Source organism: Pseudomonas sp. HMSC057H01 (assembly GCF_001836405.1).
Classification (GTDB): Bacteria; Pseudomonadota; Gammaproteobacteria; order Pseudomonadales; family Pseudomonadaceae; genus Pseudomonas; species Pseudomonas aeruginosa.
In genome coordinates this window covers 57105-110461 of the sequence record NZ_KV828411.1, presented here as the reverse complement: position 1 = coordinate 110461, position 53357 = coordinate 57105, and the positions used below count along the sequence as shown (strand labels likewise).

The window sequence follows — 53357 nt, the reverse complement described above, 5'->3', positions numbered from 1 at the left end:
GACGAACTGGATGAAGAAGGAGATGAAGAACAGGATCGCCTTGGGATTCGACAGGCTGAGCAGCAGCGCCTTGCGGAACGGCTGGTGGACATCCACCTGTTCGGCCTGCGCCGCCGTCGCCTCGGGATTGCGCAGCTTGCGCCAGGCGCCCCGCAGCATGCCGACGCCGAGATAGAACAGGTAGGCCGCACCGAGGTACTTCAGGCCGATGAACAGCATCGGCTCGGCCTTCAGCAGGGAGGCCACACCGAGGGCCGACAGCAGCATCAGCACCGCGTCTCCGAGGAACACGCCGCAGGCGGCCCGGTAGCCGGTCGCCACGCCACGCTGGGCCGAAGTCGCGAGGACGAACAACGAGTTCGGTCCGGGCAACAGGATCACGAAAACCACACCCAGCACGTAGGTCCAGAAATCGGTTATCCCCAGGGTCGGCATGGCTCTGCTCCTCAGCGACGCTCGGCCATCGCCGAGATGAAGCGGTCGAACAGCGGGGCGACGTCATGCGGACCGGGGCTCGCCTCGGGGTGGCCCTGGAAGCTGAAAGCGACCTTGTCGGTGCGCTCGATACCCTGCAGGGTACCGTCGAACAGCGACTTGTGAGTGGCTCGCAGGTTGTCCGGCAGGGTGCTCTCGTCGACCGCGAAACCGTGGTTCTGGCTGGTGATCATCACCACGCCGCTGTCCAGGTCCTGCACCGGGTGGTTGGCGCCGTGGTGCCCGTGGCCCATCTTCAGGGTCTTGGCGCCAGAGGCCAGGGCCAGCAACTGATGGCCGAGGCAGATGCCGAACACCGGGATCTCGGTATCGAGGAATTCGCGGATCGCCTGGATCGCGTAGTCGCACGGTTCGGGGTCGCCGGGGCCGTTGGAAAGGAAGATGCCGTCAGGGTTCAGCGCCAGCACTTCGCTGGCCGGTGTCTGCGCCGGCACCACGGTCAGGCGGCAGCCGCGCGCCACCAGCATGCGTAGGATGTTCAGCTTCACGCCGTAGTCGTAGGCCACCACGTGATACGGCAGTTCACCGGCCGGGATCTCCGGATGACTGTCGCTTTCCAGGCTCCAGACGCTGGAGCGCCACTCGTAGCGCTCGGCGGTGGTGACCTCCTTGGCCAGGTCCATGCCCTTCAGGCCGGGGAAGGCGCGAGCCAGCTCCAGCGCGCGTTCCTCGGTAGCGTCGGCACCAGCCAGGATGCAGCCGTTCTGCGAACCCTTCTCGCGGAGGATGCGGGTCAGGCGACGGGTATCGATGCCGGCGATGGCGACGGTGCCGTTGGCTTTCAGGTAGTCAGGCAGCGACTGCTTGCTGCGCCAGTTGCTGGCGATCAGCGGCAGGTCGCGGATGATCAGGCCGGCGGCCCAGACGCGGTTGGCCTCGGCGTCTTCCGGGGTGGTACCGGTATTGCCGATGTGCGGGTAGGTCAGGGTGACGATCTGCTGGGCGTAGGAAGGATCGGTAAGGATTTCCTGGTAGCCGGTCATGGCGGTGTTGAACACCACCTCGCCAACGGTCTGGCCGTCGGCACCGATGGCTTCACCGCGAAAAATGCTGCCGTCGGCAAGTGCAAGTATGGCTGGCTTAGTCAAGAAGACCTCCCGTAAATCAAGCCTGACTGGTCGCGCAGGTGTAAAAAAGCGGGATGACACCGTGAAGAGTCATCCCGCTTTTTTTCGATTCATGCTGCGCTGCTTTTAGTGGACACACTAAAGCTGTAGTTTACAGAATCGCGACATTCCGGTCCACCAATAAGACGACGTGCGGCAGCGTCTCAGCGTAGGCCGAGCACATCCTGCATGTCGTACAGGCCGTTCTCCTTACCCTCCAGCCACAGCGCCGCACGCACCGCGCCACGGGCAAAGGTCATGCGGCTGGAAGCCTTGTGGGTGATCTCCACGCGCTCGCCCTCGGCGGCGAACAGCACGGTGTGGTCGCCCACCACGTCGCCGGCGCGCACGGTGGCGAAGCCGATGGTTTCCCGCGCCCGCGCGCCGGTCTGCCCCTCACGTCCGTAGACCGCCACTTCCTGGAGGTCCCGGCCGAGCGCCTGGGCTACCACCTCGCCCATGCGCAAGGCGGTGCCGGACGGTGCATCGACCTTGTGCCGGTGATGGGCCTCGATGATCTCGATATCCACTTCGTCGCCCAGCACCCGTGCCGCGGTATCCAGAAGCTTCAGGCAAAGGTTCACGCCGACGCTGAAGTTGGCAGCGAAGACGATCGGGATATCCTTCGCCGCTTCGGCCAGCAGCAGCTTCTCGTCGGCGCTGAAGCCGGTGGTGCCGATGACCATCGCGCGGCGCGCCTTGCGGCACTGCTCGATGTTCTTCAGGGTTACGGAGGGATGGGTGAAGTCGATCAGGACGTCGAACTCCTCGCAGACCTTGCCCAGGTCCCCGGACAGCGGCACGCCGATCCGGCCGAGACCGGCCAGCTCGCCGGCGTCCGCCCCCACCAGGGTGCTATCCGGACGATCCACCGCCGCCGTCAGCCCGGCGGCACCGCCGGTCTGCTGAACGGCCTCGATCAGGTTCTTGCCCATGCGCCCGGCGGCGCCCACTACGGCTATACGTCGCATAAAACCACTCCACGCGGAACCCGGACGCGGCTGTCAGGCCGCGCCCATGGCTTTGTTTATAGGTCGTCGAAGAAACGCTTCATGCCCTCGAACCAGCCACTGGCCTTGGGCGAATGCGAGGTGTCGCTCTGCAACGACTTGCGGAACTCCTCGAGCAGCTCGCGCTGGCGCTTGTCCAGGTTCACCGGGGTTTCCACCACCACCTTGCACATCAGGTCGCCGGCGCCGCCGCCGCGCACCGGGGCCACGCCCTTGCCGCGCAGGCGGAACAGCTTGCCGGTCTGGGTGCTTTCCGGAATCTTCAGCTTGACCCGGCCATCCAGGGTCGGCACTTCCAGCTCGCCGCCCAGCGCAGCGTCGGCGAAACTGATCGGCACTTCGCAGTACAGATGCTTGCCGTCACGCTGGAAGATCGGGTGCTCGCGCACATTGACCACCACGTACAGGTCGCCCGCCGGACCACCCATGCTGCCGGCCTCGCCTTCGCCGGTGAGGCGGATGCGGTCGCCGGTGTCGACGCCGGCCGGCACCTTCACCGACAGGGTCTTCTGCTCTTCCACGCGCCCCTGGCCATGGCAGGAGCCACAGGGATCGGAAATCATCTTGCCGGTGCCGTGGCAGCGCGGGCAGGTCTGCTGGACCGAGAAGAAGCCCTGCTGCATGCGCACCTGGCCGATACCGCCGCAAGTGGTGCAGGTGACAGGTGTGGTGCCGGGCTTGGCGCCGCTGCCGTTGCAAGTCTTGCAACCGACCAGGGTCGGCACGCGGATGGTGACGGTGGTGCCGCGTACCGCCTCTTCCAGGTCGAGATCCAGGGTGTAGCGCAGGTCCGCGCCGCGCTGCGCGCCGCCGCGCGAGCCACCGCGGGCGCCGCCGCCACCGAAGAAATCGCTGAACACATCGCCGAAGATGTCGGAGAAGCTCGCCCCGCCGAAACCGGCGCCAGCGCCCCCACCCATGTTCGGATCGACGCCGGCATGGCCGTACTGGTCGTAGGCCGCCCGCTTGCTGGCATCGGAGAGGACCTCGTAGGCCTCGTTGGCCTCCTTGAACTTGTCCTCGGCTTCCTTGTCGCCAGGATTGCGGTCCGGGTGGTATTTCATCGCCAGGCGACGGTAGGCCTTCTTCAGGTCCGCCTCGCTGGCGCCACGCTCAACCCCCAGAACCTCGTAAAAGTCTCGTTTCGCCATAACCTTTCCGTCTCAATTAAGGACCCTCCAGACACGCCAACGCGGGAGCAGGCTCCCGCGTGGCGGATCATGCGTACCGGCCTGGCCGGCACGCGGGGCAGAAGCAAGCCGGGGCTTACTTGTTGTCCTTGACCTCTTCGAACTCGGCGTCCACCACGTCGTCAGCGGCTTTCGCCTGCTCGCCCTGGGGAGCGTCTTCGCCCTGCTGGGCCTGTTCGGCGTACATCTTCTGCGCCAGCGGGGTGGAAGCCTGGGACAGAGCGTTCATCTTGGCCTCGATCTCGGCCTTGTCGTCGCCCTTCACCGCCGCTTCCAGCTCGCCCAGCGCCTTCTCGATGGTCGCCTTGTCCTCGGCGGTGGCCTTGTCGCCCGCCTCGGTGATCATCTTGCGGGTCGCGTGGACCAGCGCGTCGCCCTGGTTGCGAGCGGCAGCCAGTTCCTCGAACTTGCGGTCCTCCTCGGCGTTCGCCTCGGCATCGCGGACCATCTGCTGGATCTCATCCTCGGACAGGCCGGAGGATGCCTTGATCACGATGGACTGCTGCTTGCCAGTGGCCTTGTCCTTCGCCGAGACGTGCAGGATGCCGTTGGCATCGATATCGAAGGTCACCTCGATCTGCGGCACGCCGCGCGGAGCCGGCGGAATGTCGGCCAGGTCGAACTTGCCCAGCGACTTGTTCTGCGCGGCCTGCTTGCGCTCGCCCTGCAGCACGTGGATGGTCACCGCGCCCTGGTTGTCGTCGGCGGTGGAGAACACCTGCGACTTCTTGGTCGGGATGGTGGTGTTCTTCTCGATCAGACCGGTCATCACGCCGCCCAAGGTCTCGATGCCGAGGGTCAGCGGGGTCACGTCGAGCAGCAGCACGTCCTTCACGTCGCCGGCCAGGACCGCGCCCTGGATGGCGGCACCGACAGCCACGGCTTCGTCCGGGTTGACGTCCTTGCGCGCTTCCTTGCCGAAGAACTCGGCAACGGTCTTCTGTACCAGCGGCATGCGGGTCTGGCCGCCGACCAGGATCACTTCATGGATATCGGAAACATCCAGGCCGGCATCCTTCAGCGCGGTGCGGCACGGCTCGATGGTGCGCTGCACCAGGTCTTCGACCAGGGACTCCAGCTTGGCGCGGGAAACCTTGACGTTCAGGTGCTTCGGACCGCTCGCGTCGGCAGTCACGTACGGCAGGTTGACGTCGGTCTGCTGGGTCGAGGACAGCTCGATCTTGGCTTTCTCGGCCGCTTCCTTCAGACGCTGCATGGCCAGCGGGTCGCCCTTCAGGTTGATGCCGCTTTCCTTCTTGAACTCGTCGACGAGGTAGTCGATCAGGCGGATGTCGAAGTCTTCGCCGCCGAGGAAGGTGTCGCCGTTGGTGGCCAGCACTTCGAACTGGTGCTCACCGTCGACTTCGGCGATCTCGATCACCGACACGTCGAAGGTACCGCCGCCCAGGTCATAGACGATCACGGTGTGGTCGCCCTTGGCCTTGTCCAGGCCGTAGGCCAGCGCCGCCGCGGTCGGCTCGTTGATGATCCGCTTGACGTCGAGGCCGGCGATGCGGCCGGCGTCCTTGGTGGCCTGGCGCTGGCTGTCGTTGAAGTAGGCCGGAACGGTGATCACCGCTTCGGTGACCGGCTCGCCGAGGTAGTCTTCGGCGGTCTTCTTCATTTTCTTCAGCACTTCGGCGGAAATCTGCGGAGGCGCCATCTTCTGGCCCTTCACTTCCACCCAGGCGTCGCCGTTGTCGGCCTTGACGATGCTGTACGGCACCATCTGGATGTCTTTCTGTACCACGTTCTCTTCGAAGCGACGGCCGATCAGGCGCTTCACCGCATACAGGGTGTTCTGCGGGTTGGTGACCGCCTGGCGCTTGGCCGGCTGGCCCACCAGGGTTTCGCCATCGTTGGTGTAGGCGATGATCGAGGGGGTGGTACGCGCGCCCTCGGCGTTCTCGATGACCTTGACGTTACCGTTCTCCAGGATAGCCACGCAGGAGTTGGTGGTACCCAGGTCGATGCCAATGATTTTGCCCATATTCACTCTCCAGAAACTTTGATTCCGTGCGACCCGCCCGTGGGTCTCGTGCTCGGTTGACTACCCAGATGGGGTCGTCGCGTCGAATTTCAAGCCTGCTCGTCGATGGAAGGCGGGGTTTCCGCCGGCGCCTTGCTGACCACCACCATCGCCGGACGCAGCAGGCGGCCGTTGAGCAGGTAGCCTTTCTGGAACACCTTGAGGACACTGCCCGGCTCGGCCGAAGCGCTTTCCTGCATGGCCATCGCCTGGTGCTGCTCGGGATTGAAAGGCTCGCCTTCCGGGTTCAGCGCCTCCACCTGGTAGCGGCGCAGGGTGTCGTCGAACATCTTCAGGGTCAGTTCCATCCCTTCGCGCATCGGCTTGATCGCCTCGTCATTGGGATCGGACATCTCCAGGCCGCGCTCGAGGGTGTCGACCACCGCCAGCAGGTCGCCGGCGAATTTCTCCAGCGCGAACTTGTGCGCCTTCTCGACATCCTGCTCCGCACGCCGGCGTACGTTCTGCAGATCCGCGACCATGCGCAGCGCCTGGTCCTGGGCGGCAGCCAGCTGCTCCTCCAGTTCCTGCACGCGGGCGGTCAGGTCCTCGGCGGCGCCGGTGGGCTGCTCGGGGGTCTGTTGATCCAGGGTCTGCTGTTCGTCAGCCATGCCACTCTCCTTCAAAAATAAGCTGGCAAATACAAGGCGAACGCATAAGTTCGCAACGTTGCCGGCTATATGGGGACGGCTTTCCACGGTTCAAGGGGCGAGCGGCAATTGCCAGCCGGAAAAAATACTGTATAAATAACCAGACAAAACCCACGGAGCCGCCCGCCATGCTGGTTCACCTGTCCGTTCACAACTACGCCATCGTCGAGCACTTGGATCTCGAACTCGCTACCGGCATGAGCGTGATCACCGGCGAAACCGGCGCGGGCAAGTCGATCATGCTCGACGCCCTCGGCCTTACCCTCGGCGACCGCGCCGACAGCGGCGCGGTACGTCCCGGAGCGGACAAGGCCGACATTCTCGCCAGCTTCGACGTCAGCGCCATCGCCGAGGCCCGCGACTGGCTCGCCGAGCGCGACCTGGAACAGGACGGTCCGTGCATCCTGCGCCGGGTGATCACTGCCGAAGGTCGCTCGCGTGCCTACATCAACGGCACGCCCTGCCCTCTGGGCGACCTGAAGAGCCTGGGCGAACTGCTGATCGACATCCATAGCCAGCACGAGCACCAGTCGCTGCTGAAGAGCGAGACCCACCGTCGCCTGCTCGACGAGTACGCCGGCTGCCAGGAGCTGGCGCGCCAGGTGCAGCTCGCCGCGCAACGCTGGAAGCAGACCAGCCAGGAACTCGAACGCCTGTCGCGTAGCGGCGACGAACAACGCGCCCGCCACCAGTTGCTCAGCTACCAGCTGGAAGAACTGGAAAACCTGTCCCTCGGCGAAAACGAACTGGAAAGCCTGGAGCAGGAGCAGAAGACCCTGAGCAACGCCGAAAGCCTGCTCGCCGCCTGCCGCCAAGTCGTGGAAATGTGCAGCGAGAGCGATGCCGGCAACGTCCTTTCCGCGCTCAATGCCAGCCTCAGCCGCCTGACCTCGTTCAGCGGCCAGCCCGCCGCCCTCGGCGAAGCGGTCAACCTGTTGTCCAGCGCGCAGATCCAGGTCGAGGAGGCGATCGGCGAACTGAACCGCTTCGTCGACCACTTCGATGCCGATCCCAATCGCCAGCAGCAGGTCGAGGAGCGCCTGGACGTCATTTATTCCCTGGCGCGCAAGCACCGGGTCCAGCCCGCCGAACTGGCCGACCTGCAGCAGCGCCTGTTCGACGAACTGGAGGCGCTGAACGCCGACGACGAAGCGGTCGGACGCCTGGGCGACGAGCTGGCCGCCTACGCCCGGCATTACCAGGAAAAAGCCGACGAACTGAGCCGCCTGCGCCAGGCCGCGGCCGCACCTCTTGCCGCCAGCGTGGAACAGGAGATGCAGCGCCTGGGCATGCCCGGAGGGCGCTTCGCCATCGTCCTGCATCCCGGCGACAGCGCCGAGCCGCAGGCCAACGGACTGGAAAGCGTGGAGTTCCTGGTCAGCGCCAACCCCGGGCAGCCGTTGAAAGGGCTGGCCAAGGTCGCCTCGGGCGGCGAACTGTCGCGGATCAGCCTGGCGATCCAGGTGATCACGGCACAGACCTCGCGCATCCCCACCCTGGTCTTCGACGAAGTCGACGTCGGCATCGGAGGCCCCACCGCCGAAGTGGTCGGACAGTTGCTGCGTCGCCTCGGCGAACGCGGCCAGGTCCTCACCGTGACCCACTTGCCGCAGGTCGCCGCCCAGGGCCACCAGCACCTGTTCGTGCACAAGGAACGCGGCAGCAGCGAAACCCGCACGGCGGTCGCCACCCTGAACAAGGCCCAGCGGATCGAGGAGATCGCCCGCATGCTCGGCGGCGTCGACCTGACCAAGGAATCCCTGGCCCACGCGAAGAAACTGGTCAACCTGGCCGCCCAGAACTGAACGTTCCTTCAATGGAAAATGAAAACGGCGACCCCAGGGTCGCCGTTTTCGCATGGAACCGTTGCGCGACTACTTCTTCTTGCGCACGTAGAGCACCAGATTGTGATCGACCAGCTCGAAGCCGCGCTCGCGGACGATTTCCTTCTGGCGCTTCTCGATTTCCGCATCCATGAACTCGATCACCTCGCCGGTATCGACGCAGACCATGTGGTCGTGGTGGCCGCTATCGGCGAGCTCGAACACGGCATGGCCGCCATCGAAGTTGTGACGCACCACCAGGCCGGCGGCCTCGAACTGGGTCAGCACCCGATAGACGGTTGCCAGGCCCACGTCCTCGCCTGCTTCCATCAGCGCCTTGTACACGTCTTCGGCGCTCATGTGGCGTTGCTCGGCCGAGTCGAGCATCTGCAGGATCTTGACCCGCGGCAGGGTCACTTTAAGGCCGGCTTTTCGAAGTTCGCTATTTTCAACCATGTCTGCTTTCTCAGCGCGGGATGTTTCGCAGTATCCCGGAATACGGGTATGATCGGGCTTTTATTTGCCCAGCCAAGATAGTGGAAGTCGCTCACCGATGCAAAACGCCAAGCTCATGCTGACCTGTCTCGCTTTCGCGGGGCTTGCCGCACTCGCCGGTTGCTCGTTTCCTGGCGTCTATAAAATCGACATCCAGCAAGGCAACGTCGTAACGCAGGACATGATAGACCAGTTGCGCCCCGGAATGACCCGACGCCAAGTGCGGTTTATCATGGGCAACCCGCTGATCGTCGATACCTTCCACGCCAATCGTTGGGACTACCTCTACAGCATCCAGCCGGGCGGCGGTCGTCGCCAGCAGGAGCGCGTCAGCCTGTTCTTCAACGACAGCGACCAACTGGCCGGCCTGAACGGCGACTTCATGCCCGGCGTCAGCCGCGACGAAGCGATCCTCGGCAAGGAAGGCAGCACCACCGTCACCCAGCCGGCCGACCAGCAGAAACCGGAAGAGCAGAAGGAAGAGCCGCCGAAACCGGGCTCCACCCTGGAACAGCTCCAGCGCGAAGTGGACGAGGCCCAGCCGGTACCGGTTCCGACCCCCGAACCTTTGGACCCCAGCCCGCAATGACGGCTGGCGTTCCACGAAAAAGCCCGGCATTCGCCGGGCTTTTTCATTTCCGCAGGAACCCCCACGGCTAACCGCCTTCGCGCTCGCTCCGGGCCCGTGCGGCACGCTGCTTGCGTACCTCCTTGGGATCGGCGATCAACGGGCGGTAGATCTCCACCCGTTCGCCGGTCTCCAGCACCCGCTCCTCCGGGCGAGCCAGGAGCTTGCCGAAGATACCCAGCGGACAACCTTGCACATCCAGCCCTGGAAACGCCTCGGCGATGCCGGAGAGCAGCACGGCCTCGCGTGCGCTGGTACCTGCCGGCACGCTCAGGCGCAGTAACGCCTGTCGCTCCGGCAGCGCGTAGACCACCTCGACGGCGATCTCAGCCATAGAGTTGCTTGGCGCGCTGGCAGAACGCGTCGACCATGGTGTTGGCGGCCTGGGTGAACAGCGGCCCGAGGGTCGCCTTGACCAGCGGCCCGGCGTAATCGAAGGTCAGGTCGAGAGTGATCTTGCAGGCCTTCTCGCCCAGCGCCTTGAACTGCCAGACGCCATGCAGCTCGGTGAACGGTCCGTTTTCCAGGTTCATCTCGATGGAAGTTCCCGGCACCAGCACGTTGCGGGTGGTGAAGCGCTGGCTGAGGCTACCCTTGGCCACGGTCAGCTCGGCGCGCATCAGGCTTTCGCTCTCCTCCAGGACCTGGCTGGCCGAACACCAGGGCAGGAACTCCGGATAGCGCTTCACGTCGTTCACCAGATCGAACAGCGCACGGGCGGGATAAGGCAACAGCGCCGAACGCTGGATATGGGTGCTCATAGAACTCTCACTTCTGCTGTCGAGCGGGCGACTCCCCAAGCATAGCCGGCGGGACGGCGGCATCCGCCACGGCGGCGCGCTGCGCCCGCCGACCGGGGCCAGGGTTCGGCAGAAAAACGCTCAGCGCAGCCTGACGCCACTTGAAGACTTTTCTTACAAAACCTTGGCCAGCGGCCAGGAAAAGAGTGGGCATTGTCCGAAATTCACCTCTATCCCTCAAGCGCGACGCCGCCCCATAGCGGTGAAGCCGGCGACTCCCTATAATGCGCCGCCTATGGCTAAGCAGAAGAAACACCCTTCGGGGACCATCGCGCAGAACAAGAAGGCTCTGCACGACTATTTCATCGAACAACGCTTCGAGGCGGGCGTCGCCCTGGCGGGCTGGGAAGTGAAAAGCCTGCGCGCCGGCAAGGCCCAACTGGTCGACAGCTACGTGCTGCTCAAGGATGGCGAGGCCTGGCTGCTCGGCAGCCACATCACGCCCCTGACCACCGCCAGCACGCACGTGATCGCCGACCCGGTGCGCACGCGCAAGCTGCTGCTGCACAAGCGCGAACTGGGCAAGCTGTTCGGCGCCGTGCAACAGAAGGGCTACGCCTGCGTCGCCCTGTCGATGTACTGGAAGAAGCACCTGGTCAAGTGCGAGATCGCCCTGGCCAAGGGCAAGAAGGACTTCGACAAGCGCCACACCGAGAAGGAGCGCGACTCCGATCGGGAGATCCAGCGCGCCATGCGCCACGGCAAGGACGACTGAGCGCGTCCCTGCCCGCGCCTCGCTAGTCCTCCTGCACGCTGCGCCGGCGCTGCGAGCGCTTCATCCTGCGCGCCTCTTCCTGGACCTCCGCCAGGACCTCCTGCACATAGTGGATGTGCTGGTTGGACACCTCCCGGGCCAGCTCCGCCTGACCGCTGATGATCGCGTCGTATAGGCGCTGGTGCTGCTCCATCAGTTGCGCGCGGGTTTCCGTGCGCTGCGCGTACATCCCGCCGATATTGGTCACCACGTTGCGCCGCAGCAAGTCGAACAGGCCCTTGATGGTGTGCAGCAGCACGGTGTTGTGGCTGGCCTCGGCGATCGCCAGGTGGAAGCGCGCGTCGGCGGCGCCCTCTTCCGCGCTGACCTGGTCGTTGCGCGCATAGCAGGCCTGGAGCGCCTCGAAGGCCTCGGTCAGGCGCTGGTGATCGAGGGAGGTCGCACGCAGCGCCGCGTAGTAGGCACAGGACCCTTCCAGCGTGTGGCGAAACTCCAGCAGGTCGCGCTGGGCCTCCGGGTTACCCTCCAGCAGGTGCAGCAGCGGATCGCTGAAAGTCGCGCCCAGCGATTCGGTCACATAGTTGCCGCCACCCTGGCGGCTGACCAGCAGCCCCTTCGCCACCAGTTTCTGGATCGCCTCGCGCAGCGACGGCCGGGAAACCCCGAACTGCTCGGCAAGCACGCGCTCGGCGGGCAGCCGCTCGCCGGACTTCAGCGTGCCCTCCAGGATCATCGCCTCCAGTTGCGCAACGATGTCATCCGACAGACGGCGCTGCCTGACCTGACCAAATTCCATATCCCGACACCCTTACCCGAAGTTTCGTCGCAAAGCCTCTGCCATGCGCCCAGCGCGAAAAAGAGAGGAAGCGTACCGAGCCGCTCCCCGCACCACAAGCGAGGCGCCACGAGCCCCGCACGAGCATCCTTAGACAAAAGTCGTAGACGGGCAAATTGACACGCCGAACGCTCGACTCTTAACCTGAGCGCTCGCTTTTGTAAATTGGTCTTACCAATTATGCGAGCTTTGCCAGGTTCGGCTGCCCAGCGCCCTTGCACACACAGGTCTTGGCGCGTGTCCGATCTGGTCACAGGCAAACCCAACAACAATTAGGGAGCCAACCCCCATGCAAGCCTGGCAACAACTCTATACCCCCCTAGGCAGTCTCGGCCTGTCGGCCGCCGCGGCCGTCATCCCGATCGTGTTCTTCTTCCTCGCCCTGGCGGTATTCCGCCTCAAGGGCCACATCGCCGGCAGCATCACCCTGGCGCTGGCCATCGCGGTGGCCATCTTCGCCTTCCACATGCCCGCCGACATGGCCTTCGCCGCCGCCGGCTACGGCTTCCTCTACGGTCTCTGGCCGATCGCCTGGATCATCGTCGCGGCGGTCTTCCTCTACAAACTGACGGTGAAGAGCGGCCAGTTCGAGGTGATCCGCAGCTCGGTGCTGTCGATTACCGGCGACCAGCGCCTGCAGGTACTGCTGATCGGCTTCTCCTTCGGGGCCTTCCTCGAAGGCGCCGCCGGTTTCGGCGCGCCGGTGGCGATCACCGCCGCCCTGCTCGTCGGCCTCGGCTTCAATCCGCTCTACGCCGCCGGCCTGTGCCTGATCGCCAACACTGCGCCGGTGGCCTTCGGCGCACTGGGCATCCCGATCATCGTCGCCGGCCAGGTGACCGGCATCGACGCCTTCAAGATCGGCGCCATGACCGGCCGCCAACTGCCGTTCCTGTCGATCCTGGTACCGTTCTGGCTGGTGTTCATGATGGACGGCTGGCGCGGCATCCGCGAAACCTGGCCGGCCGCCATCGTCGCCGGCGGCAGCTTCGCCATCACTCAGTACCTGACGTCCAACTTCATCGGCCCGGAGTTGCCGGACATCACCTCGGCGCTGGTCAGCCTGGTCTCCCTGACCCTGTTCCTCAAGGTCTGGCAGCCGCAGGGCGCCAGCGAAGCGCTCGCCGCCAGCGGCGGCGCGGCCGTGGCCGGTGGCGGCTACGGCGGGCAACGCAGCGTCGAACCGTCCGCCTACAGCTTCGGCGAGATCCTCAAGGCCTGGTCGCCGTTCCTGGTGCTCACCGTACTGGTGACCATCTGGACCCTGAAACCTTTCAAGGCCCTGTTCGCCCCGGGCGGCGAGCTCTACTGGCTGGTGTTCAACTTCGCCATCCCGCACCTCGACCAACTGGTGGTCAAGGGCGCGCCGATCGCCACCAGCGCCACGCCGATCGCCGCGGTATTCAAGTTCGACCCGATCTCCGCCACCGGCACGGCGATCTTCCTCTCGGCGCTGGTATCGATGTTCATCCTGCGCATCGGAGCGAAAATTGGTATTACCACTTTCAAGGAAGTCCTGGTGGAGCTGAAGTGGCCGATCCTGTCCATCGGCATGGTCCTGGCCTTCGCCTTCGTCACCAACTACTCGGGCATGTCCACCACCCTGGCCCTGGTCCTGGCCGGTACCGGCGCGGCGTTCCCGTTCTTCTCGCCGTTCCTCGGCTGGCTGGGGGTATTCCTGACCGGTTCGGATACGTCCTCCAACGCCCTGTTCAGCTCCCTGCAGTCGACCACCGCGCACCAGATCGGAGTCAGCGACACCCTGCTGGTGGCCGCCAATACCAGCGGCGGCGTGACCGGCAAGATGATCTCCCCGCAATCCATCGCCGTGGCCTGTGCCGCGACCGGGATGGTCGGCAAGGAATCCGACCTGTTCCGCTTCACCCTGAAGCACAGCCTGATCTTCGCCGCGCTGGTCGGACTGATCACCCTGGCCCAGGCATACCTATTCACCGGCATGCTGGTGCACTGACCGCGCCCTGATCGGCCGCGCGTCGGCGATACTGCGCAGGAAATGGCCCGGGGGAGACTCGCCTACGATCGTAGGCCCGGCTCCCTTGGCCATTTCCGCCGTGTCCCGCTCCACTGCGCTCGATGCAAAACCTTTCGACACAACGGAAGAGCCCAATGATCATTTCCGCTTCCACCGACTACCGCGCCGCCGCCCAACGCAAGCTGCCGCCGTTCCTCTTCCACTACATCGACGGCGGCGCCTACGCCGAGTACACCCTGCGCCGCAACGTCGAGGACCTGTCGGCCATCGCCCTGCGTCAGCGGGTGCTGAAGAACATGTCCGAGCTGAGCCTGGAAACCCGCCTGTTCGACGAGACCCTGGCGATGCCGGTGGCGCTCGCCCCGGTCGGTCTCACCGGCATGTACGCCCGCCGCGGTGAAGTCCAGGCGGCGCGCGCGGCGGCGGCGAAGGGCGTGCCCTTCACCCTGTCGACGGTATCGGTGTGCCCGATCGAGGAGGTCGCCCCGGCCATCGACCGGCCGATGTGGTTCCAGCTCTACGTGCTGAAGGACCGCGGCTTCATGCGCAACGCCCTGGAGCGGGCCAAGGCCGCCGGCGTCACCACCCTGGTGTTCACCGTCGACATGCCGGTCCCCGGCGCCCGCTACCGCGACGCCCATTCCGGCATGAGCGGCCCCTACGCCGCGCCGCGCCGCATCCTGCAAGCCATGACCCACCCGGCCTGGGCCTGGGACGTCGGCCTGCTGGGCAAGCCCCACGATCTCGGCAACATCTCCGCCTACCGCGGCAACCCGACCGGACTGGAGGACTACATCGGCTGGCTGGGCGCCAACTTCGACCCGTCGATTGCCTGGAAGGACCTGGAGTGGATCCGCGAGTTCTGGGACGGCCCGATGGTGATCAAGGGCATCCTCGACCCCGAGGATGCCAGGGATGCGGTGAAGTTCGGCGCCGACGGCATCGTCGTCTCCAACCACGGCGGCCGCCAGCTCGATGGCGTGCTGTCCAGCGCCCGCGCGCTGCCGGCGATCGCCGACGCGGTGAAGGGCGAACTGGCGATCCTTGCCGACTCCGGCATCCGCACCGGTCTCGACGTGGTGCGGATGATCGCCCTCGGCGCCGACAGCGTGCTGCTCGGCCGCGCCTTCGTCTACGCCCTGGCCGCCGCCGGCGAGGCCGGGGTGCGCAACCTGCTCGAACTGATCGAAAAGGAAATGCGCGTGGCCATGGTCCTCACCGGGGCCAAGTCGATCGGCGAGATCAGCGCCGACTCGCTGGTCCGCGAACTGGGCGCCTGAGACGCCCGCCAGAAAAGCCTGAAAACGCCCGGGGCGTGACCGTCGTCCCAGGGCCGAGGAAAGCCGATGAGCCTGCCGATTCCCTTTCTCGAGACCGTCGAGCGGCTGATACCGCGCGAACGCCGCTTCGACGACCCGCTGTCGACCCTGGCCTTCGGCACCGACGCCAGTTTCTACCGGTTGATTCCCAAGCTGGTGCTGCGCGTCGAAAGCGAGGACGAGGTCGCCGCGATCCTATCCGTCGCCTACCGCGAGCAGGTCCCGGTGACCTTCCGCGCCGCCGGCACCAGCCTCTCCGGCCAGGCCATCAGCGACTCGGTGCTGCTCGTCCTCGGCGACAACTGGAACGGCCGGGAAATCCGCGCCGACGGCGCGCAGATCCGCCTGCAGCCGGGTGTCATCGGCGCCCAGGCGAACGCCTGGCTGGCGCCGTTCGGCCGCAAGATCGGTCCCGACCCGGCCTCGATCAACGCCTGCAAGATCGGCGGCATCGTCGCCAACAACGCCAGCGGCATGTGCTGCGGCACCGCGCAGAACAGCTACCACACCCTTGCCGGCCTGCGCCTGCTGCTGGCCGACGGCACCCGCCTGGACAGCGAGGACCCGGCCAGCGTCGCGGCCTTCCGCGCCAGCCACGGCGAGCTGCTGGAACGGCTCGCCGAACTCGGCCGCGAGACCCGCGCCAACGCCGAACTGGCCGCGAAGATCCGCCACAAGTACCGGCTGAAGAACACCACCGGCCTGTCGCTGAACGCGCTGGTCGACTACGACGAGCCGCTGGACATCCTCACCCACCTGATGGTCGGCTCCGAGGGCACCCTCGGCTTCATCAGCGCGGTGACCTACGACACCGTCCCGGAACACCCGCACAAGGCCTCGGCGCTGCTGGTTTTCCCCACGGTGGAAACCTGCTGCACGGCGGTCGCGGTGCTCAAGCGCCAGCCGGTCTCGGCGGTGGAACTGCTCGATCGGCGCAGCCTGCGCTCGGTGGAGAACATGCAGGGCATGCCGGAATGGGTGAAGAGCCTTTCCGCCGGTGCCTGCGCCCTGCTCATCGAGTCCCGCGCGGCGAGCCGCACGCTGCTGCACGAACAGCTCGGGCGGATCATGGCCTCCATCGCCGAATATCCGCTGGAGAAGCAGGTCGACTTCAGCGAAGACCCGGCGGTCTACAACCAGCTCTGGCGCATCCGCAAGGACACCTTCCCGGCTGTCGGCGCGGTGCGCGAGACCGGCACCACGGTGATCATCGAGGACGTCACCTTCCCCGTCGAACGACTGGCCGAGGGAGTCAACCGCCTGATCGAGCTGTTCGACAAGCACCGCTACGATGAGGCGATCCTCTTCGGCCACGCGCTGGAAGGCAACCTGCACTTCGTCTTCACCCAGGGCTTCGACTCGCCCGAGCAGATCGCCCGCTACTCGGCGTTCATGGACGACGTGGCGCACCTGGTGGCGGTGGAGTACGGCGGCTCGCTGAAGGCCGAGCATGGCACCGGGCGCAACATGGCGCCGTTCGTCGAACTGGAGTGGGGCGAGGACGCCTATCGCTTGATGTGGCAGCTCAAGCGCCTGCTCGACCCGCGCGGCATCCTCAACCCGGGTGTGGTCCTCAGCGACGACCCGCAGAGCCACCTGAAGAACCTCAAGCCGCTGCCGGCCGCCGACGAGATCGTCGACAAGTGCATCGAGTGCGGTTTCTGCGAACCGGTCTGCCCGTCGCGCGGACTGACCCTCACGCCACGCCAGCGCATCGTCCTGTGGCGCGACATCCAGGCGAAGAAGCGCGCCGGCGTCGACACCACGGCGCTGGAGCGCGACTACCGCTACCAGGGCATCGACACCTGCGCCGCCACCGGCCTATGCGCCCAGCGCTGTCCTGTGAACATCAACACCGGCGAGCTGATCCGCAAGCTGCGCGGCGCCGACGTCCGGCACGCCGGTGGCGCCACCTGGCTGGCGCGCAACTTTGCCGGCGCCATGCGTGCTGCGCGCTTCGCCCTGCTCGCTGCCGACGGCGCCCGGCGTCTGCTTGGCGCGCCCCTGCTGGCCAGGGCCAGCCGCGGCCTCAGCCAGGCCAGCGGCGGCCGCGTGCCGCAATGGACGCCGGCGCTGCCGCAGCCGGTACGCCTGGCGCCGCCGCCCGCCCCGCTCGACGACGAGCGGCCACGGGTGGTCTATCTCGCCGCCTGCGTCTCGCGCGCCATGGGCCCGGCCTTCGGCGACGAAGAGCGCGAGCCGCTGCTGGACAAGACCCGCCGTCTGCTGGAAAAGGCCGGCTACCAGGTGGTGTTCCCGGATAACCTGGACAACCTCTGCTGCGGCCAGCCGTTCGCGTCCAAGGGGTATGCGAAGCAGGCCGACGACAAGCGCGACGAGCTGCTCGCCGCCCTGCTCCAGGCCAGCCGCGGCGGCCTCGACCCGATCTACTGCGACACCAGCCCCTGCACCCTGCGCCTGGTCCAGGGTCTGGACGATCCGCGGCTGCAGATCCACGACCCGGTGAAATTCATCCGCAGTCACCTGCTCGATCGCCTGGAGTTCATCCCGCAGGACAAACCGGTAGCGGTGCACGTCACCTGCAGCACCCAGCACCTCGGCGAGAGCCAGGCGCTGATCGACCTGGTCGGCCGCTGCACCCGCGAGGTGGTGATCCCGGAAGGCATCCACTGCTGCGGCTTCGCCGGCGACAAGGGCTTCACCACGCCGGAACTGAACGCTCACTCCCTGCGCAGCCTGAAGGATGCCGTGCAGTTCTGCGAGGAAGGCGTGTCCACCAGCCGTACCTGCGAGATCGGCCTCAGCGAGCACGGCGGGATCGACTACCGCGGGGTGGTCTACCTGGTGGACCGGGTGACGCAGGCGAAGGGCACGCCTCGGTAGGGCGAATAACCGCCTCGCGGTTATCCGCCGGGCCATGCTCCGCAGAAACGGCGGATAGCGCCGCTGGCGCTATTCGCCCTACGTCACGACTCCCACCGGTAGAGCGAATAACCGCTCGCGGTTATCCGCCGGGCCATACTCCGCAGAAGCGGCGGATAGCGCCGCTGGCGCTATCCACCCTACGTCAGGCGAAATGGGTGCTCCGGCGTCGTCGGCCCGCGCCGGGGCGGGTAAAAAATCCGTCGTTAAGCACCTCTTAAGTCAGCCGCGCCTATCGTGCCTTCCACCGCGAGGACATCCCTCGCCGAAACGGAAGCAGGAGGCCTTCATGGCAATTCAACCGTTGCGACTCGATCCGATCACCGTGCTCGGCAAGCAACTGGTCATCGAGCTGTTCGACTGCGTCGACCAGCGCTTCGACGATATCCAGTGGATCGAGGAAAGCATGCTCGAGGCCGCCCGCCAGGCCAACGCCACCATCATCACCTCGGCGTTCCACAAGTTCAGCCCGATCGGCATCTCCGGCGTGGTGGTGATCGCCGAATCGCACCTGGCGATCCATACCTGGCCGGAGTACGGCTATGCCGCGGTCGACGTGTTCACCTGCGGCGACGTGCTCGATGGCGCCCAGGCCGTGCGCGTGCTCAGCGAACGCCTGGGCAGCCGTCGGCACCTGATCTCGAGCATGGACCGCGGCCTCGGCGGCCATCGCCTGGGGCTGCTCAGCCGCAGCCTGGCCGGCAATGGCCCGGTCGACGAAGACAGCCCGACCCTGCGCTGGGCGCTGGGCCAGGGCACGGGGGTGGCCTGATGGATACGCCGATCGAACGCGCCCCGCTGGCTCCCGACCTGAGCCAGGCCCGTTACGCCGTCGACCTCACCGGCCTGGTGCCGGCGGAGGTCGCCGCCGGGTTGCCGCCGCTGCCGCCGAACCACTTCTATTTCTATCCGCCGGACCCGCTGCTGGAAGGCGACGGCGCGATCACCGCGATCGAGGACAGCGACCCCTTCGACCAGTACGTCTACCGCCTGCGCCGGGTGCTCTACCAGGGCCGCACGCGCTGGCAGAACGTGCTGATCGCCGACACCTACAACTACGACCGCGTGCTGATGCTCGACGGCGCGATCCAGAGCGCCGAGAGCGATGAGTCGCTGTACCACGAGCTGCTGGTGCAGCCGGCCATGCTCGCCCACGACGAGCCGCGCGACGTACTGATCATCGGCGGCGGCGAAGGCGCCACCCTGCGCGAGGTGCTCTCCCATGCCAGCGTGCGGCGGGCGGTGATGGTCGATCTCGACCGGGAGCTGGTGGAACTGTGTCGCGAACACCTGTTCCAGTGGCACCAGGGCGCCTTCGACGACCCACGCTGCGAACTGCTCGCCGAGGACGGCCGGGCCTATCTCGAGCGCGACCCGTCGCTCTATGACGTGGTCATCATCGACGTCGTCGACATGCTCGACAACGGCCCGGCCCAGGCTCTCTATACCCGCCAGTTCTACGAGCTGCTGCATTCGCGCCTGCGACCGGGCGGGGTGGTCGCGGTGCAGGGGCTGGAGTTCTCCCACAGCGACGACAAGCCCCACGCGGCCCTCGCCCGTACCCTGCGCAGTGTCTTCTCCCAGGTCCACAGCTACCGCGCCACGGTGCCCTCGTTCCTCTCCTCCTGGGGCTTCCTGCTGGCTTCCGACTGGCTCGACGCGAACCACTGGCAGGCCGAGGACATCGACCGACGCATCGAACGCAAGCTCGGCCCGCTGTGGCTCGACCACCTCGACGGCGACTACCTCAAGGCCTGCTTCGTGATGGACCGGGAAACCCGCTTCCTGCTCGCCCAGCCGGGACCGGTACTGGAAGACGGCGTACCCTTCGTCGCACCGCCGGATATCGAGGAGATCGAGTTCGGCCCGGCACAATTGCCGGCCCTGGCGAGGACCTGAAGATGTCCGCCGCTCCCCTGGCCAGCGTACCGCTGGCCGTCAACGGCGCGCCCTGCCTGCTGCACCGGGTACGCTTCCGCTCCGCCGCGGACAGCGGCGGCCTGCCGCTGCTGGCCACCCTGCGCGATCCGCAGCCGGCGCTGGCGCTTCTGGCGCAGCGCAGCGAGCTGGGCGAAGACGCGAAACTGCCGGACACCGCCGGCGACAACGAACTGCTGGTGATCTTCGCCAGCGCCGGCCTGCAGACCGGACACGCCTGGCGTCAGCGCCTGGAAGCCTGGATGGCCGCCGGCGAGGACGAGCGCCAGCCACCCCTGGAAGCGCCCTCGTTCGGCGAGCGGGTGCTGTGGCGCCCCGGCCGCGCGCTGATCATCGGCAACCCCGAACGCTGCCAGGAACTGCTCGAGGGCCTGGCCGTCTTCGCCTGGCACGAAGGTCACCTGCGGCGCCTGGAAGACGACACCGCGGCGGCCTGGGAGCCGGCCCAGGCCGATGTCGAACTGACCCAGCTACCGCGCCGTGCCGCCCTGCGGCGCCAGGAACATGTGAACCGGCAGGTACGACGCACTACACTCTGGCGCATGGCCTACGCCCGCCTGGAGTCGCACCTGGAGAAGCCGCCGCTGCAACTGAACAGCGCTGTGCGCCGGCTCTACAACGAACTGGCCATGCAGGCCGAAGTGCACGATCGCCTGGCGACCCTGGACGACCGCATCGAAGTGCTGCAGGACCTCTACGAATTGGCCGCCGACCGCCTCGGTGAATACCGTTACTTCCGGGGCGAACTGCGGGTCGAATGGCTGATCGTCGCCATCCTCCTGCTGGAGGCCGGCCTGAGCCTGTGGGAATTGTGGAATCACTGAAACGAGGCTGCCATGAGAATACTGCTGGCCGAGGACGACCTGCTGCTCGGCGACGGCATCCGCGCCGGGCTGCGCCTGGAAGGCGATACCGTGGAATGGGTGACCGACGGCGTGGCCGCGGAGAACGCGCTGGTCACCGACGAGTTCGACCTGCTGGTGCTCGACATCGGCCTGCCGCGCCGCAGCGGCCTGGACATCCTGCGCAACCTGCGTCACCAGGGCCTGCTCACCCCGGTGCTGCTGCTCACCGCGCGGGACAAGGTGGCCGACCGGGTCGCCGGGCTCGACAGCGGTGCCGACGACTACCTGACCAAGCCCTTCGATCTCGACGAACTGCAGGCACGGGTGCGCGCCCTGACCCGCCGCACCACCGGTCGCGCCCTGCCGCAACTGGTGCACGGCGAGCTGCGCCTGGACCCGGCGACCCACCAGGTGACCCTGTCCGGCCAGGCGGTGGAACTGGCGCCGCGCGAATACGCGCTGCTGCGCCTGCTGCTGGAGAACAGCGGCAAGGTGCTCTCGCGCAACCAACTGGAGCAGAGCCTCTACGGCTGGAGCGGCGACGTCGAGAGCAACGCCATCGAGGTCCATGTCCATCACCTGCGGCGCAAGCTCGGCAACCAGTTGATCCGCACCGTCCGCGGCATCGGCTACGGCATCGACCAGCCGGCGCCCTGAAAACCGCCTACCGGAGTCCTCCGATGCCGCGTACCGCCGTCCCCTCCGTCCGCCGGCGCCTGCTGATCAACCTGCTGGTCGGCTTCGTGCTGTGCTGGCTGAGCGTGGCGGCGCTGACCTACCACCTCTCGCTGAAGCAGGTGAACCGCCTGTTCGACGACGACATGGTGGACTTCGGCGAAGCCGCCCTGCGCCTGCTCGACCTTGCCACCGAAGACCAGGCCAGCGAGGACGGCTCGATCACCGAGATCATCGAACGCAGCCGCGAGGCGATCCAGGGCCTGCCCCTGCTGCGCCGCGAAAGCGCCCTCGGCTACGCCCTGTGGCGCGACGGCCAGCCGCTGCTGTCGAGCCTCAACCTGCCGCCGGAGATCACGGCCCAGGGCCCCGGCTTCAGCACCGTGGAAGCCCAGGGCACCCACTGGCGGGTGCTCCAGCTGAACATCGACGGCTTCCAGATCTGGATCAGCGAAAACCTGATCTACCGCCAGCACACCATGAACCTGCTGCTGTTCTATTCGCTGTTCCCGCTGCTGCTGGCGCTGCCGTTGCTCGGCGGCCTGGTCTGGTTCGGCGTTGCCCGCGGCCTGGCGCCGCTACGCGAAGTGCAGGCCGAGGTCCAGCAGCGCTCCGCGCGACACCTGCAGCCGATCGCGGTGGAGGCGGTGCCGCTGGAGATCCGCGGCCTCATCGACGAACTCAACCTCCTGCTGGAGCGCCTGCGCACCGCCCTCGAGGCCGAACGCCGACTGACCAGCGACGCCGCCCATGAGATCCGCACGCCGCTGGCCAGCCTGCGCACCCATGCCCAGGTCGCGCTGCGTTCGGAAGACCCCAAGGCCCACGCCCGCGGCCTGCTGCAAGTCAGTCGCAGCGTCGAGCGGATCAGCACCTTGATGGAGCAGATCCTGCTTCTCGCCCGCCTCGACGGCGACGCCCTGCTGGAGCAATTCCACCCGGTCAACCTCGCCACCCTGGCCGAAGACGTACTCTCCGAACTGGCGCGCCAGGCCATCGACAAGGACATCGAGCTGTCGTTGCACCAGGAGACCGTGCACGTGATGGGCATCGACCTGTGGCTGAAGGCGATGGTCGGCAACCTGGTGGGCAACGCCCTGCGCTACACACCGGCCGGGGGCCAGGTCGAGATCCGCGTCGAGAATCGCGCCCAGCACGCCGTGCTGCGGGTGCGCGACAACGGCCCCGGGGTCGCCCTGGAAGAGCAGCAGGCGATCTTCACCCGCTTCTACCGCAGCCCCGCCACCAGCAGCGGCGAGGGCAGCGGCCTGGGCCTGCCGATCGTCAAGCGCATCGTCGAACTGCACTTCGGCAGTATCGGCCTGGGCAAGGGACTGGAGGGCAAAGGGCTGGAAGTACAGGTGTTCCTGCCGAAGACCCAGCCGGACGCGACGCGGCCGCCGGCCAGAGGTCCGGACAGCGGGCGGTCACATATCTGATAGCCTGCGCATTGGCCGGGAAAGGGATAGGCTAGCGGCTTCGCAACCTCCCAGGAGACCCGGATGAACATCGGTGAAGCGGCGAAGAAAAGCGGACTGACGCCGAAGATGATCCGTTACTACGAGTCCATCGAGCTGCTCCGCCCAGCCGGACGCAGCGCCAGCGGCTACCGCCACTACAACGAGAACGACCTGCATACCCTGGCGTTCATCCGCCGTTCGCGGGACCTCGGTTTCTCCCTCGACGAAGTCGGCAAGCTGCTCACCCTCTGGCAGGATCGCCAGCGTGCCAGTGCCGACGTCAAGGCCCTGGCGGCGCAGCACGTGCGCGAGCTGAATCGCAAGATCGAGGAGCTCAGCACCCTGCGCGACACCCTGCAGGACCTGGTCGAGCACTGCCAGGGCGACCACCGCCCCGACTGCCCGATCCTCAAGGACCTGGCGTCTGGCTGCTGCCACTGATATCCAGCAGTGGCCAGCGCGCCGTCCAGTTCTTCTCCCGCAGGCGCCGCCGGTAGACCTCCGGCTTGCCGGCGAAATGCGCGGTGGGCCGCACCTTCAGCGCCAGCAGGTCGTCGACGCCCAGCGGTGCCAGTAGCTCCAGGCGTTCGCCGACGAGCCGCAGCGCCACCGCCGTGCACGTTTCCGCCCAGTGGCACAGCGCATCGGCGCAATCCCGGTAGGGCCGGTCGCCGTTGCGCAGGTGCATGCGCGCCTGGTTCTTCACCGACCAGGGCGCCTCGCAGCGACGGCGCAACGCGGCCTCGAAGTCGGCGTCGGCCTGCGGGTCGAGGGCCCGCGGGGCGAAATGAAGTACGTCGATGTCCGCCAGCGGCGTGGCTTCGCCGTAGCCATGCAGATGGTCCCATACCGCGTTGCGCACGAAGCCGGCGCCGATCCAGGCGCCCTCCGGGCCGACCTCGCGCAGCACGCGGAGCAGATGCAGGCGCGAGGAATCGGCGGCGATCAGCGCGAGGATGTCTTCCGCCGTTTTCATCCCACCCGCCGCACCGGCCAGGCGAAGCGTCGCAGCAGGCTGGCCGGCAACAGGGTGATGGCCAGCCCGACGAACACCAGCGCGCAGGCCAGCAGGCTGTCCAGGTCGAGGCGTTCGCCGAGCAGCAGCCAGCCGGCGAGCATGCCCGACACCGGCACCGCCAGGGCGAACGGCGTCACCAGGCTGGCCGGGTAGTGGCGCAGGAGGAAACTCCAGATGGCGAAGCCCACCGTGGTCGCGCCGAAGGCGATGTAGAGCAGCGCGCCGAAGCCGCCCCAGCTCATGTTCAGCACTGCGCGCTCGATGGCGTGCGGACCTTCGAATAGATAGGAAAGCGCCAGCAGCGGCAAAGGCGGGACCAGGCTGACCCAGCAGATCAGGCGCAGCATGTCGGTGGCCCCGGAACGCTTGGTGGCGATGTTGGCGAAGGACCAGGCCAGCGCCGCGGCGACCACCAGCAGGAATGCCAGCAGGCTGTCTCCCAGCGGCCGCTCCAGGCCGATCAGGACCAGCCCCGCCGCCGCCAGCAGGAGGCCGAACAACCCGCGCGGCGACGGCCGCTCGCCCAGCCACAGGGCGGCGATGAGGATGGTGAAGAATACCTGGCTCTGCAGCACCAGCGACGACAGCCCGGCCGGCATGCCCTGGGCCATGCCGACGAACAGCAGGCCGAACTTGACCACTCCGAGGAGCACGCCGATCAGCAGGATGCGTCCGAACGGCGCCGGCATCGGCCCGCGCAGGACCAGCAGCGGCAGCGCCGCCAGGGCGAAGCGCAGGGCGCAGAACAGTAGCGGCGGGAAGTCGCCGAGGCCGACCTTGATAACGACGAAGTTCAGACCCCAGATCAGGGTCACCAGCAGGGCGAGCAGGATATGTGCAACAGGCATGGCGGCCTCCGGAAAACTTCAGGCCACGCTAGCAGTTGCGTGCGCAAGGGTCGCGATACAGTTGGCGGGAAAAAACATCCGCCAGCCGCTCACTGCAACCAGGGCGGCGGCGGTTCCTCGCGCTCGCCACGCGGCGCGTCGTCGGCCTGGCGCAGCGCCTGGCGACGCGCCTCCTCGCGCTGCGCGGCCTCGATCTCGCGGAGCACCGCGCGCACGTCGGCGGCCTCTTCGGCTTCGACGAAGGTGCCGCTGAGCGGGGTTTCCGCTGTCAGCTCGCCGGCTTCGTAGAGCGCCCACATTTCCTTGGCATAGCGGGTCTGCCTGAGTTCCGGGGCGAAGCGGCCGAAGTAGGCGGCCATGTTGCCGACGTCGCGTTCGAGCATGCTGAACGCATGGTTGTTGCCGGCCGCGTCGACCGCCTGCGGCAAGTCGATGATCACCGGGCCATCCGGACCGAGCAGGACGTTGAACTCGGAGAGGTCGCCGTGCACCAGGCCGGCGCAGAGCATGGCAACGATCTGGCGGATCAGGAAAGCGTGGTGGCGCCGTGCCTCGTCGGGCTCCAGCGTCACGTCGTTGAGACGCGGCGCAGCATCGCCGTCGGCGTCCGCCACCAGTTCCATCAGCAACACGCCATCGAGGAAATCATAGGGCTTCGGCACCCGCACACCGGCCCCGGCGAGACGGAACAGGGCCGCCACTTCGGCATTCTGCCAGGCTTCCTCCTGTTCGCGGCGGCCATACTTCGAGCCCTTGGCCATGGCCCGCGCCTGGCGGCTGTTGCGGACCTTGCGGCCCTCCTGGTACTCGGCGGCCTGGCGGAAGCTGCGCTTGTTGGCCTCCTTGTAGACCTTGGCGCAACGCAGGCTGTCGCCGCAACGCACCACATAGACCGAGGCTTCCTTGCCGCTCATCAGCGGGCGCACGACCTCGTCGATCAGACCGTCTTCGATCAACGGTTCCAGGCGTCTGGGTGTCTTCATCGGTGCTACGCGGTTCCTCGGGGCCAATGTGGAAGGCAAAGGGTCTGACGTTATACGGCAAACGCCGTGCCGAGCACAGCCGGACGCGCCGGCTTTCCGCCGGACTGCGCACCGATCGGCGTACTAGGCTGGTGGCGCGGTGAGTTCGATGCTTTCCGCCACCGCCTGTTCCAGCCGCTGCATCTCCACGTCCAGCGCCTCGGCGCTGTCGGCGTAGCGCTGGGCAACCTCGGCGAAAGCGTCGGCCACGGCGACGAAGGCCTCCACCAGCCGTGGGTCGAATTCACTGTCGGCGCCGGCCTGGATCAACAGCACCGCCTCGGCGTGTGCCAGCGGCGGCCGGTAGGCGTGCCGGCTGGTCAGTTCATCGTAGCGGTCGGCCAGGGCGACGATCCGCGCCGCCAGGGGAATCCGCTCGCCCGCCAGGCCCTCCGGAAAGCCCCGGCCATCCCAGCGTTCGTGATGGCTGTAGGCGATCTGCCGGGCGAAGCGGAGGAACCCGGAAGGCTGGCCGAGCCGCCGCTCGGCGCTGGCCAGGGCGTCGCGTCCGGCGCGGGTATGGCCCTGTAGCAGGGCGGTGTCGGCGGCGTCCAGTTGCCCGGGGTTGAGCAGGACCCGGTCGGGCACCGCGACCTTGCCGATGTCATGCAACAGCGCCGACTTGCTCAGCAGGTCGACAGCCTCCGGAGTCAGCTCGTCGGCGAACGCCCGCTGCGCCGCCAGGTGCTCGGCGAGCAGCCTGACATAGCGCTCGATACGCGGAAGATGGCGGCTGCGCGGGTTGTCGCGAAGATCGCCAAGGGTTGCCAGGGCTTCGATGACGGCGTCCTGCAACTGTTGCAGCTGGCGCGTGCGACGGCGCACTTCGAGTTCCAGGTATTCGCTCTTGTCGCGCAGGAAATCGGCATTGGCCTTCAGTTGCAGGTGGGTGCGCACCCGCGCCAGGACGATCGGCGGGCTCACCGGCTTGCCCAGGTAATCCACCGCGCCCAGGGCCAGGCCCTGTTGCTCGTCGTCGCGATCGGCGCGGGCAGTGAGAAACATCAACGGGATGTCGCGGGTCAGCGGATCGGCCTTGAGCCGTCGGCAGACCTCGTAGCCGTCCATGCCCGGCATGTTCACGTCGAGCAGGATCAGGTCCGGGCGCGGCTCTTCGACGGCCGCCCGCAGCCCGGCCGGGCCGCTGCCGGCGGTGCGCACGCGGTACTGCTCCTCGAGCAGCTCGCGCATCAGCAGCAGGTTGTCCGGGGTGTCGTCCACCACCAGCACGAGTTCCTGCTCGGGCCTGTCCAGCATGCTCTCCATCGCCCCTCCGGCCTTCGCTACGGGGCCGCCTGGCGGCGACCGTCACTCCGTATTGAAGACGCTGGAGACGACTTCTGCACGCCCGGTCAGGCGCCCGGGGCGACCGTTCAGGGCGTCAGGCGGAAACGCAGTGGCGAATCCTCGGCCTCGGCGCCGTTCTCGCTCTCGCCGAAGGCCCGGCGCTCGATGGGGTCCTGGCCGAAATACTCCTTGATCGGCGACTCGATGGCCTTGCCGCCGGGGCTCACGTGACTGGCGCAACCGCCAAGGAACACCAGGACCACACCGATGACCAGCGCTTTCATCTTCGTACCCCCGTCAGCCCGGCCCATCCGGGCGCTGCGCCGCAGCATGGCGCAGCCCTCCTTAGGGATCGCTTAAGGCATTCAGGCGGCGGCGCGGCTGGCGCGCCACTGGGGCAGGCCGATGAGCACCACGGCGCTGATGATCACCAGCATCGCCAGCCCCTCGATACCGCCGATCCGCTCGCCGGCGAACAGGGTGCCGAGCAACACCGCCACCGCCGGATTGACGTAGGCATAGCTGGTGGCCGCCGCCGGCCGTACGTTGCGCAGCAGGTACTGGTAGGCGCTGAAGGCGATGATCGAGCCGAACAGGATCAGGTACACCAGCGCCAGCCAGCCGCTGGTGCTCGGCCAATGCTCCAGGCGCTCACCGCTGGCCAGACTGCCGACCAGCAGCACCGCGCCGCCGACCAGCATTTCCGCGGCGCTGGCCATCGGTCCGGCCGGCAGCGACAGGCGCCGGCTCCACACCGAGCCGAAGGCCCAGGACGCGGCGGCGAACAGGATCAGGCCGGCGCCGGCAGGGCTGGCCTGGAGGTTCGAACCGAGGTTGAGCAGGACGATGCCGAACAGCCCGAGCACGATGCCGCCCCATTCCAGGGTGGTGTTGCGCTGGCCGAACAACTGGCTGAACAGCAGAGTGAACAGCGGCACCGTAGCCACCGCGAGGGCCGCCACCCCGGAAGACACGCCCCAGTGCTCGGCCACCGTCACCCCGCCGTTGCCGCAACTGAGCAGGAGGATTCCGACGATCCCCGCGCCGCGCCACTCGCGCCAGGTCGGCAGCGGCGCGCCGCGCCAGCGCAACCAGGCGAACATCAGGCCGCCGGCGATGACGAAGCGCACCCCGGCCATCAGCATCGGTGGCCAGGACTCGACGCCGAAGCGGATCGCCAGGTAAGTGGAGCCCCAGATGAAGTACAGGGCGAAGAACGCACCGAAAAGCAACAGCGGAATGCGACGGGCAGGCATGGAAAGCACTCGACAGGGCAGGCGGGAGAAAGACTTCATTTTATGAGGTCGCTACCCGCCGGTTAAGACACAGCCGCTGGTTATCGGGACGTAACACTTTTCTTTCCATGGAAATCGGCCATGCTTTCCGTCGATTCGACAACCGGGACCCATCATGGACAAATACGACCGTGCGCTCCTCGCCGCCCTGATCGACAACGGCCGCCTGACCTTCGCCGAACTGGCCCGGCGCATCAACCTGTCGCCCCCGGCGGTGGCCGACCGGGTGGCCAAGCTGGAGGCCGAAGGGGTGATTACCGGCTACCACGCCTCGGTGAACCTGGCCAAGCTCGGCCTGCCCATCGAGTGCGTGATCGAACTGCGGATCACCGAGAAGGATTGCCAGTCGGTGCTCGACGAACTGGCCCGGATCCCCCAACTGACCCTCTGCCACCGGATCACCGGCGACGCCTGCGTGCTGATGAAGGCCGCCGTGGCTTCGATGCCGGAGCTGCAGGACCTGATCGACCGGCTGATGAAGTTCGGCATCAGCAAGACCTCGATGATCCTCTCCACCCCCTTCGCCGACCGCCAGCCGGCAAGCCTGCGGGGGCAGGACGGCAATGGCGGATGTGCGGCGTGAGCCCTTCGCCGGGGTTATCCGGCAGGCGTCGGGATCCGTACCTTCATCGCCGCCACGAACCCGAACCGTAGGGCACCGGCAAAAAAAAGGCGGTCCCGTTCGCACGGCACCGCCCAAGTCACGGAGTTGCTTACATCGTCGAGCGACAAGGCCGCTCGCCCTATTGGATTACCGCTCGATGATCGCGGTCACACCCTGCCCACCGGCGGCGCAGATGGAAATCAGCCCGCGTCCCTGCTCCGCCACCGAGAGCAGCTTGGCCAGGTTGGCGACGATCCGTCCTCCCGTGGCGGCGAACGGGTGGCCGGCGGCCAGCGAGCTGCCCTTGACGTTGAGCTTGCTGCGGTCGATGGAGCCCAGCGGCTGGTCGAGGCCGAGACGGGTCTTGCAGTACTCGGGGTCTTCCCAGGCCTTCAGGGTGCAGAGCACCTGGGCGGCGAAGGCCTCGTGGATCTCGTAGTAGTCGAAGTCCTGCAGGCTCAGGCCGTTGCGTGCCAGCAGCCGCGGCACCGCGTAGACCGGCGCCATCAGCAGGCCCTCCTGGCGATCGACGAAGTTCACCGCCGCCGCCTCGCCGTCCTTGAAGTAGGCCAGGATCGGCAGGCCGCGCGCCTTCGCCCACTCCTCGCTGGCCAGCAGTACCACCGAGGCGCCGTCGGTCAGCGGCGTCGAGTTGGCCGCCGTGAGGGTGCCGCGCGAGCCGCGCTCGAACACCGGCTTGAGGGTGCCGATCTTCTCCAGGTCGATATCCGGGCGCAGGTTCTGGTCGCGGGTCAGGCCGCGGAACGGCGTCATCAGGTCGTTCTGCCAGCCTTCCTCATAGGCCGCGGCCAGCTTGTGGTGGCTCTCGAAGGCCAGCCTGTCCTGCTCGTCGCGGGGAATCTGCCAGGTCTGCGCCATCAGTTCGCAGGACTCCCCCATCGACAGCCCGGTGCGCGGCTCGCCGTTGCGCGGGATGGCCGGGACCACGTGGCGCGGGCGGATCTTCAATAGGCTCCTGAGCTTGTCCAGGTTGCTCTTGCCACGGTTGGCCTCGAGGAGAATCTTGCGCAGACCCTCGTTGACCCCGATCGGCGCGTCGGAAGTGGTGTCGACGCCGCCGGCGATGCCGCTGTCGATCTGCCCGAGGGCGATCTTGTTGGCCACCAGGATCGCCGCCTCCAGGCCGGTACCGCAGGCCTGCTGGATATCGTAGGCCGGGGTTTCCGGGGCCAGGCGCGAACCGAGCACGCATTCGCGGGTCAGGTTGAAGTCGCGCGAATGCTTCAGCACGGCGCCGGCCACCACCTCGCCAAGACGCTCGCCATGCAGGTTGTAGCGCTCCACCAGGCCTTCCAGGGCGGAAGTGAGCATCTCCTGGTTGCTCGCCGTGGCGTACACGGTGTTCGAGCGGGCGAAGGGAATACGGTTGCCGCCGACAATGGCGACCCGGCGCAGCTGGGTCATGGAAGAACTCCTTGCTGGAATCGTTTACGCCGAGCCGAGGCTCGACCCGTTAACTGAGCGGTCAGTGGCGCACAGGCTAACCTTAGCCGGTCGCGTCGCATTGGCCGCCCTGCCGTTATCCCGGTCAGCGCGGTCAATTGCGGCGAACAGGTGGCTGCGTAGAGTTGTCCACACTGTTACCCGCGTTCCCTCGGCATCGTTGGCCGGCGGAATCCACCTTCAGCCTTGGAGCCTTTCCACCGGGAGCCCGTTCCATGACCGATCGTTACATCGCCTTCGCCAACTCCCCCGTCGGCCGCCGCCTGGTTGGCGCCGTCGGCCTTCCCTCCCCGCTGCGCCTGGAGCGCTGGCAGGCCGGCCGGGTGCGGCCGGTGGACGGCCCGCTGGTGATCGGCGGGAGCGGCGCGCTGGCCGAGGCCATGCTGCCCTTCGCCGGCAAGCTGACCGACGCAGTGTTCGCCGCCGTCGAGGGACAGTTCGAGCTGCCGCGCTGGACCGCCGAGCACAGCCCACGGGCCAAGGCGGTGCTGTTCGACGCCAGCGGCCTGACCCGCTTCGAGCAGTTGGTGGCGCTGCGCGACTTCTTCCAGCCGGTGCTCAAGGGCCTCGACAAGTGCCCGAAGGTGGTGGTCCTCGGACGCGCCCCCGAGTCTCTCAAGGACCCGGTCGCCGCCAGCGTGCAACGCAGCCTGGAAGGTTTCACCCGCTCCCTGGGCAAGGAAATCCGTCGCGGCGGCAACGTGCAGTTGCTGTACGTCGGCAAGGGCGCCGAGGACCAACTGGAAGGCGCACTGCGCTTCTTCCTCTCGCCGAAGAGCGCCTACGTCTCCGGCCAGGTGATCCGTCTTGCCGCCAACAGCGCCCAGGTCCACGACTGGAGCAAGCCGCTGGCCGGCCAGCGCGCGCTGGTCACCGGCGCCGCCCGCGGCATTGGCGCGGCCATCGCGGAAACCCTGGCGCGCGACGGCGCGGAAGTGGTGCTGCTCGACGTGCCGCCGGCCAGGGAGGCCCTCGAAGGCCTCGCCGCGCGCCTCGGCGGCCGTGCCGTGGCTCTCGACATCTGCGCCGCGGACGCCGGGCAGCAACTGGTGGACGCGCTGCCTGAGGGCGTCGATATCGTCGTGCACAACGCCGGGATCACTCGCGACAAGACCCTGGCGAAGATGAGCAGCGACTTCTGGAACTCGGTGATCAACGTCAACCTCAATGCCCCGCAGGTGCTGACCCAGGCCCTGCTCGACGGCGGCAAGCTGCATGACAACGGCCGGGTGGTGTTGCTGGCGTCGATCAGCGGCATCGCCGGCAACCTCGGGCAGAGCAACTACGCGGTGAGCAAGGCCGGCCTGATCGGCCTGGCCCAGGCCTGGGCGCCGGCGCTGGGCAAGCGCGGCATCACCATCAACGCGGTGGCGCCGGGGTTCATCGAGACGCAGATGACCGCCGCCATTCCGCTGACCATCCGCGAGGCCGGCCGGCGGATGAACTCCATGAGCCAGGGCGGCCTGCCGCAGGACGTCGCCGAAACGGTGGCCTGGTTCGCCCAGCCGTCGTCCGGCGCGGTCAGCGGCCAGGTGCTGAGGGTGTGCGGGCAGAGCCTGCTGGGGGCCTGAGGCGGCCCCTGACTCCCCTGCGACGGGCAGGCGCCCTGCACCAGGAAAACACCGGTAGCCCCCTTTCGGACAGGCCCTACCCGCGCCCCTGCTGCCCGCGCCGGCGGAACTCCACCGGCGTCTCACCGACCCAGCGCTTGAACGCGCGATAGAAGGTGCTCGGCTCGGAAAACCCGGTGCGTTCGACGATCACTTCGATGCGCTCGTCGGTCTTCAGCAGCAGTTCCTTGGCCAGTCGGCAGCGGTAGTCGGTGACCAGGTCGTTGAAGCGCACCCCGGCCATCGCCAGGCGTTCGCGCAGACGTCGGGCCGGCATGCCGAGGCGCGCGGCGACCTGCTCCAGGGTGGCGCCTCCGTCCACCAGCAACTCGCCGATCAGTTCGCGGACCTGGCGCACCAGGTCCAGGCGCTCCACTTCGGCCAGTTGCCGGCGCGCCAGCGACTCATGCATGCGCAGCAGTTCCGGGGCGGCGTGGCGCGAGGGTTTGTCCAGCACCGCGGCATCGAATACCAGCGCGTAGCGCGGCATGCCGAGGATCGTCGGGCAGCCGTAGACCGCACGGTAGCGCTCCATCGGCGCGCCGGTTTCGTTCATCAGTTGCACTTCCAGCGGCTTGAACTCGCCCTCGGTGAGCGCGCCGAACAGGCGGATCACCGCGCCGGCGAGCATTTCCGGGAAGTGACGGTTGATCGCCGGCGATTCGCCCAGCGACAGCACCGCGCGCTCGCCCTCCACCTCCAGTTGCGCCTGCAGGGTGTCGGACAGCAGGCGTACGTAGCGCAGGGAATGGCGCAGGCCGGCGCCGAAGGTATCGCTGGAAAGGAACAGGTATTCCAGGAGCAGGCCGTGGAACGCCGGCAGGTGCTCGGCCAGGTGCAGGCCGACATGCTCTTCGCCGCACTCGTCGGCGGCGGCCTTCCAGAACAGGTTCTGTGCGGAATGGGGGAAACGGCCGGCCGGCAGGCCACCCGGCGGCAGCCCGACACGGACCAGGACCCGGTCCGGATCGCAGCCGCTGGCGCGCAGGGCGTCGATCACCGGGCGCATCAGCGCTACATCGTCGGTCAGATCACGCATGGTGTTTTTTCTAGTTATCCATGGGGCGGGCCCATCTTAGGCAGCTTTGCCATCCCCTCTCAAGGAGAGGCCATAGAAATAACCCATCCCGCATGACGGAAAAACCCTCAGATCGACTAGCCGCCGGCGTGGTCGAAAATCTCGATGCAGACGCATTCCGGAGCCGATTGACCGCCCTGCCAGCGGCGTCGGCCAGGCGGCCAATGCCTGCTGCGGGTGCTCGACTAAGCTGACAGCCACCTATTTCGAGGAGATGTCCAATGCCCACCGCCTGGCTCGACCTGCCCGCCCCACCCGCCCTGCCCGGCCTGTTCCTGCGCGCCGCACTGCGCCGCGGCATCCGCGGCAAGGCCCTGCCCGAGCGCGGCCTGCGCAGCCAGGTCACGGTGGACCCGAAGCACCTCGAGCGCTACCGCCAGGTCTGCGGCTTCCGCGACGACGGCCTGCTGCCGCCGACCTACCCGCACATCCTCGCCTTCCCGCTGCAGATGGCGCTGCTCACCGACAAGCGCTTCCCCTTCCCGCTGCTCGGTCTGGTCCACCTGGAGAACCGCATCGACGTGCTGCGCGCGCTCGGCGGCCTCGGCCCGTTCACCGTGAGCGTCGCGGTGGAAAACCTGCAACCGCACGACAAGGGCGCCACCTTCAGCATCGTCACCCGCCTGGAAGACCAGCTTGGCCTGCTCTGGGTCGGCGACAGCAAGGTGCTCTGCCGCGGCGTCAAGCTGCCCGGCGAGATTCCGCCGAAAGCCGAGCAGGAGCCGCTGCCGCTGGAGCCGGCCGACAACTGGAAGGCGCCCGCCGACATCGGCCGGCGCTATGCCCGTGCCGCCGGCGACTACAACCCGATCCACCTGTCGGCGCCCAGCGCCAAGCTGTTCGGCTTTCCCCGCGCCATCGCCCACGGCCTGTGGAACAAGGCTCGCAGCCTGGCCGCCCTCGGCGAGCGGCTGCCGGCCTCGGGCTATCGGGTCGAGGTGCGCTTCCAGAAGCCGGTGCTGCTGCCGGCCAGCCTCACCCTCCTGGCCAGCGCGGCGGCGGCGGACGGCCAGTTCAGCCTGCGCGGCAAGGACGACCTGCCGCACATGGCCGGGCATTGGAGCCGGCTACAGGGCTGACGCCGGTCCGCCATGCCTTGAAGCTTCGGGCGCAAAGCCCGAAGCTATGCGGCTGCTTACCGCCACCGCGAAGAATCCCCCATGGACCTGCACGAACTCACCGCGCGCCTGCACGCCATCCGCGACCGCAACGACTGGCGCCAATTCCACAGCCCGAAGAACCTGGCCATGGCCGCCAGCGTCGAGATGGCCGAACTGGTGGAGATCTTCCAGTGGCTGACGGAAGACCAGTCGCGCACGCTGTCGGCCGAGCAGCTCGAACACGCTGGCCAGGAAGTTGGCGACATCGTCCTTTATCTGCTGCTGTTCTGCGGGGAAACCGGCCTCGACCTGGAACAGGTAGTGCGCGCCAAGCTGGCCGACTGCGAACGGCGCTTCCTGCCATGAGCGACCGCCACTTCGACGAACTGGCGACGCGCTTCGCCGAAAAGATCTACGGCGGCGCCAAGGGTGCGATCCGCCTCGCGGTACTCCAGGCCGACCTCGCCGAGGCCCTCCCGGAGCGACCTCTGCGGGTCCTCGACATCGGCGCCGGGCTCGGCCACATGTCGCTCTGGCTGGCCGCTCGCGGCCACCGCGTAACCCTCGCCGAGCCAGCGCAACCCATGCTCGACGGCGCCCGCCAGCGCTTCGCCGAAGCCGGGCAGGCCGCCGAATTCATCCAGGCGCCCTGGCAGGAACTGCTCGGCCAGCTCACCGAGCCCTACGACCTGGTGCTCTGCCACGCCGTGCTCGAGTGGCTGGCCGAACCCCATGCGATCCTGCCGGTGCTGCACCAACTCTGCGCACCCGGCGGCTGGCTGTCGCTGGCCTTCTACAACCGCGACGCGCTGATCTACCGCAACCTGCTCAAGGGCCACTTCCGCAAGCTGCGCAAGGAGCGCTTCGCCGGCGAGGGGCAGAGCCTGACCCCGCAGCGCCCGCTCGACCCGCGCGAGCTGGAACAGGCGCTGGCAGCGCGTTGGCGCATCGAGGCGCGCAGCGGCGTGCGCGTGTTCCACGACTACATGCCGAGCGAGTTCCAGGCCAAGGCCGAACGGCTCGACCTGGTGGAAATGGAACTGGCCTACCGCCGCCACCCGGCCTTTGCCGGGCTTGGCCGCTACCTGCACTGGCTGTGCCGCCCGCAATGAAAGGCGCAGAATGCAGTCTGAGCCTGCAAGGGCCGCCGACGTAGCGCGGCCACGGAGCGTCGAGCATGCAATCGCGACTGTTGATCCTGCCGTTACTCGCCAGCCTGGCCGCCCTCGGCGCCTGCCAGGGCGACAATCCCTACCGCGCCAGCTCCCTGCCCTACCCGCCGCAGCCGGCCGCCGCGGCCAATCCCGGCCTCGATCCCGGCACCTACCCGGCGGCGCCGCGCGACTACGCCCGCTACCGTAGCTGGAGCTGGGCCGCCGCCGGGGTCAGCGGCTTTCCCCAGGGCCTGGACGACAACCAGTTGCGCGACGCCGTCAGCCAGCAGCTCGACCAGCGCGGCCTGCGCCCGGCGCGGCCGGGCAGCGCGGCCGACCTGCAGGTCAGCGCGTTCCTGCGCAACGAACTGCGCACCCGCCAGGTCACCGACTACTACGGCGGCTACTACGGCAACTACGGCGGCTGGCGCGATCCCTGGTACGGCTATGGCGCCAGCTACCCGGTGACCCGCAGCTACACCGTGCAGGTCACCGTGGTCCGCGTCGAGCTGAACGACGCCCGCAGCGGCCAGCCGGTGTGGGGCAACAGCGCCGAGTTCGACTCCGGCGACTCCGTCAGCGAACAGGCCAAGGCCCTGCGCGAAGCGGTGAAACGGGCGCTGTCGAGCTACCCGCCGGGCTGATCGGCGAGCACCCGGCGGCGGATCGCCTCCATCTTCCTGGGCGAGTTGCTCATCACCGCGTCGGCGCCCAGGGCGCGCGCGGTGCGGTAGTCCTCGGCGGTCTCGATGCCGAACATCACCACCTTCACCGGCTCGCGGCGCACGCAGTCCATCGCTTTGCGCGTCCACAACTGCGCCGCCGGCACCTTGTAGGAGGACTCACCAAGGGTGAAGCGCTCGGTCACCGTCAGTTCGCGGCGCAGCTCGATGCCCATCCAGGTGCCGCCGGCCGGCGGTGCCTCGCAGCGCTCGCCGAAGGCCAGGCCGACCAGGCGGTTGCGCGTCGCATCGCGGCTTTCGAACTGTCGCGCGCGGTCCGCGTAGCGCTGCGTCAGGTAGTCGTTGGCGGCCTTCTCGGTGGAATAGAAACGCACCCGCGACCAGGCCTTCTGCCGTTCCAGCTCGCCGGCCACGGCATCGACCAGCGGCTCCACCGGCAGCGACTTCATGTCGAGGAACACCGGCACCTGCGGCGGGATCGCCCGTAGCGCCTGGCGCAGCGTAGGAATCCGCAGCGGCTTCTGGCGGTAGGGATAGCTGCCGTCCTCGGCCTTGAACATATAGCCGGCGTTCAAGCGCGCCAGCTCGGCCAGACTCGACTGGCCGACCGCGCCGGCGCCCTGGGTCAGGACCGCCAGGTCAGCGGGGCGATAGAGCACCGGATGGCCATCGGCGCTCAACTGCACCGACAGCCATAGCGCGTCGGCGCCGTTGTCCAGCGCCTTGCGGATCGCCAGCAGGGTATTCTCCGGGTAGTCCGCGGTGCCGGCGCGATGGGCCACCAGCAGCGGGCCCGGGCCATCCGCCGGTACCACCGAGCGTGCCTCGACGCAGCCGGTCAGCGACAGGCCCAGCAGCAGGATCGCAATACTTCGATTCATTTCATTCTCCCGTCGCGCCCTATAGGGCGGGTGCTCGCCAACGTTACTTGTGGAGACGCTTCAAACCCGCGTTTCCTCTTGCCTTTCATCCGGCGCTGAGCTTGGATGTGAACTCTGACTGGAGAAAAACCATGATCCGCCGAATCCTGCTGCTCGGCCTGCTCCTCAGCCTCGCAGCCTGCGAAACCACCCAGCTCGACCGCGACTTCGACAGCTCCCGCGACTTCGCCGCCTACCGTAGCTGGAGCTGGTCGCAACCCGCCTTCGAATACCGCCCCGACGACCCACGCATCAAGAGCGACCTCACCGAGCAACGCATCCGCGAAGCCGTCGCCCAGCAGCTCGACCAGCGCGGCCTGCGTCCGGCCCAGGGCAACGCCAGGGGCGACGTCACGGTGCGCGCCTACCTGATCGTCGACGATCGCCAGGACCAGATCACCACCAACTACGGCGGCGGTTACTGGGGCGGCTACTGGGGAGGGTACTGGGGCGGCCCGGCGATGGCCGAGACGCGCACCGTGAATTACAAGGTTGCCACCCTCCAGGTCGACCTGTTCGACGGCAAGGACGGCAAGCTGGTCTGGCGCGGCAGCGGCGAGCAGATCATGCGCACCAGCCCGCCGAGCCCGGCCGAGCGCGAGCAGGCGATCCGCGAGACGGTGCAGAAAGTCATGTCGCAATACCCGCCGCGCTGACATGCAGCTCAGCCACCGCCCGGCGGAGACCGGCGACCTGGAGACGGTCGCCGGCTTCCCCCAGGACCGCGACGAACTCTTCTATTGCTACCCCAAGGCGATCTGGCCGTTCAGCGTCGCCCAACTGGCCGCCGCCATCGCCGAACGTCGCGGCAGCACCGTGGCCGTGCACGACGGACAGGTGGTCGGCTTCGCCAACTTCTACCAGTGGCAGCACGGCGACTTCTGCGCCCTCGGCAACATGATGGTGGCGCCCGCCGCGCGCGGCCTGGGCGTGGCCCGCTACCTGATCGGGGTCATGGAAAACCTCGCCCGCGAACAGTACAAAGCGCGCCTGATGAAAATTTCCTGCTTCAACGCCAACGCCGCCGGACTGCTGCTCTATACCCAGCTCGGCTACCAGCCGCGCGCCATCGCCGAACGCCACGATCCGGACGGCCGGCGCGTGGCGCTGATCCAGATGGACAAGCCCCTTGAACCCTGACACCCACGCCCAGCGCGTCCTCATCATCGTCTCCAGCGGCCCGAGCACCCCGGCCCGCTGCGCCGCGCCCTTCCACACCGCCACCCTGCTGGCCTGCATGGACGCCGAGGTGACCCTGTTCCTCAGCGGCGAAGGCGTGCAGTTGGCCCGCCGCGCCGTCGCCGACCAGTTGCGCGCGCTGGACGGCGGCGAGCCGCTGCGCCACTTCATCCGCCAGGCCCGCGAGGCCGGCGCGCGCCTGCTGATGTGCCGCCAACCCGGGGTGAACATCGACGAAAGCGAACTGATCGAGGAACTCGACGAAATCTCCAGCGGCGGCGAACTGGCACGGCTGATCCTCGAATCCGAGCGGGTGCTGACCCTATGAGCGCGAACCTGCACGGCCTGGAATTCCCCGACGGGCTGTTCTACGCCCCGGACTACAACCTGTGGCTGCGCGAGGAAGTCGACGGCAGCCTGACCCTGGGCCTGAGCGCCTACGGCTGCGCGTTGTATGGCGAAATCTTCGCCTTCACCCCCAAGCGCGACGGCTGGCACATCGAACGCGACCGCAGCTTCGGCGTGGTCGAGTTCGCCAAGGCTGCCTCCTCGGCCCGCAGCCCGTTGGCCGGGACCCTGCTGGCGAGCAACCCGGCGGTGGTCAAGCGCCCGGCGCTGATCAACCGGGATTGCTACGGCGAGGGCTGGATGGTGCGGCTGCAACCGGACGACTGGGCCTCGGCGCGGGGAGCGTTTCTCCAGGGAGACGCGGCGCGGGAGGCATTCGCCGAGCGCATGCGCCTGGATGGGTTCGATCCGCAGCATCCAGGGGTGCAGGCGCTGGACTTCTGAGACTCCCGGGTTTTACCCGCACCCCGCTCGCGGAAGGCGGATAACGCCGCTGGCGTTATTCGCCCTACCCCAGCTCCCCATCGCCGCCAATCTCCCGCATATCCCCGGAGTCCGCCATGTCCTCACCCCAACCGCCCCGCTTCGACGGCCAACGCTGGAGCAACGCCGACGACGACCGCATCGAGGTGCTGCCCGCCGACCCCGCCTGGCCACAACGCTTCGCCGCCGAAGCCGAGGCCATCCGCACGGCACTGGCGCTGCCCGGGCTGGGCATCGAGCATGTCGGCAGCACCGCGGTGCCCGGGCTCGACGCCAAGCCGATCATCGACATCCTCCTGCTGCCGCCGCCCGGCCACGATCCGCAGCGGCTGGTAGCCCCGCTGGAGGGCCTCGGCTACCAGTTCTGGCGCGAGAACCCGAACACCCAGCGGATGTTCTTCGTCAAAGGCATGCCGCCCTTCGGCCATGGCCGCACCCACCATGTCCATGTCATGCCCCTGGCCCAGGCCGACCGCTACCTGCTGTTCCGCGACTGGCTGCGCAACCACCCCGACGACGCCCACCTCTACGCCGAAACCAAGCACGCCCTGGCCCGCCGCTACCCCACCGACCGCGAGGCCTATACCCGTGGCAAGGACGAGGTCGTCGCAAGGATTCTCGGCCGGGCGCTGGCGGCGACGCGGCACCCAATGATACAGAGTGGCCTGGTAAGGGGAGAACGCGAAATGCACGCCAGGGAACTGCGTGAAACGCTGGTCGCCGGCGCGGAATCGACGCCAGGCGGCCCCGCCGATACAGCCTATTTCGAGTTGCTGCGCAGCCGGGTAAGCAAGCCCCAGGACTGAGGCGGATAGCGTGCTTCGCTCACTACTGCGACTGTGCGAGCACGGCTTCCACCAACCTCTCGATCACCTCCCCCACCCTCCCCGGCTCGCCAACCTCCACCCAGCGCAAATGCGCGAACCGCGGATCCTCGCGCAGGCCGGTGTATTTGCGGCGGTTGCCTGCGAAGGTGGTCCATGACCAGAGCAGGATCGAATCCCTGGAGCAGAACGCCATCCGCAGCGATTCACGGTTGCCGTGGGACAGGCGGGTGCGCAGCAGGCCCCGGGCCAGGGTGCGGCGAAGGACCCGGGAGAACACCGTCCAGCGCCCGAAATTCAGCCATACCACATGGGTGGCGCGGCCCCAGAGCAACTCGCGGACGGCGCTGTAGTTGCCGTCGGCGACCCAGCGCGGCGCCGTCGTCGCCCGCTCCACTGCGTGCTCGAAGCGTTCGTGGGGCACGGCTTGCCAGCCGGGGCCCCAGTAGAGTCGGTCGAGTTCGACATGCGTACAACCCAGCCTGGCGGCCAGCGCGGCGGAGAAGGTCGACTTCCCGGCCCCGCTGGTGCCGACCACCACCACACGCAGCGGCGCGCCTCGCCCGGCCTCGACGCAGGTCATGCCTTGACCGCGACCAGCGTGTAGCACATCGGGATCGCCAGCGGTCCGTCCTCGTAGAGGTCGTAGAGTTCCTCGCGGTTCGAGTGCGGGTACTCCTTGAAGTGACTCAGGCGCAGGCCGGCGCCGAGCAGCCCGCCGAGGATGTCGCCGAGCGGGTGGACGTACCAGTAGCTGGCGATGCCGGTATCGCTGCCGCTGCCTTCGTAGACGATGGCCTCCCGGGATACGTGGGGCGTGTCGGTGAAGTAGTCGTTGCGCAGTTCGAACGGTCGCTCCGACTCGGGTTCGAGCATCTCCAGGAACGGGTGGGTCTCATAGATCGCCAATTGCCCGCCCGGCTTCAGCAGGCCGCTCACCGAGGCGAAGAAGCGCGCGATGTCGGGCATCCAGTTGAGCACACCGATGGTGATCAGCAGCAGGTCGAACTGACCGTTCAGCTCGGCCGGCAGCTCGTAGGCATTGGCTTCGACGAAACGCGGCTGATGCGGCGAGCGCTCGGCCAGTTGCCGCGCCTGGGCGAGGAAGGCGGCGGACTGGTCGATCCCCACCGCCCGCGCGACGCCGAAGGCGTACAGCGAAAGCACTTCCCGGCCGTTGTTGCAGCCGACCTGGACCGCCGCCTTGCCGGCCAGGTCCAGATTGCGCAGCACGCCAGCCAGGGTCTCGTCCAGGCAACTGAAGCCGGTTTCCTGTACCGCCAGCGACAATTCCTGCCAGCCGCTGCCACGCAGGTGACTGTCGGCGGACGCGTCCCAGGCGCGTCGGTTGCTTTCCACCGCGTGTTCAAGATCCGTCATGCGAAAACCTCAGAAGTGTTCCCAGGAAGGCCAGCCGAGTCGCGAACCCGCAGCCCACTCAATCGCGGAATTGCAGCCCGATATGGGCTCGGCAGTCGCGTCGTTCCAGGCTGCCTTCCTGGAAAGCGCCGCAGGCGCGGTTTCTCAGAGGCAGCGTCTGTTCCACCACGGTCACCCGCACCTCGTTCGCCGGTTGGCGCTGCTCGGCGGGTCGCGGCGCCTGACGCCGGCCGTTCAGGTTGTCGGCCCCGCCTGGCGGGATGCGCCGGCGCGTCGCGGCGATCCGCCTGCATGCTCAATAGAGACCGGTGGCGCTGCCTCGCTCGAACAGCGGCACCTGGTTGGCCAGGATCATGTTGTAGCTGAGCATGAACGGCACCCCGCCGCCGCTTTCGGCGATCTGGCTTACCCAGCCGATGGGGTTGTTGAACAGCGATTCGTCGGGGCTGAGCACGCCGACGGCGGCGCTGTCCGGGTCGCCGTCCCAGATCACGTCGCCCCAGTGCCAGCCGAGGCCACGCACGTACTGCGCGCCGATCAGCGCGCCGAGGGCGAAGACCGCCTCGTCGTCGAGGCTGCGCCCCTGCTCCCTCGCATCGCGCACGTAGTCGGTGATGGCGGCGACGATCTGCGCCGGCGTCTCGTCCGCGGCGACGCCAAGCAAGGCGAGCCCCTGTGCCTGCAAGTCCGCCAGTTGCTGTTGCAGGTCCGTTGAAAGCGGATTGATCTCGGCCATCCCTGTTCTCCCGAGGCAAGGGTGCGCACCCGTTCGTCGGGCGCGCCATGAAGCGCGTTATCTTACGGCTTCGCGGCGATGAAAGCGCCCCCCAGCCAAACGTAGCGAGGCGCAAGGGCTGACCCTGGATCGGGTCCGGGATGGTGCAGTGCAATTCGTCAACACGAAGTCAAAGCATCGTCGCTCGGTCCCGATACCTCCAGAACTGGAACAACGCCTGCACTCGCACCTGCGCCGCTACGGCAAGTTCTCCAACTGCCGCGACAGCTTCGACTTCGCCGTGAAAATGTCCGGTGTCGCCCTCCCTCGTGGGCAGAAATCGCATGTGCTCCGCCACACGTTCGCCTCGCACTTCATGATGAACGGCGGCAACATCCTGACCCGGCAAAAGATTCTCGGGCACTCGTCGCTGACCTTGACCATGCGGTATGCGCACCTCGCCCCGGACTTCCTGCAAGAGGTGATCAGACTCGGCCCGCTGAAAGACTTTCGTCACCTGCTCGATACCGGGAAGGATCACGAGTGCTAGTATGCTTTGGCAAATTTTGCCATTCCAGAGAGACTGGTCCCATGAGCACGATGAACATTTCCCTGCCGGATACGCTCAAGAACTTCGTCGATGAGCAGGTCAGCCAGCGTGGTTACGGCACCAGCAGCGAGTACGTGCGCGAGCTGATTCGCAAGGATCAGGACCGTCAGCGTCTGCGGGGCCTGCTGATCGCCGGCGCGGAGTCGGTGCCTGCGGGACCTGCCGACGGTGACTACTTCGAATCGCTTCGCACACGGGTCCGTAAGGCTCGGGGATGAAGGCGAAGCCCGTCATACCACGCGTACTCGCCAATCAGGACGTTGAAGCGGCTGTCGATTACTACCTCAGCGAAGATGCCGAACAGGCTGCTCTGGGGTTCATCGATGCCCTGGAAAAGGCATACGCCCATATTGCCCGTCACCCTGCCAGCGGCTCATCCCGCTACGCCCATGAGCTGGATTTGCCGGGGCTGCATTGCTGGCCACTCAAGCGCTATCCCTACCTGGTTTTCTACGTCGAGCGCGACGACCACATCGATGTGTGGCGCGTACTCCACGGCATGAACGATATCCCGTCCTGGATGCAGGCTGGCGAGAGCGCACCGCACTGAAAGTCCTTCGACACTTTTTCGACACTGAGTGTTTTGAGAGACTGGGGGATTTTCTGGAAGCCTAGAGCCGCAAGGGCTACAGGCTGGAGAATTGGCGGAAGGCAGTGGGAGTCGAACCCACCCAGGAACGGCTGCCGTCCCCCACCGGATTTGAAGTCCGGCCACGCCACCGGGCGTGATTGCCTTCCTCTTTGATTTGCAAGAGGTTTTCCTCGAGACGGGAGCTTATCAGGCCGGGGTCCGAAGAAGAAATGCCGGATGTCATGGAAAGTCGTTCGCATGGCCGGGCGAGCAGAGCGTAGCCCAGCCTCGGAGCACTTCACAGGCGTTTCAGGCAATGGCAGTAGACGAAGTGCTGGACCCGGCCGGCGGGAGTGACGTGGTGTTCGTCGCGGTGCTCGGTGAGCTGGAAGGCGGAGCCGAACTCGGCGTGCAGTTCGTCGGCGTCGTAGCGCATGACCGGCAGGCCGCTGCATTCGGTCGGACCGTCGGCGGCGAAGGTGGCGACGATCACGTGGCCGCCGTGGCGGACCGCCTTCATCACCTGGCGCACATAGGCGCGGCGGGCTTCGGCAGTGGTAAGGAAGTGGAACACGGCGCGGTCGTGCCAGACATCGTAGGTGGCTTCCGGCAGGTCGACGCCGGTGATGTCGCCGGCGATCCAGCGCACCTCTTCGCCGCGCGCGCCGAGGCGGTTGCGGGCGACGCGCAGGGCGGCGTCGGAAAGGTCGAGCACCGTCAGGTCGCCGAAGCCTTCGGCGAGCAGGCCGTCGACCAGGGTCGAGGCGCCGCCGCCGACGTCGATGATCGCCGCCTCGCGGGGCGCGCCGATGCGTCGGATCAGGTCGAGGGACAGCGTGGCCTCGGCCTGGAACCAGCTCACCGCGTCGGACGGCTTGCTCTCGTATACCCGTTGCCAGTGCTCTCGTTCGGACATGACGACCTTCTCCGTGTTGCGCTGCGACCCATTACCCACCAAGGGCGTTAACGGCACATTAACGCCATAGGCGCTGTTGCGACAGGGCCGCTCCTCAACCGTAGGCACCGCGCAGCGACATCACGCCGCGCCTTCGCGCCGCCTGGCGGATCAGCAGTTCGCCCACGGCCAGGGCCAGCGCCACGCCGCCGACGATCTTGCCGGCGTAGGCCCAGTCCATCGGCGCGCCTGGGGTGACGACGAACAGGCCGATGCCGGCCAGCACATGCAGCGCGACGAACAGCGCCCAGAGACTGGCCAGGCGGTCGCCCAGCGGCATCCGGTAGGGCCGTGGACGCGGGTCAGCGCGGCGCAGGCGGACGAAGGCCAGGCACATCAGCACGTAGGGCATCATGAAAACCATGGCGAAGATCGACAGCAGGGTCCAGAACAGTTCCTCGGCAGTGTGCGCCACCAGGCCGTAGAGCAGCAGCAGGACGATGCTCACCGCCGAGGCCAACACCGCCGAGCCGATCGGCGTGCCGTGGCGCGAATGGACCACGCCGAACAGCGCCGGCAGCTCGCCGGCCTTGGCCGCTTCCACCGCGGCACGGTTGGTGCCCATGCTCCAGGTGACCATGTTGGTGAAGAGGGTGAACAGGACGAAGGCGCCGACCAGGTCGGCGAGCATCCCGCCGGCGCCGTCGTGGCCGTAGATGTTGTAGAGGGTGTGGGCGAAGATCCGGGTGACGTCGGTATCCTCGGCCGGTACCGCGGCCAGCACGCCGAGGGTGCCGAAGATGTTGAAGGCGCCGACGATCAGCCCGGAGATCAGCACCGCGCGCGGGATATCGCGGCGCGCGTTGCGCATCTCCGCGGCGCTGCAACAGGCCAGCTCGGTCCCCATGATGCCGTAGACCATCACTCCCAGCGCGGCCATCTGGCCCGGCGAGGACGGGACGATGGAGTCCAGGCTGAAGTCGTTGGCGAAGCCATGGTTCCAGCCGTAGTGCAGGCCGCCGACGCCCAGGGCGAGCACCGCGAGCAGCTTGAGCAGCGCGCCGAGGTTCGGCAGCCACTTGCCCAGGCGCAGCGCGACCACGTTGAACGCCGCGGTGAGCAGCGCCAGGGCGATGCCGATGGCGATCTTGCCCCAGAGGCTCAGCTCGGGGAAATAGAAGGCGCCGAGCATGCTGCCGAACAAGGTGTAGACCGAAGGCATCCACAGTGCGTTGTTGACCCAGTACATCCATGACACCCGGGCCCCCCAGCGGAAGCCGAAGGCGCTACGCACCCAGTGGTAGACGCCGCCGTTGGCGGGGAAGGCGGTGCCCAGCTCGGAGGTCATCATGGCCATCGGCAGGAACAGCAGGAGCAGAACGTAGAGCCACCAGAACAGGCTCGACGGACCGAGGGAGGAAGCCAGGGCGATCTGGTCCATGAAGAGCATCGCCGAGACCGTGTAGAGCACCACATCGCGCAACCGCAGGACCTTGTTCTTGTTGTCGTCCATTGGGGTTCTCCTGAATGTTCGGGTGGGGCGCCGGCGGCGCCCCGGCGCTTACCGGTGACCGGCGCGGACAAGGTCCTCCACGGTTTCCTCGATGCTCTCGCGCAGCACCCGGACCACGGTATCGACCTGTTCGCGGGTGAGGATCAGCGGCGGCGACATCACGTTCAGGTGGACGATCGGACGAACCAGCAGGCCGCGCTTCTGCGCCCGCAGGTGGACCCACTCGCCGATGTTCAGGCTTTCCGGGAACAGCGCCTTGCTCGCCTTGTCGGCGACGAACTCGACACAGGCCATGAAGCGCATCCCGCGCACGTCGCCGACGATGGGCAGGTCGCGGAGGCTTTGCAGGCGCTCCTCGAAGTAGCGGCCGACCTCGTCGGCGTGGGCGAGCAGGCCCTCGCGCTCGATGATCTCGATGTTCTTCAGCGCCGCCGCGCAGGCCACCGGGTGGCCGGAGTAGGTGAAACCATGGCTGAAGCAGCGTCCCTTGTCCGGCTCGGCGATCACCTCCCAGATGCGCCGGGAGAAGATGCACGCGCCCAGCGGCTGGTAGCCGGAGGTGAGGCCCTTGGCGGTGAGGATGATGTCCGGCTGTACGCCGAACACCGCCTGGCTGGCGAAGAAGTGGCCGAGGCGGCCGAAGGAGGTCACCACTTCGTCGGAGATGTACAGCACGTCGTAGCGCTGGCACAGCTTCCACATCCGCCGGTGGTAGCCCGCGGGCGGGACGATCACGCCGCCGGAGCCGAACACCGGTTCGGAGATGAACGCCCCCACCCGGTCGGCGCCCAGTTCGAGGATCTTGCGTTCGAACTCCTCCACCAGGCCATCGAGGAACTCGGCCTCGCCCACTCCTTCCGGAGCGCGGTAGTAGTAGGGACAGGCGAGGTGGTGGATGCGCTCGTCGAGGAAGTCGAACTCGGCCGGCCGGTCGGCGCTCTTGCCGCCCAGCGACATGCCGAGGAAGGTCGAGCCGTGGTAGGCGTTGATCCGCGTGATGACGTGCTTCTTGGCGCGCTTGCCGCGGCAGTTCTGGTAGTAGTGCATGAGGCGGATCGCGGTGTCCACGGCGGTGGAACCGCCGGTGGTGAGGAACACGTGGTCGAGGTCGCCGGGGGCCAGCTCGGCGAGCTTGCGGCAGAGTTCGATGGCGCGCGGGTTGGCCATGTCGCAGAAGGGATTGGAATAGGCCAGCAGGCGGGTCTGCTCGGCCACGGTGCGAGCCATTTCCTCGCGCCCCAGGCCGATGTTGGTGCACCACATGCCGCCCACCGCGTCGAGGTAGCGGTTGCCGGCGGTGTCGTAGATATAGGCGCCGTCGCCGGCGGCGATGTTCAGCGAGCCGTTGACGCGGTGGTCGTCGAACACGTGGTAGCCGTGCATGTAGTGGGCCTGGTCGGCACGGACCAGGTCGGCGTCGCCGAGGGGGGACGTGGCGTGCAGTCTTGCGTTCATCGGGCTGTCGCTCTTCTCGGATGGATGCTCCGAGGGTGCAAGAGCACCGCGCGGCGGGCCATACCCCATTTTGGGGTAAGCGCTGGGTGCGGCCGACGCGGCTTGCTATCCTGCGGCGATAACGACAAGAACGAGCCGTACCGTCCATGCAGGCCATCGCCCCGAACGCCCTCGACCGCTGGCACGAACACCTGGCGCTGGCGATCCGGCGCCTGCGCCAACCCGACTTCCTCGCCGCGCTGGTCGACGCCATCCACCAACTGGTGCCGATCGAGTCGAGCATGATCAGCCTGGAACGCAAGGGCCACGCGCCCACCCTGCTCTACGAGCGCGGCATCGCCGAGCGCTTCCGCGAGGCGATCATCCGCCGCTACTTCTCCCGCGGCTACCTGCTCGACCCTTTCTGCCTGGCGGTGGAGGAAGGCCTTCCGGAAGGCTTCTACACCCTCGGCGAGATCGCCCCCGACGACTTCTTCCAGAGCGCCTACTACCAGACCTACTACCTCGGCGCCGGAGCGGTGGAGGACGTCTACTACATCCTCGACCTCGGCCCCACCGAGAAGCTCTCGATCTGTCTCTACAACGGCCTTTCGGCGAGCCGCTACAGCGACGCCCAGGTCGCCGCCCTCGCCGGCCTGGCGCCGCCGGTGCTGGAGCTGGCCCGGCAGTTCTGCGCCGGCCGCGCCAACCTCTCGCCGAACCCGCAGGCCGACCTCGCCCCGCGCCTTCAGGAAGTGCTGCGCGGCTTCGGTCGCGGCGTGCTCACCGACCGCGAACGCGAGGCCTGCCACCTGCTGCTCAGCGGCCACTCGGCGAAATCCAGCGCGCGGCTGATGGACATCTCCCCGGAGACCGTGCGCATGCACCGGAAGAATCTCTACACCAAGCTGGAAGTCGGCTCGCAGTCGGAACTGTTCGCGCTGTTCATCGAGTGCCTGAGCCAGGGGCAGCGCGTCGCCCCCTGAGACTCAGGGCGAGACGCCGCCGAGCAACTGTTCGGCCAGCGCCGAGCCCTCGCGCAGGCGACGGTCGTTGCCGATGCGGCGGGTCAGGCCGATGCGGTCGAAGTGCTCGAGGATCTGGATGCTGCGCTTGCGGCCGATGCCCAGGCGGTCGCGGAATTCCGCCGGGCGGATCAGCCCGGCGGGGTCGCGGACCTGCACGGCGATCTCGGCCAATTGACGCAGGGTGGCTTCCGGGTAGAACAGGTCGCGCACCACCTGCTGCAACTGGCCCAGGCGCGCCAGCTTGCGCAGCAGGTTGCGCATGGCGGCTTCGTCCTGGCGCAGCTCGCGGGCCAGGTCGCGAACCCAGGGCGGGTCGTAGCGGCCGGCTTCGAGCAGCGGCCAGAGGCGCGCGCGCAGTTGCTCCTCGCTATCGCTCAGGCGCACTTCATGGCCGGGCAGGTGCAGCCAGGGCCCGCTGCTGTGCACGTCGCCGCCGGCCAGGGCGGCCTCGAGCAAGGCGATGAACACCGGCCGCTCCAGCTGCGGCAGGGCGTAGCGACGCAGGCGGTCGCGGTCGGGACCGAGTTCGTCCGGTAGCTCTTCGTGGAAGCGCCGCAGGCCGGCGAGCAGTTGCTCGACCAGGGCGAACCAGCGCTCCCCGGCGAACAACCGGGGGCCGAGGCGGGTCTGCACCTCGACCACCTCTTCCGGCAGCCGCCAGTGCTCGCGCGGGCGGTTGAAGGATTGCACCAGGCGTTGCGGGTCGAGGCCGTTCTCGGCCGCGCCGAGCAAGGTCGGCAGCGCCTCCTCCAGGCTTTCCTGGCGCAGCGCCTGGAGCTGTGCCAGACGTGCCGGCGTTCGTCGGTTGCGCGCCGGCGCGGCGCCGTCGAGCACCCGCCCGCCGCCAAGGGTGCGCTGCGCCGACTGGTCGCGCAGCACCAGGCGGTCGCCGTGCAGGGCCTGGATCGGCGCGTTCAGCACCAGTTGGGCGAAGGCGCGGTGGCCAGGCTCCAGTTGTTCGCCTTCGAGCAGGGCCAGGCGCCCGGTGACGTCCTGGGTGCCCAGGTGCAGGTGCACCGGGGTCCAGTGGGTGAAGTCGCGAAGTTCGTCGGGCAACAGGCGGAAGTCGATGTCGACCCGCGTGGTCGGCGCGTGCAGCGCTGCCTGCAGCAGCCAGTCGCCGCGCTGGATCTGTTCCAGCGCGAGGCGCTCGCCGGCGATGTTCAGGGCCACGCGCTGGCCGGCCCAGGCCTGTTGCGCGGGCCGGTTCTGCGCGTGCAGGCCGCGCACCCGCACCGGCCGTCCGGCGTTGCCGAGGAGCAGTTCGTCGCCCACCGCGACCTGTCCGGAGAAGGCCGTGCCGGTGACCACGATGCCGCTGCCGGCGACGCTGAAGGCCCGGTCCACCGCCAGGCGGAAGTATCCCTCGCGGCTACGCTCGCGGACTTCGCCGGCGAGCCCGCCGAGTGCTTCGCGCAACGCCGCGACGCCCTCCCCGGTGCTGCTGGAGAGCGGGAAGATCGGCGAGCGCGCCAGCGGGCCGGAGGCCAGCAGGTGTTCGACCTGGGTCCGCACCTGCTGCACCCGCTGCGGCTCGACCCGGTCGATCTTGGTCAGCGCCACCAGCGCCCGGCGGATACCGAGCAGTTCGACGATCGCCAGGTGCTCGCGGGTCTGCGGCATCAGGCCGTCGTCGGCGGCCACCACCAGCAGCACGCAATCGATGCCGCTGGCGCCGGCCAGCATGTTGTGGACGAAGCGCTCGTGACCGGGCACGTCGATGAAGCCGGTGGGGCTGCCGTCGCCAAGGTCGGCGTAGAGATAGCCCAGGTCGATGGTGATCCCGCGTTGGCGCTCGGCCGGGCGGCGGTCGCCCTCGATGCCGGTGAGGGCGCGCAGCAGCGAGGTCTTGCCGTGGTCGATGTGCCCGGCGGTGCCGACGATCACGACAGCTCGCTCCGCAGTCGCGGCAACTGGGCGAGGAACGCCGGCTCGTCGTCGAGCTGGCGCAGGTCGAGCCAGAGGGCGTCGTCGTCGAGCCGACCGATCACCGGCAGCGGCAGCCCGCGCAGGGCTTCCTCGAGGTTGCGCAGGGCGCGTCCGCGCAGGCGCCTGGGCTGCCGCGGACGCAGGCACAGCGCGGCGCTGGCCAGCCGCGCCACCGGCTGCGCGCCGCTGCCGATCATGCCCAGGGCGTCGACCACGGCGACCTCCCAGCCCTCGCCGAGCGCCTCGCCCAGCGCCGGCGCCAGACGCTCGGCCTGGGCGCGGATCTCCGCCGCCGGGCGGCTGAGCAGGCGCAGGGTGGTCAGGCGTTCGGCGAGGCGGTCCGGATCGCGGTACAGGCCGAGCACCGCCTCGAGAGCGGCGAGGGTCAGCTTGTCGACGCGCAGGGCGCGCTTGAGCGGGTTCTTCTTGATCCGCCCGATCAGTTCGCGGTTGCCGAGGATCAGCCCGGCCTGGGGCCCGCCGAGCAATTTGTCGCCGCTGAAGGTAACGATGTCGGCGCCGTCGGCCAGGGCTTCCTGCACCGTCGGTTCCTTGGGCAAGCCCCAGCGGGTCAGGTCCACCAGGGTGCCGCTGCCGAGGTCTTCCAGCAGCGGCAGGCCGTGGCCATGGGCGATGGCCGCCAGTTGCGCGGTGGGCACGCTGGCGGTGAAGCCCTGGACGCTGTAGTTGCTGGTGTGCACGCGCATCAGCAGGCCGCTGCGCGGGCCGATGGCGGCTTCGTAGTCCCTGGCGTGGGTGCGGTTGGTGGTGCCCACCTCATGCAAGCGCACGCCGGCGCGGGCCATGATGTCGGGAATGCGGAAGGCGCCGCCGATCTCGATCAGCTCGCCGCGCGAGATGATCCCTTCCTTGCGCGCCCCCAGGCTGTTCAGCGCCAGCAGCACCGCCGCCGCGTTGTTGTTGACCACGGTGACCGCCTCGGCGCCGGTGAGTTCGCGGATCAGCCCGGCGATCAGGTCGTCGCGGTCGCCGCGCTTGCCGCTGGCCAGGTCGAACTCCAGGTTCAGCGGGTAGCGCGCGGCCAGGGTGATCGCCTCGATGGCTTCGTCCGGCAGCAGGGCGCGGCCGAGGTTGGTATGCAACACCGTGCCGGTCAGGTTGAACACCCGCCGCACGCGGCTGGCATGCTGCGCGGCGAGGCGTTCGCCGGCGCGCCCGGCGAGCACCGCCTCGCTCAGTTCGATCTCGGCGAGGGCACCGTGTCGGGCCGGCTCGCGCAGTTCGTCGAGCAGGTCGCGGAGGGTCGCCAGCAACGCCTCGCGGCCATAGCGCTGGTGCAGGGGAGCGGCCGCCGCGCTGCGCAGCAGGCGGTCGACCGAAGGCAAGCGAACGGAACTCATGGAGAAACCTTATCCACAGGGTAGGGTCACCGACACGCCCATCATAGACGCGTCGGCGCATGCCCGCAGCGTCTTCGGCTATTCGCCGCCGGGGGCCAGCAACAGGTTCGGCGAACGCCGCAGGTAGCCGTCCTCGGCCAGGCGCATGTCCAGCGCCAGGCTGGCCAGGTCGTCGGCAAGGGCATCGGCGTGGCGGTCGAACTCCAGGTAGAACTGCTTCAGGTAGCCCTGGCAACTGGGGCAGGTCTCGGCGCGCAGCACGGCTTTTTCCGCCGGCTGCCCGTCATGCTCCAGGGACAGGTAGGCCAGGTGCTTGCTTTCCTCGCAGTGGCTGCACTTGATTCGCACGTAGTGCCATTCGCAGGCGCACAGCGAGCAGCTCAGGTAGCGCAGGCCGGTTTCCTTGCCGCCCTGGCGGATCATCCCGGCCATCGGCGGCGAGCCGCAGGCGGGGCACAGGGTCCGGCTCTCGGTCTCGACCACCGCGCCCTCCTCCAGTCCCAGCAGCCAATGGCTCCAGGCTACCTGCAGGGCGGCGCCGAGGAACGGCACCAGGGCCGCCGGCAGGAGGTCGAACTGACCGCTGAGCAAGGCGATGGCCCAGGCCTTGCGCTGGCCTTCGTCGGCTTCGCGCAATTGTTCGAGTGCCGCGCCGACGGCGGCGTTGGCCGGTGCCGGGTAGCCCGCGAGCAGGGCATCCAGCCAGGGCAGCCAGGCGCCTTCGCGCACCAGCAGGTCGTAGGCCAGCGGCGGCATGCCGTGCTCGCGGCTCTTGCGCAGGCGCTCGGGGTCGAGCGGGGCCAGGGCCGGCGGGTTGTCCAGCAGCGCCTGCTGGAGCCGGCAGAGACCGGCGACCAGCCGCAGGTAGTCGCCCATCGGGTGCCCCTCGGCCAGTTGCAGCAGACGCTCGCCGCGGCGGGCGAACAGGTCGCGCGACGGCTGGTGCAGGTGCGGGGGAATGTTGGCGGCGGCTTCGATCTGCCCCGGCTGAAGAATGGTGCGTGACACGGGAACTCCTCGGGTCTGCGCCGGCGGGCCGGTGGGCCGCGCCGCAACGATCGGGCGCCCGGAGGGGCGCGGAATGAATGCAAAGGCCCCATCGCTGGGGCCTCCGGTCGGGCGATGGCGACACTATACGCGTCAGTGCTCCTCGCCCTTGCCGACTTCCTTCAGCCAGCCGTTATGGTGCTTGCGCGCCCAGGCGCGGCTGACCTTGCCGTAGAGCATCGCGCCCATCGAGCCCTTGACCCAGATGCCGGCGTAGATATGCACGATGATGCTGGCGATCAGGACGAAGGCGGCGAAGGCGTGCAGGAGCGCCGACAGGCGGATCGCCTCGATGCCGAACCAGGCGCTGAAGTACTGGCGCCAGATCACGATGCCGGTGACCAGCAGGGTCAGCATGCTCAGCAGCAGCACCCAGAACAGCAGCTTCTGCCCGGCGTTGTAGCGGCCGACTTCCGGGAGGTTCTCCTCGCGGTTGCTGACCACGTCGCGCCACTGCTTGAGCCACTGGATATCGCTCTTCTGCACCCGGTTGTGGTGAGCGAAGCGCACCACCAGGCCGAGGAAGAAGACGAACATCGCCAGCCCCAGGAAGGGGTGCAGGATACGCGTCCAGGGACCGCCGCCGAACAGGTTGGTCAGCCAGAACAGCGCCGGGTGGAACAGCGCCAGCCCGGACAGCCCGGCCATGAAGAACAGGATCGCCACGGCCCAGTGGTTGCTGCGCTCGTTGGCGTTGTAGCGCTGGATTTCATTTTTCATTTCCGACTCCTCGAGAGCGCCGCCGCTGCCGCCGGGTCGCGGAGGACCGCCGGCAACGCCCGCGCGCAGGCTCAACGACGCTCGTGCGGGTCAAAGGTGTGTACCGACGGATCGACCTGGTGCACCGGTGCCTCGGCTTGCCCGTGGTCTTCCTCGTCGTCCGCGCGGTTGGGACCGACGCGCACATAGTGGAAGAACCCGGCGAGCACCGTGGCGCCCATGGCCAGCAGCGCCAGCGGCTTGGTCACGCCCTTCCACAGGCTGACCAGCGGGCTGACGCTCGGCTGGTCGGCCAGGCCGGCATAGAGCGACGGCTTGTCGGCGTGGTGCAGCACGTACATCACGTGG

The 53357-nt window shown here is 67.7% G+C and carries 56 protein-coding genes, 1 tRNA gene and 1 pseudogene (2 of these 58 cut by a window edge); 27 read left to right on the top strand and 31 right to left on the bottom strand.

Annotated elements, in window-relative coordinates:
* From leuE to grpE, 6 genes are all read right to left on the bottom strand, one after another.
* Positions 1–435: the 5' portion of a leucine efflux protein LeuE gene (gene leuE / locus HMPREF2581_RS05730; protein WP_003095208.1), read on the bottom strand. It extends 216 nt beyond the left edge of the window; only the first 435 of its 651 coding nucleotides appear in the window; the start codon lies at positions 433–435; its stop codon lies beyond the left edge, outside the window.
* Between the two features lie 11 nt (positions 436–446).
* Positions 447–1583, bottom strand: a complete 1137-nt coding sequence (gene carA / locus HMPREF2581_RS05725) for a glutamine-hydrolyzing carbamoyl-phosphate synthase small subunit (RefSeq protein WP_011666772.1) — start codon at positions 1581–1583, stop codon at positions 447–449.
* Between the two features lie 182 nt (positions 1584–1765).
* Positions 1766–2572: a 4-hydroxy-tetrahydrodipicolinate reductase gene (dapB, locus tag HMPREF2581_RS05720; RefSeq protein WP_003095210.1), complete on the bottom strand. Its 807-nt coding sequence runs from the start codon at positions 2570–2572 to the stop codon at positions 1766–1768.
* A 56-nt stretch (positions 2573–2628) separates the two neighbouring features.
* Positions 2629–3762, bottom strand: a complete 1134-nt coding sequence (dnaJ, locus tag HMPREF2581_RS05715; RefSeq protein ID WP_003095211.1) for a molecular chaperone DnaJ — start codon at positions 3760–3762, stop codon at positions 2629–2631.
* A gap of 115 nt (positions 3763–3877) precedes the next feature.
* On the bottom strand, positions 3878–5791 hold the full coding sequence (gene dnaK / locus HMPREF2581_RS05710) for a molecular chaperone DnaK (protein ID WP_003095212.1): 1914 nt from the start codon (positions 5789–5791) through the stop codon (positions 3878–3880).
* Positions 5792–5880: 89 nt separating this feature from the next.
* A complete protein-coding gene (gene grpE / locus HMPREF2581_RS05705) occupies positions 5881–6441 on the bottom strand; it encodes a nucleotide exchange factor GrpE (protein ID WP_003095213.1) in 561 nt (186 codons plus the stop codon).
* A 167-nt stretch (positions 6442–6608) separates the two neighbouring features.
* Here grpE and recN point away from each other — a divergent pair, with 167 nt between their 5' ends.
* Positions 6609–8285 carry a DNA repair protein RecN gene (gene recN / locus HMPREF2581_RS05700; RefSeq protein ID WP_003135243.1) on the top strand — a complete coding sequence of 559 codons (1677 nt, stop codon included), beginning with the start codon at positions 6609–6611 and terminating at the stop codon, positions 8283–8285.
* Between the two features lie 69 nt (positions 8286–8354).
* On the opposite strand, the gene fur is transcribed toward recN, so the two are convergent.
* Positions 8355–8759 (bottom strand): ferric iron uptake transcriptional regulator, encoded by a 405-nt coding sequence (fur, locus tag HMPREF2581_RS05695; RefSeq protein ID WP_003095216.1) that lies wholly within the window; start codon positions 8757–8759, stop codon positions 8355–8357.
* Positions 8760–8856: 97 nt separating this feature from the next.
* Here fur and HMPREF2581_RS05690 point away from each other — a divergent pair, with 97 nt between their 5' ends.
* Positions 8857–9387: an outer membrane protein assembly factor BamE gene (locus HMPREF2581_RS05690; protein ID WP_003109323.1), complete on the top strand. Its 531-nt coding sequence runs from the start codon at positions 8857–8859 to the stop codon at positions 9385–9387.
* A 67-nt stretch (positions 9388–9454) separates the two neighbouring features.
* Here the strand turns inward: HMPREF2581_RS05690 and HMPREF2581_RS05685 are convergent, their stop codons facing one another.
* A complete protein-coding gene (locus HMPREF2581_RS05685; RefSeq protein ID WP_004365388.1) occupies positions 9455–9760 on the bottom strand; it encodes an RnfH family protein in 306 nt (101 codons plus the stop codon).
* Positions 9753–10187: a type II toxin-antitoxin system RatA family toxin gene (locus HMPREF2581_RS05680; protein WP_004365389.1), complete on the bottom strand. Its 435-nt coding sequence runs from the start codon at positions 10185–10187 to the stop codon at positions 9753–9755. The genes HMPREF2581_RS05685 and HMPREF2581_RS05680 overlap by 8 nt, the downstream gene beginning before the upstream one ends.
* A 274-nt stretch (positions 10188–10461) precedes the next feature.
* On the opposite strand from HMPREF2581_RS05680, the gene smpB reads away from it, so the two are divergent.
* Entirely contained in the window at positions 10462–10941 is a 480-nt protein-coding gene (gene smpB, locus HMPREF2581_RS05675; protein ID WP_003100496.1) for an SsrA-binding protein SmpB, read from the top strand.
* 22 nt (positions 10942–10963) lie between these two features.
* Here smpB and HMPREF2581_RS05670 read toward each other — a convergent pair whose 3' ends face one another.
* Positions 10964–11737 (bottom strand): FCD domain-containing protein, encoded by a 774-nt coding sequence (locus HMPREF2581_RS05670; RefSeq protein ID WP_003095221.1) that lies wholly within the window; start codon positions 11735–11737, stop codon positions 10964–10966.
* Between the two features lie 328 nt (positions 11738–12065).
* Here HMPREF2581_RS05670 and HMPREF2581_RS05665 point away from each other — a divergent pair, with 328 nt between their 5' ends.
* From HMPREF2581_RS05665 to cueR, 9 genes are all read left to right on the top strand, one after another.
* Positions 12066–13748, top strand: coding sequence for a lactate permease LctP family transporter (locus HMPREF2581_RS05665; protein ID WP_003100495.1), 1683 nt, complete (start codon positions 12066–12068; stop codon positions 13746–13748).
* Between the two features lie 155 nt (positions 13749–13903).
* The gene (gene lldD, locus HMPREF2581_RS05660) at positions 13904–15049 is read left to right on the top strand and encodes an FMN-dependent L-lactate dehydrogenase LldD (RefSeq protein ID WP_004365390.1); all 1146 of its coding nucleotides are present in this window, start codon (positions 13904–13906) and stop codon (positions 15047–15049) included.
* A 66-nt stretch (positions 15050–15115) separates the two neighbouring features.
* Positions 15116–17932: an FAD-binding and (Fe-S)-binding domain-containing protein gene (locus HMPREF2581_RS05655; RefSeq protein WP_004365391.1), complete on the top strand. Its 2817-nt coding sequence runs from the start codon at positions 15116–15118 to the stop codon at positions 17930–17932.
* Positions 17933–18260: 328 nt separating this feature from the next.
* The gene (gene speD, locus HMPREF2581_RS05650; RefSeq protein ID WP_003095236.1) at positions 18261–18743 is read left to right on the top strand and encodes an adenosylmethionine decarboxylase; all 483 of its coding nucleotides are present in this window, start codon (positions 18261–18263) and stop codon (positions 18741–18743) included.
* On the top strand, positions 18743–19870 hold the full coding sequence (locus tag HMPREF2581_RS05645) for a fused MFS/spermidine synthase (protein ID WP_016254383.1): 1128 nt from the start codon (positions 18743–18745) through the stop codon (positions 19868–19870). The genes speD and HMPREF2581_RS05645 overlap by 1 nt, the downstream gene beginning before the upstream one ends.
* Before the next feature lie 2 nt (positions 19871–19872).
* On the top strand, positions 19873–20733 hold the full coding sequence (locus tag HMPREF2581_RS05640) for an RMD1 family protein (protein WP_004365394.1): 861 nt from the start codon (positions 19873–19875) through the stop codon (positions 20731–20733).
* A gap of 12 nt (positions 20734–20745) precedes the next feature.
* A complete protein-coding gene (gene pmrA / locus HMPREF2581_RS05635; protein WP_003102236.1) occupies positions 20746–21411 on the top strand; it encodes a two-component system response regulator PrmA in 666 nt (221 codons plus the stop codon).
* A 23-nt stretch (positions 21412–21434) separates the two neighbouring features.
* Positions 21435–22868: a two-component system sensor histidine kinase PmrB gene (pmrB, locus tag HMPREF2581_RS05630; protein ID WP_003111296.1), complete on the top strand. Its 1434-nt coding sequence runs from the start codon at positions 21435–21437 to the stop codon at positions 22866–22868.
* A gap of 63 nt (positions 22869–22931) precedes the next feature.
* Positions 22932–23330 (top strand): Cu(I)-responsive transcriptional regulator, encoded by a 399-nt coding sequence (cueR, locus tag HMPREF2581_RS05625; RefSeq protein WP_003095248.1) that lies wholly within the window; start codon positions 22932–22934, stop codon positions 23328–23330.
* Here the strand turns inward: cueR and HMPREF2581_RS05620 are convergent.
* From HMPREF2581_RS05620 to yedA, 6 genes are all read right to left on the bottom strand, one after another.
* Positions 23299–23865, bottom strand: coding sequence for a nucleotidyltransferase family protein (locus HMPREF2581_RS05620; RefSeq protein WP_003102238.1), 567 nt, complete (start codon positions 23863–23865; stop codon positions 23299–23301). The two genes, cueR and HMPREF2581_RS05620, sit on opposite strands and share 32 nt — an antisense overlap.
* The gene (locus HMPREF2581_RS05615; RefSeq protein ID WP_003135252.1) at positions 23862–24755 is read right to left on the bottom strand and encodes an EamA family transporter; all 894 of its coding nucleotides are present in this window, start codon (positions 24753–24755) and stop codon (positions 23862–23864) included. Before HMPREF2581_RS05615 ends, HMPREF2581_RS05620 begins: the two co-directional genes overlap by 4 nt.
* A gap of 89 nt (positions 24756–24844) precedes the next feature.
* Entirely contained in the window at positions 24845–25738 is an 894-nt protein-coding gene (locus HMPREF2581_RS05610) for a PA4780 family RIO1-like protein kinase (protein ID WP_003095255.1), read from the bottom strand.
* Between the two features lie 123 nt (positions 25739–25861).
* Positions 25862–27043: a cyclic di-GMP phosphodiesterase gene (locus HMPREF2581_RS05605; protein ID WP_003095256.1), complete on the bottom strand. Its 1182-nt coding sequence runs from the start codon at positions 27041–27043 to the stop codon at positions 25862–25864.
* Between the two features lie 107 nt (positions 27044–27150).
* On the bottom strand, positions 27151–27396 hold the full coding sequence (locus HMPREF2581_RS05600; protein ID WP_003102243.1) for a hypothetical protein: 246 nt from the start codon (positions 27394–27396) through the stop codon (positions 27151–27153).
* A 33-nt stretch (positions 27397–27429) separates the two neighbouring features.
* Positions 27430–28320 (bottom strand): drug/metabolite exporter YedA, encoded by an 891-nt coding sequence (gene yedA / locus HMPREF2581_RS05595; RefSeq protein ID WP_003102245.1) that lies wholly within the window; start codon positions 28318–28320, stop codon positions 27430–27432.
* Positions 28321–28474: 154 nt separating this feature from the next.
* Between yedA and HMPREF2581_RS05590 the strand changes: the two genes are divergently transcribed.
* Positions 28475–28942: an Lrp/AsnC family transcriptional regulator gene (locus tag HMPREF2581_RS05590; protein ID WP_003095262.1), complete on the top strand. Its 468-nt coding sequence runs from the start codon at positions 28475–28477 to the stop codon at positions 28940–28942.
* A 168-nt stretch (positions 28943–29110) separates the two neighbouring features.
* On the opposite strand, the gene HMPREF2581_RS05585 is transcribed toward HMPREF2581_RS05590, so the two are convergent.
* Entirely contained in the window at positions 29111–30388 is a 1278-nt protein-coding gene (locus HMPREF2581_RS05585) for an acetyl-CoA C-acetyltransferase (RefSeq protein WP_004365395.1), read from the bottom strand.
* A gap of 254 nt (positions 30389–30642) precedes the next feature.
* On the opposite strand from HMPREF2581_RS05585, the gene HMPREF2581_RS05580 reads away from it, so the two are divergent.
* Complete coding sequence (locus HMPREF2581_RS05580; protein ID WP_004365396.1) at positions 30643–31998, top strand: 3-oxoacyl-ACP reductase; 1356 nt, start codon at positions 30643–30645, stop codon at positions 31996–31998.
* A 76-nt stretch (positions 31999–32074) separates the two neighbouring features.
* On the opposite strand, the gene HMPREF2581_RS05575 is transcribed toward HMPREF2581_RS05580, so the two are convergent.
* Entirely contained in the window at positions 32075–33076 is a 1002-nt protein-coding gene (locus HMPREF2581_RS05575) for an AraC family transcriptional regulator (protein WP_003095270.1), read from the bottom strand.
* Positions 33077–33336: 260 nt separating this feature from the next.
* Here HMPREF2581_RS05575 and HMPREF2581_RS05570 point away from each other — a divergent pair, with 260 nt between their 5' ends.
* The 4 genes from HMPREF2581_RS05570 to HMPREF2581_RS05555 all read left to right on the top strand — a co-directional run bounded on the left by HMPREF2581_RS05570 (position 33337) and on the right by HMPREF2581_RS05555 (position 36013).
* Positions 33337–34194, top strand: a complete 858-nt coding sequence (locus tag HMPREF2581_RS05570; RefSeq protein WP_004365398.1) for a MaoC family dehydratase — start codon at positions 33337–33339, stop codon at positions 34192–34194.
* A gap of 81 nt (positions 34195–34275) precedes the next feature.
* On the top strand, positions 34276–34581 hold the full coding sequence (locus tag HMPREF2581_RS05565; protein ID WP_003102255.1) for a nucleotide pyrophosphohydrolase: 306 nt from the start codon (positions 34276–34278) through the stop codon (positions 34579–34581).
* On the top strand, positions 34578–35327 hold the full coding sequence (locus HMPREF2581_RS05560; RefSeq protein WP_003111303.1) for a methyltransferase: 750 nt from the start codon (positions 34578–34580) through the stop codon (positions 35325–35327). Before HMPREF2581_RS05565 ends, HMPREF2581_RS05560 begins: the two co-directional genes overlap by 4 nt.
* 65 nt (positions 35328–35392) lie before the next feature.
* On the top strand, positions 35393–36013 hold the full coding sequence (locus HMPREF2581_RS05555) for a DUF4136 domain-containing protein (protein ID WP_004365399.1): 621 nt from the start codon (positions 35393–35395) through the stop codon (positions 36011–36013).
* On the opposite strand, the gene HMPREF2581_RS05550 is transcribed toward HMPREF2581_RS05555, so the two are convergent.
* Entirely contained in the window at positions 35998–36933 is a 936-nt protein-coding gene (locus tag HMPREF2581_RS05550) for a glycerophosphodiester phosphodiesterase family protein (RefSeq protein WP_003102260.1), read from the bottom strand. The genes HMPREF2581_RS05555 and HMPREF2581_RS05550 overlap by 16 nt on opposite strands.
* Positions 36934–37064: 131 nt before the next feature.
* Between HMPREF2581_RS05550 and HMPREF2581_RS05545 the strand changes: the two genes are divergently transcribed.
* The 5 genes from HMPREF2581_RS05545 to HMPREF2581_RS05525 all read left to right on the top strand — a co-directional run bounded on the left by HMPREF2581_RS05545 (position 37065) and on the right by HMPREF2581_RS05525 (position 39788).
* Positions 37065–37628: a DUF4136 domain-containing protein gene (locus HMPREF2581_RS05545; protein ID WP_003095282.1), complete on the top strand. Its 564-nt coding sequence runs from the start codon at positions 37065–37067 to the stop codon at positions 37626–37628.
* Position 37629: 1 nt separating this feature from the next.
* Complete coding sequence (locus HMPREF2581_RS05540; RefSeq protein ID WP_003135262.1) at positions 37630–38112, top strand: GNAT family N-acetyltransferase; 483 nt, start codon at positions 37630–37632, stop codon at positions 38110–38112.
* Positions 38102–38479, top strand: a complete 378-nt coding sequence (locus tag HMPREF2581_RS05535; protein WP_003095286.1) for a DsrE family protein — start codon at positions 38102–38104, stop codon at positions 38477–38479. Before HMPREF2581_RS05540 ends, HMPREF2581_RS05535 begins: the two co-directional genes overlap by 11 nt.
* Complete coding sequence (locus HMPREF2581_RS05530; RefSeq protein ID WP_003095288.1) at positions 38476–38943, top strand: glycine cleavage system protein H; 468 nt, start codon at positions 38476–38478, stop codon at positions 38941–38943. Before HMPREF2581_RS05535 ends, HMPREF2581_RS05530 begins: the two co-directional genes overlap by 4 nt.
* Positions 38944–39059: 116 nt before the next feature.
* Entirely contained in the window at positions 39060–39788 is a 729-nt protein-coding gene (locus tag HMPREF2581_RS05525; RefSeq protein ID WP_004365400.1) for a GrpB family protein, read from the top strand.
* A 22-nt stretch (positions 39789–39810) separates the two neighbouring features.
* On the opposite strand, the gene HMPREF2581_RS05520 is transcribed toward HMPREF2581_RS05525, so the two are convergent.
* The 3 genes from HMPREF2581_RS05520 to HMPREF2581_RS05510 form a co-directional block, all read right to left on the bottom strand.
* On the bottom strand, positions 39811–40389 hold the full coding sequence (locus tag HMPREF2581_RS05520; RefSeq protein WP_003111407.1) for a P-loop NTPase family protein: 579 nt from the start codon (positions 40387–40389) through the stop codon (positions 39811–39813).
* Positions 40386–41186, bottom strand: coding sequence for a class I SAM-dependent methyltransferase (locus HMPREF2581_RS05515; RefSeq protein WP_003095295.1), 801 nt, complete (start codon positions 41184–41186; stop codon positions 40386–40388). The genes HMPREF2581_RS05520 and HMPREF2581_RS05515 overlap by 4 nt, the downstream gene beginning before the upstream one ends.
* A gap of 295 nt (positions 41187–41481) precedes the next feature.
* Positions 41482–41850 carry a hypothetical protein gene (locus HMPREF2581_RS05510; protein ID WP_004365401.1) on the bottom strand — a complete coding sequence of 123 codons (369 nt, stop codon included), beginning with the start codon at positions 41848–41850 and terminating at the stop codon, positions 41482–41484.
* Positions 41851–42016: 166 nt separating this feature from the next.
* On the opposite strand from HMPREF2581_RS05510, the pseudogene HMPREF2581_RS05505 reads away from it, so the two are divergent.
* From HMPREF2581_RS05505 to HMPREF2581_RS05495, 3 genes and pseudogenes are all read left to right on the top strand, one after another.
* Positions 42017–42451: pseudogene (locus HMPREF2581_RS05505) on the top strand (tyrosine-type recombinase/integrase); the annotation flags it as partial.
* 41 nt (positions 42452–42492) lie between these two features.
* On the top strand, positions 42493–42729 hold the full coding sequence (locus tag HMPREF2581_RS05500; RefSeq protein ID WP_016254381.1) for a type II toxin-antitoxin system ParD family antitoxin: 237 nt from the start codon (positions 42493–42495) through the stop codon (positions 42727–42729).
* Entirely contained in the window at positions 42726–43061 is a 336-nt protein-coding gene (locus HMPREF2581_RS05495; protein WP_004365404.1) for a type II toxin-antitoxin system RelE/ParE family toxin, read from the top strand. Before HMPREF2581_RS05500 ends, HMPREF2581_RS05495 begins: the two co-directional genes overlap by 4 nt.
* A 92-nt stretch (positions 43062–43153) precedes the next feature.
* Here HMPREF2581_RS05495 and HMPREF2581_RS05490 read toward each other — a convergent pair.
* The 4 genes from HMPREF2581_RS05490 to HMPREF2581_RS05475 all read right to left on the bottom strand — a co-directional run bounded on the left by HMPREF2581_RS05490 (position 43154) and on the right by HMPREF2581_RS05475 (position 46945).
* Positions 43154–43249, bottom strand: a tRNA-Sec gene (locus tag HMPREF2581_RS05490).
* A gap of 131 nt (positions 43250–43380) precedes the next feature.
* Complete coding sequence (locus HMPREF2581_RS05485; protein WP_003095305.1) at positions 43381–43998, bottom strand: class I SAM-dependent methyltransferase; 618 nt, start codon at positions 43996–43998, stop codon at positions 43381–43383.
* 94 nt (positions 43999–44092) lie between these two features.
* Positions 44093–45490 carry an APC family permease gene (locus HMPREF2581_RS05480; RefSeq protein ID WP_004365405.1) on the bottom strand — a complete coding sequence of 466 codons (1398 nt, stop codon included), beginning with the start codon at positions 45488–45490 and terminating at the stop codon, positions 44093–44095.
* Between the two features lie 48 nt (positions 45491–45538).
* Positions 45539–46945 carry an aminotransferase gene (locus tag HMPREF2581_RS05475; protein WP_004365406.1) on the bottom strand — a complete coding sequence of 469 codons (1407 nt, stop codon included), beginning with the start codon at positions 46943–46945 and terminating at the stop codon, positions 45539–45541.
* Positions 46946–47226: 281 nt separating this feature from the next.
* Between HMPREF2581_RS05475 and HMPREF2581_RS05470 the strand changes: the two genes are divergently transcribed.
* Positions 47227–47910 carry a response regulator transcription factor gene (locus HMPREF2581_RS05470; RefSeq protein WP_004365407.1) on the top strand — a complete coding sequence of 228 codons (684 nt, stop codon included), beginning with the start codon at positions 47227–47229 and terminating at the stop codon, positions 47908–47910.
* 3 nt (positions 47911–47913) lie between these two features.
* On the opposite strand, the gene selB is transcribed toward HMPREF2581_RS05470, so the two are convergent.
* From selB to fdxH, 5 genes are all read right to left on the bottom strand, one after another.
* The gene (selB, locus tag HMPREF2581_RS05465; RefSeq protein ID WP_004365408.1) at positions 47914–49839 is read right to left on the bottom strand and encodes a selenocysteine-specific translation elongation factor; all 1926 of its coding nucleotides are present in this window, start codon (positions 49837–49839) and stop codon (positions 47914–47916) included.
* The gene (gene selA, locus HMPREF2581_RS05460) at positions 49836–51242 is read right to left on the bottom strand and encodes an L-seryl-tRNA(Sec) selenium transferase (RefSeq protein WP_004365409.1); all 1407 of its coding nucleotides are present in this window, start codon (positions 51240–51242) and stop codon (positions 49836–49838) included. Before selA ends, selB begins: the two co-directional genes overlap by 4 nt.
* Before the next feature lie 78 nt (positions 51243–51320).
* Positions 51321–52250, bottom strand: coding sequence for a formate dehydrogenase accessory protein FdhE (gene fdhE, locus HMPREF2581_RS05455; RefSeq protein WP_003116089.1), 930 nt, complete (start codon positions 52248–52250; stop codon positions 51321–51323).
* Between the two features lie 132 nt (positions 52251–52382).
* On the bottom strand, positions 52383–53009 hold the full coding sequence (locus HMPREF2581_RS05450; protein ID WP_003095316.1) for a formate dehydrogenase subunit gamma: 627 nt from the start codon (positions 53007–53009) through the stop codon (positions 52383–52385).
* A 71-nt stretch (positions 53010–53080) separates the two neighbouring features.
* A protein-coding gene (fdxH, locus tag HMPREF2581_RS05445; protein ID WP_004365410.1) for a formate dehydrogenase subunit beta crosses the window boundary here: on the bottom strand, positions 53081–53357 show its 3' portion. It continues 653 nt past the right edge of the window; the window shows 277 of its 930 coding nt (coding positions 654–930); its start codon lies off the right edge, out of view; it ends in the stop codon at positions 53081–53083.

What these genes read in the sequence shown, in the direction of transcription:
- dnaK (WP_003095212.1), bottom strand. Translation starts at nt 5,791, where the DNA reads ATGGGCAAAATCATTGGCATCGACCTGGGTACCACCAACTCCTGCGTG.
- HMPREF2581_RS05555 (WP_004365399.1), top strand. Translation starts at nt 35,393, where the DNA reads ATGCAATCGCGACTGTTGATCCTGCCGTTACTCGCCAGCCTGGCCGCC.
- selA (WP_004365409.1), bottom strand. Translation starts at nt 51,242, where the DNA reads ATGAGTTCCGTTCGCTTGCCTTCGGTCGACCGCCTGCTGCGCAGCGCG.
- HMPREF2581_RS05475 (WP_004365406.1), bottom strand. Translation starts at nt 46,945, where the DNA reads ATGAACGCAAGACTGCACGCCACGTCCCCCCTCGGCGACGCCGACCTG.
- pmrA (WP_003102236.1), top strand. Translation starts at nt 20,746, where the DNA reads ATGAGAATACTGCTGGCCGAGGACGACCTGCTGCTCGGCGACGGCATC.
- HMPREF2581_RS05590 (WP_003095262.1), top strand. Translation starts at nt 28,475, where the DNA reads ATGGACAAATACGACCGTGCGCTCCTCGCCGCCCTGATCGACAACGGC.
- HMPREF2581_RS05645 (WP_016254383.1), top strand. Translation starts at nt 18,743, where the DNA reads ATGGATACGCCGATCGAACGCGCCCCGCTGGCTCCCGACCTGAGCCAG.
- HMPREF2581_RS05495 (WP_004365404.1), top strand. Translation starts at nt 42,726, where the DNA reads ATGAAGGCGAAGCCCGTCATACCACGCGTACTCGCCAATCAGGACGTT.
- HMPREF2581_RS05570 (WP_004365398.1), top strand. Translation starts at nt 33,337, where the DNA reads ATGCCCACCGCCTGGCTCGACCTGCCCGCCCCACCCGCCCTGCCCGGC.
- HMPREF2581_RS05685 (WP_004365388.1), bottom strand. Translation starts at nt 9,760, where the DNA reads ATGGCTGAGATCGCCGTCGAGGTGGTCTACGCGCTGCCGGAGCGACAG.
- HMPREF2581_RS05500 (WP_016254381.1), top strand. Translation starts at nt 42,493, where the DNA reads ATGAGCACGATGAACATTTCCCTGCCGGATACGCTCAAGAACTTCGTC.
- HMPREF2581_RS05585 (WP_004365395.1), bottom strand. Translation starts at nt 30,388, where the DNA reads ATGACCCAGCTGCGCCGGGTCGCCATTGTCGGCGGCAACCGTATTCCC.
- recN (WP_003135243.1), top strand. Translation starts at nt 6,609, where the DNA reads ATGCTGGTTCACCTGTCCGTTCACAACTACGCCATCGTCGAGCACTTG.
- HMPREF2581_RS05560 (WP_003111303.1), top strand. Translation starts at nt 34,578, where the DNA reads ATGAGCGACCGCCACTTCGACGAACTGGCGACGCGCTTCGCCGAAAAG.
- HMPREF2581_RS05655 (WP_004365391.1), top strand. Translation starts at nt 15,116, where the DNA reads ATGAGCCTGCCGATTCCCTTTCTCGAGACCGTCGAGCGGCTGATACCG.
- HMPREF2581_RS05620 (WP_003102238.1), bottom strand. Translation starts at nt 23,865, where the DNA reads ATGAAAACGGCGGAAGACATCCTCGCGCTGATCGCCGCCGATTCCTCG.
- grpE (WP_003095213.1), bottom strand. Translation starts at nt 6,441, where the DNA reads ATGGCTGACGAACAGCAGACCCTGGATCAACAGACCCCCGAGCAGCCC.
- HMPREF2581_RS05615 (WP_003135252.1), bottom strand. Translation starts at nt 24,755, where the DNA reads ATGCCTGTTGCACATATCCTGCTCGCCCTGCTGGTGACCCTGATCTGG.
- smpB (WP_003100496.1), top strand. Translation starts at nt 10,462, where the DNA reads ATGGCTAAGCAGAAGAAACACCCTTCGGGGACCATCGCGCAGAACAAG.
- lldD (WP_004365390.1), top strand. Translation starts at nt 13,904, where the DNA reads ATGATCATTTCCGCTTCCACCGACTACCGCGCCGCCGCCCAACGCAAG.
- HMPREF2581_RS05470 (WP_004365407.1), top strand. Translation starts at nt 47,227, where the DNA reads ATGATCAGCCTGGAACGCAAGGGCCACGCGCCCACCCTGCTCTACGAG.
- HMPREF2581_RS05515 (WP_003095295.1), bottom strand. Translation starts at nt 41,186, where the DNA reads ATGACGGATCTTGAACACGCGGTGGAAAGCAACCGACGCGCCTGGGAC.
- HMPREF2581_RS05640 (WP_004365394.1), top strand. Translation starts at nt 19,873, where the DNA reads ATGTCCGCCGCTCCCCTGGCCAGCGTACCGCTGGCCGTCAACGGCGCG.
- HMPREF2581_RS05670 (WP_003095221.1), bottom strand. Translation starts at nt 11,737, where the DNA reads ATGGAATTTGGTCAGGTCAGGCAGCGCCGTCTGTCGGATGACATCGTT.
- HMPREF2581_RS05520 (WP_003111407.1), bottom strand. Translation starts at nt 40,389, where the DNA reads ATGACCTGCGTCGAGGCCGGGCGAGGCGCGCCGCTGCGTGTGGTGGTG.
- HMPREF2581_RS05600 (WP_003102243.1), bottom strand. Translation starts at nt 27,396, where the DNA reads ATGCTGCGGCGCAGCGCCCGGATGGGCCGGGCTGACGGGGGTACGAAG.
- HMPREF2581_RS05540 (WP_003135262.1), top strand. Translation starts at nt 37,630, where the DNA reads ATGCAGCTCAGCCACCGCCCGGCGGAGACCGGCGACCTGGAGACGGTC.
- HMPREF2581_RS05450 (WP_003095316.1), bottom strand. Translation starts at nt 53,009, where the DNA reads ATGAAAAATGAAATCCAGCGCTACAACGCCAACGAGCGCAGCAACCAC.
- HMPREF2581_RS05530 (WP_003095288.1), top strand. Translation starts at nt 38,476, where the DNA reads ATGAGCGCGAACCTGCACGGCCTGGAATTCCCCGACGGGCTGTTCTAC.
- HMPREF2581_RS05680 (WP_004365389.1), bottom strand. Translation starts at nt 10,187, where the DNA reads ATGAGCACCCATATCCAGCGTTCGGCGCTGTTGCCTTATCCCGCCCGT.
- cueR (WP_003095248.1), top strand. Translation starts at nt 22,932, where the DNA reads ATGAACATCGGTGAAGCGGCGAAGAAAAGCGGACTGACGCCGAAGATG.
- HMPREF2581_RS05690 (WP_003109323.1), top strand. Translation starts at nt 8,857, where the DNA reads ATGCAAAACGCCAAGCTCATGCTGACCTGTCTCGCTTTCGCGGGGCTT.
- HMPREF2581_RS05665 (WP_003100495.1), top strand. Translation starts at nt 12,066, where the DNA reads ATGCAAGCCTGGCAACAACTCTATACCCCCCTAGGCAGTCTCGGCCTG.
- HMPREF2581_RS05610 (WP_003095255.1), bottom strand. Translation starts at nt 25,738, where the DNA reads ATGAAGACACCCAGACGCCTGGAACCGTTGATCGAAGACGGTCTGATC.
- dnaJ (WP_003095211.1), bottom strand. Translation starts at nt 3,762, where the DNA reads ATGGCGAAACGAGACTTTTACGAGGTTCTGGGGGTTGAGCGTGGCGCC.
- dapB (WP_003095210.1), bottom strand. Translation starts at nt 2,572, where the DNA reads ATGCGACGTATAGCCGTAGTGGGCGCCGCCGGGCGCATGGGCAAGAAC.
- HMPREF2581_RS05480 (WP_004365405.1), bottom strand. Translation starts at nt 45,490, where the DNA reads ATGGACGACAACAAGAACAAGGTCCTGCGGTTGCGCGATGTGGTGCTC.
- speD (WP_003095236.1), top strand. Translation starts at nt 18,261, where the DNA reads ATGGCAATTCAACCGTTGCGACTCGATCCGATCACCGTGCTCGGCAAG.
- HMPREF2581_RS05485 (WP_003095305.1), bottom strand. Translation starts at nt 43,998, where the DNA reads ATGTCCGAACGAGAGCACTGGCAACGGGTATACGAGAGCAAGCCGTCC.
- pmrB (WP_003111296.1), top strand. Translation starts at nt 21,435, where the DNA reads ATGCCGCGTACCGCCGTCCCCTCCGTCCGCCGGCGCCTGCTGATCAAC.
- HMPREF2581_RS05605 (WP_003095256.1), bottom strand. Translation starts at nt 27,043, where the DNA reads ATGGAGAGCATGCTGGACAGGCCCGAGCAGGAACTCGTGCTGGTGGTG.
- HMPREF2581_RS05575 (WP_003095270.1), bottom strand. Translation starts at nt 33,076, where the DNA reads ATGCGTGATCTGACCGACGATGTAGCGCTGATGCGCCCGGTGATCGAC.
- HMPREF2581_RS05580 (WP_004365396.1), top strand. Translation starts at nt 30,643, where the DNA reads ATGACCGATCGTTACATCGCCTTCGCCAACTCCCCCGTCGGCCGCCGC.
- HMPREF2581_RS05550 (WP_003102260.1), bottom strand. Translation starts at nt 36,933, where the DNA reads ATGAATCGAAGTATTGCGATCCTGCTGCTGGGCCTGTCGCTGACCGGC.
- fur (WP_003095216.1), bottom strand. Translation starts at nt 8,759, where the DNA reads ATGGTTGAAAATAGCGAACTTCGAAAAGCCGGCCTTAAAGTGACCCTG.
- HMPREF2581_RS05565 (WP_003102255.1), top strand. Translation starts at nt 34,276, where the DNA reads ATGGACCTGCACGAACTCACCGCGCGCCTGCACGCCATCCGCGACCGC.
- yedA (WP_003102245.1), bottom strand. Translation starts at nt 28,320, where the DNA reads ATGCCTGCCCGTCGCATTCCGCTGTTGCTTTTCGGTGCGTTCTTCGCC.
- HMPREF2581_RS05545 (WP_003095282.1), top strand. Translation starts at nt 37,065, where the DNA reads ATGATCCGCCGAATCCTGCTGCTCGGCCTGCTCCTCAGCCTCGCAGCC.
- HMPREF2581_RS05525 (WP_004365400.1), top strand. Translation starts at nt 39,060, where the DNA reads ATGTCCTCACCCCAACCGCCCCGCTTCGACGGCCAACGCTGGAGCAAC.